This is a genomic window from Mesorhizobium sp. M4B.F.Ca.ET.203.01.1.1, assembly GCF_004791025.1.
In the GTDB taxonomy this organism is placed as follows: domain Bacteria; phylum Pseudomonadota; class Alphaproteobacteria; order Rhizobiales; family Rhizobiaceae; genus Mesorhizobium; species Mesorhizobium abyssinicae.
Genome location: NZ_SRUO01000024.1, coordinates 1 through 57,330 on the forward strand (window position 1 = coordinate 1; position 57,330 = coordinate 57,330).

General features: G+C 59.6%; 52 protein-coding genes and 7 pseudogenes (1 of these 59 only partly in view). 34 read left to right on the top strand and 25 right to left on the bottom strand.

Annotated features, from left to right (window positions below):
* The 3 genes and pseudogenes from EN846_RS31200 to EN846_RS31220 form a co-directional block, all read left to right on the top strand.
* A pseudogene (locus tag EN846_RS31200) lies at positions 1-126 on the top strand (ATP-binding cassette domain-containing protein); the annotation flags it as partial.
* 717 nt (positions 127-843) lie between these two features.
* A complete protein-coding gene (locus tag EN846_RS31205; protein WP_245493424.1) occupies positions 844-1,209 on the top strand; it encodes a hypothetical protein in 366 nt (121 codons plus the stop codon).
* 2,607 nt (positions 1,210-3,816) lie between these two features.
* Positions 3,817-4,020: a CsbD family protein gene (locus EN846_RS31220; RefSeq protein WP_127391079.1), complete on the top strand. Its 204-nt coding sequence runs from the start codon at positions 3,817-3,819 to the stop codon at positions 4,018-4,020.
* A 195-nt stretch (positions 4,021-4,215) separates the two neighbouring features.
* Here the strand turns inward: EN846_RS31220 and EN846_RS31225 are convergent, their stop codons facing one another.
* The 4 genes from EN846_RS31225 to EN846_RS31250 form a co-directional block, all read right to left on the bottom strand.
* The gene (locus EN846_RS31225; RefSeq protein ID WP_245493423.1) at positions 4,216-4,701 is read right to left on the bottom strand and encodes a cation:proton antiporter; all 486 of its coding nucleotides are present in this window, start codon (positions 4,699-4,701) and stop codon (positions 4,216-4,218) included.
* A gap of 346 nt (positions 4,702-5,047) precedes the next feature.
* A complete protein-coding gene (locus EN846_RS31230) occupies positions 5,048-6,433 on the bottom strand; it encodes a DUF6600 domain-containing protein (RefSeq protein ID WP_135859560.1) in 1,386 nt (461 codons plus the stop codon).
* A 783-nt stretch (positions 6,434-7,216) separates the two neighbouring features.
* A complete protein-coding gene (locus EN846_RS31245) occupies positions 7,217-8,158 on the bottom strand; it encodes a LysR family transcriptional regulator (RefSeq protein ID WP_127391083.1) in 942 nt (313 codons plus the stop codon).
* A gap of 129 nt (positions 8,159-8,287) precedes the next feature.
* Complete coding sequence (locus EN846_RS31250; RefSeq protein ID WP_128346003.1) at positions 8,288-9,274, bottom strand: class I SAM-dependent methyltransferase; 987 nt, start codon at positions 9,272-9,274, stop codon at positions 8,288-8,290.
* A 431-nt stretch (positions 9,275-9,705) separates the two neighbouring features.
* On the opposite strand from EN846_RS31250, the gene EN846_RS31255 reads away from it, so the two are divergent.
* The 3 genes from EN846_RS31255 (at position 9,706) to EN846_RS31265 (ending at position 13,134) form a co-directional block, all read left to right on the top strand.
* Positions 9,706-10,431, top strand: a complete 726-nt coding sequence (locus EN846_RS31255) for a helix-turn-helix transcriptional regulator (RefSeq protein WP_245493254.1) — start codon at positions 9,706-9,708, stop codon at positions 10,429-10,431.
* Positions 10,432-10,538: 107 nt separating this feature from the next.
* Positions 10,539-11,732: an MFS transporter gene (locus EN846_RS31260; protein WP_187331500.1), complete on the top strand. Its 1,194-nt coding sequence runs from the start codon at positions 10,539-10,541 to the stop codon at positions 11,730-11,732.
* A gap of 1 nt (position 11,733) precedes the next feature.
* Positions 11,734-13,134 carry a hypothetical protein gene (locus tag EN846_RS31265; RefSeq protein ID WP_127391086.1) on the top strand — a complete coding sequence of 467 codons (1,401 nt, stop codon included), beginning with the start codon at positions 11,734-11,736 and terminating at the stop codon, positions 13,132-13,134.
* Positions 13,135-13,395: 261 nt separating this feature from the next.
* Here the strand turns inward: EN846_RS31265 and EN846_RS31275 are convergent, their stop codons facing one another.
* Positions 13,396-14,721 (bottom strand): amidohydrolase, encoded by a 1,326-nt coding sequence (locus EN846_RS31275; protein WP_245493250.1) that lies wholly within the window; start codon positions 14,719-14,721, stop codon positions 13,396-13,398.
* A 139-nt stretch (positions 14,722-14,860) separates the two neighbouring features.
* Here EN846_RS31275 and EN846_RS31280 point away from each other — a divergent pair, with 139 nt between their 5' ends.
* Positions 14,861-15,772 carry a LysR family transcriptional regulator gene (locus EN846_RS31280; protein WP_187331501.1) on the top strand — a complete coding sequence of 304 codons (912 nt, stop codon included), beginning with the start codon at positions 14,861-14,863 and terminating at the stop codon, positions 15,770-15,772.
* Positions 15,773-15,828: 56 nt separating this feature from the next.
* Here the strand turns inward: EN846_RS31280 and EN846_RS31285 are convergent, their stop codons facing one another.
* The gene (locus tag EN846_RS31285) at positions 15,829-16,050 is read right to left on the bottom strand and encodes a hypothetical protein (protein ID WP_127391089.1); all 222 of its coding nucleotides are present in this window, start codon (positions 16,048-16,050) and stop codon (positions 15,829-15,831) included.
* Between the two features lie 258 nt (positions 16,051-16,308).
* On the opposite strand from EN846_RS31285, the gene EN846_RS31290 reads away from it, so the two are divergent.
* Positions 16,309-17,811 (top strand): PAS domain S-box protein, encoded by a 1,503-nt coding sequence (locus EN846_RS31290; RefSeq protein WP_127391090.1) that lies wholly within the window; start codon positions 16,309-16,311, stop codon positions 17,809-17,811.
* Positions 17,812-17,825: 14 nt separating this feature from the next.
* Here the strand turns inward: EN846_RS31290 and EN846_RS31295 are convergent.
* Positions 17,826-18,460: pseudogene (locus EN846_RS31295) on the bottom strand (hypothetical protein).
* A 178-nt stretch (positions 18,461-18,638) separates the two neighbouring features.
* Between EN846_RS31295 and EN846_RS31300 the strand changes: the two are divergent.
* The 14 genes and pseudogenes from EN846_RS31300 to EN846_RS31360 all read left to right on the top strand — a co-directional run bounded on the left by EN846_RS31300 (position 18,639) and on the right by EN846_RS31360 (position 31,675).
* A complete protein-coding gene (locus EN846_RS31300; RefSeq protein WP_127391091.1) occupies positions 18,639-19,388 on the top strand; it encodes a DUF4142 domain-containing protein in 750 nt (249 codons plus the stop codon).
* 25 nt (positions 19,389-19,413) lie between these two features.
* A complete protein-coding gene (locus EN846_RS31305; RefSeq protein WP_127391092.1) occupies positions 19,414-20,019 on the top strand; it encodes a general stress protein in 606 nt (201 codons plus the stop codon).
* A gap of 120 nt (positions 20,020-20,139) precedes the next feature.
* Positions 20,140-20,910: an exodeoxyribonuclease III gene (gene xth, locus EN846_RS31310; protein WP_127391093.1), complete on the top strand. Its 771-nt coding sequence runs from the start codon at positions 20,140-20,142 to the stop codon at positions 20,908-20,910.
* An 89-nt stretch (positions 20,911-20,999) separates the two neighbouring features.
* Positions 21,000-21,323, top strand: a complete 324-nt coding sequence (locus EN846_RS31315; RefSeq protein ID WP_127391094.1) for a YciI family protein — start codon at positions 21,000-21,002, stop codon at positions 21,321-21,323.
* Between the two features lie 525 nt (positions 21,324-21,848).
* Positions 21,849-23,762 carry a DNA ligase D gene (gene ligD, locus EN846_RS31320; protein ID WP_127391105.1) on the top strand — a complete coding sequence of 638 codons (1,914 nt, stop codon included), beginning with the start codon at positions 21,849-21,851 and terminating at the stop codon, positions 23,760-23,762.
* Between the two features lie 94 nt (positions 23,763-23,856).
* Positions 23,857-24,381, top strand: coding sequence for a helix-hairpin-helix domain-containing protein (locus tag EN846_RS36585; RefSeq protein ID WP_348630847.1), 525 nt, complete (start codon positions 23,857-23,859; stop codon positions 24,379-24,381).
* Entirely contained in the window at positions 24,269-25,225 is a 957-nt protein-coding gene (locus EN846_RS31325) for a PHP domain-containing protein (RefSeq protein WP_348630848.1), read from the top strand. Before EN846_RS36585 ends, EN846_RS31325 begins: the two co-directional genes overlap by 113 nt.
* 235 nt (positions 25,226-25,460) lie before the next feature.
* Positions 25,461-26,315: a PRC-barrel domain-containing protein gene (locus EN846_RS31330; RefSeq protein ID WP_127391096.1), complete on the top strand. Its 855-nt coding sequence runs from the start codon at positions 25,461-25,463 to the stop codon at positions 26,313-26,315.
* Positions 26,316-26,535: 220 nt separating this feature from the next.
* A complete protein-coding gene (locus tag EN846_RS31335) occupies positions 26,536-26,841 on the top strand; it encodes a hypothetical protein (RefSeq protein WP_127391097.1) in 306 nt (101 codons plus the stop codon).
* A 433-nt stretch (positions 26,842-27,274) separates the two neighbouring features.
* Positions 27,275-27,769: pseudogene (locus EN846_RS31340) on the top strand (divalent metal cation transporter); the annotation flags it as partial.
* 154 nt (positions 27,770-27,923) lie between these two features.
* Positions 27,924-28,430 carry a ferritin-like domain-containing protein gene (locus tag EN846_RS31345; protein WP_127391099.1) on the top strand — a complete coding sequence of 169 codons (507 nt, stop codon included), beginning with the start codon at positions 27,924-27,926 and terminating at the stop codon, positions 28,428-28,430.
* 23 nt (positions 28,431-28,453) lie between these two features.
* Entirely contained in the window at positions 28,454-30,007 is a 1,554-nt protein-coding gene (locus tag EN846_RS31350) for an FAD-dependent oxidoreductase (RefSeq protein WP_127391100.1), read from the top strand.
* Entirely contained in the window at positions 30,004-30,612 is a 609-nt protein-coding gene (locus EN846_RS31355) for a cupin (protein ID WP_348630849.1), read from the top strand. The genes EN846_RS31350 and EN846_RS31355 overlap by 4 nt, the downstream gene beginning before the upstream one ends.
* Positions 30,613-30,733: 121 nt before the next feature.
* Complete coding sequence (locus tag EN846_RS31360; RefSeq protein WP_127391101.1) at positions 30,734-31,675, top strand: DUF72 domain-containing protein; 942 nt, start codon at positions 30,734-30,736, stop codon at positions 31,673-31,675.
* Positions 31,676-31,712: 37 nt separating this feature from the next.
* On the opposite strand, the gene EN846_RS31365 is transcribed toward EN846_RS31360, so the two are convergent.
* From EN846_RS31365 to EN846_RS31375, 3 genes are all read right to left on the bottom strand, one after another.
* Positions 31,713-31,928, bottom strand: coding sequence for a hypothetical protein (locus EN846_RS31365; protein WP_127391102.1), 216 nt, complete (start codon positions 31,926-31,928; stop codon positions 31,713-31,715).
* A 58-nt stretch (positions 31,929-31,986) separates the two neighbouring features.
* On the bottom strand, positions 31,987-33,615 hold the full coding sequence (gene groL, locus EN846_RS31370) for a chaperonin GroEL (protein WP_127283144.1): 1,629 nt from the start codon (positions 33,613-33,615) through the stop codon (positions 31,987-31,989).
* 62 nt (positions 33,616-33,677) lie between these two features.
* On the bottom strand, positions 33,678-33,992 hold the full coding sequence (locus tag EN846_RS31375; RefSeq protein ID WP_127283145.1) for a co-chaperone GroES: 315 nt from the start codon (positions 33,990-33,992) through the stop codon (positions 33,678-33,680).
* A 336-nt stretch (positions 33,993-34,328) separates the two neighbouring features.
* On the opposite strand from EN846_RS31375, the gene EN846_RS31380 reads away from it, so the two are divergent.
* Positions 34,329-34,670 (top strand): hypothetical protein, encoded by a 342-nt coding sequence (locus tag EN846_RS31380; RefSeq protein WP_187331502.1) that lies wholly within the window; start codon positions 34,329-34,331, stop codon positions 34,668-34,670.
* 23 nt (positions 34,671-34,693) lie between these two features.
* On the top strand, positions 34,694-34,972 hold the full coding sequence (locus EN846_RS31385; RefSeq protein WP_127391453.1) for an usg protein: 279 nt from the start codon (positions 34,694-34,696) through the stop codon (positions 34,970-34,972).
* Here the strand turns inward: EN846_RS31385 and EN846_RS31390 are convergent.
* The 7 genes from EN846_RS31390 to EN846_RS31420 form a co-directional block, all read right to left on the bottom strand.
* Positions 34,956-35,279, bottom strand: coding sequence for a DUF982 domain-containing protein (locus EN846_RS31390; protein WP_127391452.1), 324 nt, complete (start codon positions 35,277-35,279; stop codon positions 34,956-34,958). The two genes, EN846_RS31385 and EN846_RS31390, sit on opposite strands and share 17 nt — an antisense overlap.
* An 85-nt stretch (positions 35,280-35,364) precedes the next feature.
* Positions 35,365-35,544 (bottom strand): hypothetical protein, encoded by a 180-nt coding sequence (locus EN846_RS31395; RefSeq protein WP_127391451.1) that lies wholly within the window; start codon positions 35,542-35,544, stop codon positions 35,365-35,367.
* Between the two features lie 335 nt (positions 35,545-35,879).
* On the bottom strand, positions 35,880-36,191 hold the full coding sequence (locus tag EN846_RS31400; protein ID WP_127391455.1) for a DUF982 domain-containing protein: 312 nt from the start codon (positions 36,189-36,191) through the stop codon (positions 35,880-35,882).
* A gap of 437 nt (positions 36,192-36,628) precedes the next feature.
* Positions 36,629-37,135 carry an Hsp20/alpha crystallin family protein gene (locus EN846_RS31405; RefSeq protein ID WP_127391450.1) on the bottom strand — a complete coding sequence of 169 codons (507 nt, stop codon included), beginning with the start codon at positions 37,133-37,135 and terminating at the stop codon, positions 36,629-36,631.
* A gap of 95 nt (positions 37,136-37,230) precedes the next feature.
* On the bottom strand, positions 37,231-37,707 hold the full coding sequence (locus EN846_RS31410; RefSeq protein ID WP_127310912.1) for an Hsp20 family protein: 477 nt from the start codon (positions 37,705-37,707) through the stop codon (positions 37,231-37,233).
* Between the two features lie 302 nt (positions 37,708-38,009).
* On the bottom strand, positions 38,010-38,297 hold the full coding sequence (locus tag EN846_RS31415) for a DUF982 domain-containing protein (RefSeq protein WP_245493252.1): 288 nt from the start codon (positions 38,295-38,297) through the stop codon (positions 38,010-38,012).
* 18 nt (positions 38,298-38,315) lie between these two features.
* On the bottom strand, positions 38,316-38,621 hold the full coding sequence (locus EN846_RS31420) for a DUF982 domain-containing protein (RefSeq protein ID WP_127391449.1): 306 nt from the start codon (positions 38,619-38,621) through the stop codon (positions 38,316-38,318).
* 80 nt (positions 38,622-38,701) lie between these two features.
* On the opposite strand from EN846_RS31420, the gene EN846_RS35400 reads away from it, so the two are divergent.
* Positions 38,702-38,854 (top strand): hypothetical protein, encoded by a 153-nt coding sequence (locus EN846_RS35400; RefSeq protein WP_187331503.1) that lies wholly within the window; start codon positions 38,702-38,704, stop codon positions 38,852-38,854.
* Positions 38,855-39,121: 267 nt separating this feature from the next.
* On the opposite strand, the pseudogene EN846_RS36170 reads toward EN846_RS35400, so the two are convergent.
* Positions 39,122-39,428 (bottom strand): annotated as a pseudogene (locus EN846_RS36170) (hypothetical protein); the annotation flags it as partial.
* A gap of 108 nt (positions 39,429-39,536) precedes the next feature.
* Here EN846_RS36170 and EN846_RS31430 point away from each other — a divergent pair.
* The 3 genes from EN846_RS31430 (at position 39,537) to EN846_RS31440 (ending at position 44,959) form a co-directional block, all read left to right on the top strand.
* On the top strand, positions 39,537-40,847 hold the full coding sequence (locus EN846_RS31430; protein ID WP_187331504.1) for a hypothetical protein: 1,311 nt from the start codon (positions 39,537-39,539) through the stop codon (positions 40,845-40,847).
* Between the two features lie 74 nt (positions 40,848-40,921).
* A complete protein-coding gene (locus EN846_RS31435; RefSeq protein ID WP_127391447.1) occupies positions 40,922-41,218 on the top strand; it encodes a hypothetical protein in 297 nt (98 codons plus the stop codon).
* A gap of 345 nt (positions 41,219-41,563) precedes the next feature.
* A complete protein-coding gene (locus tag EN846_RS31440; RefSeq protein WP_127391446.1) occupies positions 41,564-44,959 on the top strand; it encodes an adenylate/guanylate cyclase domain-containing protein in 3,396 nt (1,131 codons plus the stop codon).
* Between the two features lie 457 nt (positions 44,960-45,416).
* Here the strand turns inward: EN846_RS31440 and EN846_RS31445 are convergent, their stop codons facing one another.
* Genes EN846_RS31445 through EN846_RS36595 form a run of 3 tightly spaced genes read right to left on the bottom strand, consistent with a single transcriptional unit; the run spans position 45,417 to position 46,827 of the window.
* On the bottom strand, positions 45,417-46,028 hold the full coding sequence (locus tag EN846_RS31445; protein ID WP_187331505.1) for a class I SAM-dependent methyltransferase: 612 nt from the start codon (positions 46,026-46,028) through the stop codon (positions 45,417-45,419).
* Complete coding sequence (locus EN846_RS36590) at positions 45,968-46,555, bottom strand: hypothetical protein (protein WP_187331506.1); 588 nt, start codon at positions 46,553-46,555, stop codon at positions 45,968-45,970. Before EN846_RS36590 ends, EN846_RS31445 begins: the two co-directional genes overlap by 61 nt.
* Positions 46,528-46,827, bottom strand: a complete 300-nt coding sequence (locus EN846_RS36595) for a hypothetical protein (RefSeq protein ID WP_210236133.1) — start codon at positions 46,825-46,827, stop codon at positions 46,528-46,530. The genes EN846_RS36590 and EN846_RS36595 overlap by 28 nt, the downstream gene beginning before the upstream one ends.
* A gap of 584 nt (positions 46,828-47,411) precedes the next feature.
* Between EN846_RS36595 and EN846_RS31455 the strand changes: the two genes are divergently transcribed.
* Both EN846_RS31455 and EN846_RS31460 read left to right on the top strand, forming a co-directional pair.
* A complete protein-coding gene (locus EN846_RS31455; RefSeq protein WP_127391444.1) occupies positions 47,412-49,157 on the top strand; it encodes an adenylate/guanylate cyclase domain-containing protein in 1,746 nt (581 codons plus the stop codon).
* Positions 49,158-49,537: 380 nt separating this feature from the next.
* A pseudogene (locus EN846_RS31460) lies at positions 49,538-49,992 on the top strand (MucR family transcriptional regulator).
* 343 nt (positions 49,993-50,335) lie between these two features.
* Here EN846_RS31460 and EN846_RS31465 read toward each other — a convergent pair.
* Positions 50,336-50,548, bottom strand: coding sequence for a hypothetical protein (locus tag EN846_RS31465; RefSeq protein ID WP_127391443.1), 213 nt, complete (start codon positions 50,546-50,548; stop codon positions 50,336-50,338).
* 41 nt (positions 50,549-50,589) lie between these two features.
* Complete coding sequence (locus tag EN846_RS31470) at positions 50,590-50,832, bottom strand: hypothetical protein (protein WP_127391442.1); 243 nt, start codon at positions 50,830-50,832, stop codon at positions 50,590-50,592.
* A 681-nt stretch (positions 50,833-51,513) separates the two neighbouring features.
* Here EN846_RS31470 and EN846_RS31475 point away from each other — a divergent pair.
* Positions 51,514-52,422, top strand: coding sequence for a LysR family transcriptional regulator (locus EN846_RS31475; protein ID WP_127391441.1), 909 nt, complete (start codon positions 51,514-51,516; stop codon positions 52,420-52,422).
* A gap of 287 nt (positions 52,423-52,709) precedes the next feature.
* Here the strand turns inward: EN846_RS31475 and EN846_RS31480 are convergent.
* Positions 52,710-52,937: pseudogene (locus EN846_RS31480) on the bottom strand (NAD(P)-dependent oxidoreductase); the annotation flags it as partial.
* Between the two features lie 37 nt (positions 52,938-52,974).
* On the opposite strand from EN846_RS31480, the gene EN846_RS31485 reads away from it, so the two are divergent.
* Entirely contained in the window at positions 52,975-53,889 is a 915-nt protein-coding gene (locus tag EN846_RS31485) for an NAD(P)-binding domain-containing protein (protein ID WP_187331508.1), read from the top strand.
* Positions 53,890-54,152: 263 nt separating this feature from the next.
* Here EN846_RS31485 and EN846_RS31490 read toward each other — a convergent pair whose 3' ends face one another.
* Positions 54,153-55,481, bottom strand: a complete 1,329-nt coding sequence (locus EN846_RS31490) for a (Fe-S)-binding protein (protein WP_127394068.1) — start codon at positions 55,479-55,481, stop codon at positions 54,153-54,155.
* 346 nt (positions 55,482-55,827) lie between these two features.
* On the opposite strand from EN846_RS31490, the pseudogene EN846_RS31495 reads away from it, so the two are divergent.
* Positions 55,828-56,461, top strand: a pseudogene (locus tag EN846_RS31495) (IS1 family transposase); the annotation flags it as partial.
* 601 nt (positions 56,462-57,062) lie between these two features.
* Positions 57,063-57,330, top strand: the 5' portion of a protein-coding gene (locus EN846_RS31500) for a hypothetical protein (protein WP_127394197.1). Its footprint extends 23 nt past the window's final position; 268 of the gene's 291 nt are visible here — the first part of the coding sequence; its start codon is at positions 57,063-57,065; the stop codon falls past the right edge of the window.

Here is a 57,330-nt window from a genome sequence, read left to right on the forward strand (position 1 = left end):
ATCCGCCAGCGGATCGCCGAGGCTGCGCGTATCCTGGAGATCGAAGCGCTGCTTCACCGACGGCCGTCGCAGCTCTCCGGCGGGCAGCGCCAGCGCGTGGCCATCGGGCGTGCGATCGTCAAGGAGCGTCTCGAAAAGGGCAGCATCCAGCGGATCCGCTAGTGCCCGGCCGGCAACCCTCTAGTGTCGACCTTTCAGGAACCTTTCTCGCGAAGCAGCGAATTCCAATCGGTTCCAATCAAGTCGATCAGACGCCTGGCCTCTTCCTCCTGATGCCAGTCTCCCTCGTCAGCCGCTCTGCCAGCAGCTTTAGACGGGCTTTGCGCTCATCCCCATTGTCGATTGCCGGGCACCGCGAAAGTTAGCTTTTGTTTCGTTGCTAAAAGGCCCGCCGACCGAAGCCGGCGGGAGAAGGTTGGACTTGCCAGGGTCTCTGGCAAAAAAACAACGGGCCGACCCGGCTCTTGTTTCAGCTTTAGCTAAAATGTGAAGCCCGCCGCCAGACGGCAGCGGGCCACATTACAACGGCCGGAAGGCTAGCGGGGTTGGGAACAATCCGGCCGGCAATTTCCAACGAAAGGGGCGAGTTTTTGTTCCGAGGCATTTTTATAGGTCGGCAAAACCTTAGCCCCCCTTTTTCCAGTTTAGGCCCGGCGGTCAAACCCCGAGCCCCTGCCCTTGGCCGCCGGGGTCGTGTGACTCGCGACCATCATCGGGATGGCTATGCGATCGTGCCGCGCGCGTTGCAAGTTCATGTGGAAACTTGCGTGAAAGGGTTGCGGTAGGATTGCTGATTACGCCGTCTCGCCCATATTCGCAGCCATGGTCGCGGGGCATGTTGAATTGGCGCTGTTTGAGCAGACGTTCATCAATCCAAACGGTTTGCATCGGCCGTTTCCTGATCGGGTAGGTGACGCGGCAGAGAAAACCGGAGGGTCGGTTCTGTTCGATGTTCGCGTTGATGGTGACGTAGAGGTTCAGCGGATGGCGGCGATCGGATACGGTGCAACCGGCACGGCGATAATTGTGATGCAAAAGAGCGGGGAACTTAGGTGCGCGTCAGTGAATGGCGACACGCGCTTTCTGGTTGAGGAGCTTACCGCCTGGTACGCGTCACCACTTCACGAGCAAGCGCACGTTGACTATCACGGCACGGCCATAATCTTGCTCGCGAAGCTCCGTAGCGCGGGCCACTTCACCCGTTCCTAGCCGGACCAGCGCGGGATCCTTAAAAAGAAGGGCAGTCTTTTGGCTAAGCGATGGCCCGGCCTGCTTCTACGGGGACTCAGGATAGCAGGCCGGGCCACACTCCACCAACGGACCCGGAGTTTCAGAATATTGGGGACTCAGGTAACGGTTCCACAACTTATCTTTTTGGCGAGTTCCAGCGTGAGGGCCGCGCATGGCCTACGTGCCACACCGCGATTAGGCCCAACCCGCGAATCGAATCCACACACATAGGCGCTCCGTGGAACAAATTCCGATCGGCCAATGACTGCCCCGCGGGTCGTAAAATTGAAACATAGCCGGACCGCGCGGCGATGAACGCCACCGCTCATCGTGTCGGCAATTGGGACAGCTTGGCGTCAACTGCCCCGCTTTGCCAAGATGAGTTTATTTCGCGCTCGTCAGAACAAGCAGGCTACTTTGGGTCGCGACTCTGGGCTCATCCGATTTGAGGATAGAGGAACCCAACACCCACCGCTTTTTTGCCAAGTAGCAGCGAAGATTGACGGGCCTATAACCTCGCCAGCCGGTAGCCTTGCCGGCTAGACCCGGCGGTCAACAAGCGCCCATCCCCGACCGTCGGGCTGCTGCTGGACGCCTTGAGGATGGTCGTGTTTGGTGACAGAATAATAGGGTAAGGGACGACAAATTGAGGGCTGCCGTTATCGCGTTACAGCGGAGTATTCGAACCCGCTGACTTGGTGCTCCAGCGGGTGTTTGACCAAGTGTGCATCGAACGCCGCTTAGCCCAAAAAAGCAAGGAACAGAGGGAAGACCTCGCCGCGGAACTCGTCAGCGTTTACCGGAACGGGATCACGGACGAAGGGGAACTGTTGCAGGCACTTTCTAAGCGCCGCTTGGCTTAGGCCATCACCGCAGTTTTCTGGCGCTAACGGCAGCGCGACATCGTCGGCATGTCCGCCAGCTGCCCGATTGAGTCGCTTACCTAAGCACCCACCAAGCGGTGACCGCCCACAGCAAAAACAAGAGCGCAGCACACGCGATCAATATTGCTCTTAGCATTCGCCACCTTGGCGGCTCAGCCGGCAGAAGCCCAAATTGCTGCGCACGCTCCGTAGCGATTTTCAGCAGGGCCGCAGTGGTTTCGCGTGGCGTCCATCCTTGTGCCTCGGACGTAGTCATCAGCGCTGCGATGGCGGCCTCTAATGCGACTTCACAGTTGACGTCCCGATCTGGGCTACCCCTTGGCAATATCGGTGGTTCGACGGCTCGCGACATGCAGAAACAAAGCCGATGGCGGATGAAAGGTTCCCGCGCGCATCAGGCCTTCCAGTCGCGCCACAGAGCATCAGCTTCGTCCGTTCCATGCCCTAGATGGAAATATTAGCGACTGCTTAACGAAGCCAGCGGCCGCACCAGACTCATTCGCATGGCGAAGGGCATCAAGATCGGCGAGAGGTAGCTATCACCGCGACAGTACGGCGCCGGGTGACGGAAGGACGGGTGAGCGTCTCGATCCTCTCCTACGGCTTCGCGCACCCCATCGTAGACAAGACGTCGACGGCGAAGAAGGGCCAGCCAATCGAACTGATAGGCGACGTCACGCAACGCGCGGGCACGTCTACGCGGTCGTCAGGACGCCGAATGGCAACGAGGACAGGGCCTTGCGGCACCACCACGCCCATGATCCAAGGCACGGCCCCGCCAAGCTCGACATCGGACCCAAAGGCTCAACGAAAGATGAACTTCCGAGTCGGAACGCTTGAGAGGGAAGAGGATTCCAATTGACTATTCGCGGGTTAACCTGTCGCGTCCCTCGACCCCGGCTCTCTCTTCAATTGCTCGGCTTACCCGCATTGCAATGCGGTCGCCGCACCTGAATCGAGCAAGGCGGTGACGCACGACACGTCCCGGCGGGCCTGGTCAATGTGCAGCCCTTCACGGCCGCACAGCGTCGTCCCGCAACTGCCCTCCCGCGCCGGCATGCGCTGGCCGGGATAACTGGGCTTCGCACCGGCGCCATGGGTATCCAAAGGAGCAGCGGAACCGCCAGCCGAGTCTCCTTGCCGAATTATAAGAGCCTCAGACTCACACTACGTCGGTGCAGGCCATCGACAAGGTCGCTCAGAATGCGTCTTGCACGCGTCGCGGGCTATCAATCTTCGTGATCACCTGCGGCGTATCGCCCTTGCGGAGGAACTTCAGGGTGCGGTCCAATTTCCTTTTCGATCCCCCACTTTACGGCAACACTCGGAAAGCATCCCCAAGTGGGCGACGTTCTCACAAGAGAGTCGCAGTGGCAGGCGCAATAAGCTCAAGCAGCTATCAGCCCTCGAATTGGAGCGATCATAGGGTCGGCATAACGCCTGCCTCATCGTCGATCCGCTGATATCGCCACAATGCGCTTAGCACTGATGACGCAGGATGATCTGCAGCATCCTGTTTCGGCGGCACGGGGTTTAGCGTCCAACCTTCCGCCATGCGCCATTAATCTGTTTGCGCACGAAAGCGCTCAACAACCTCTAAGGTTCATGGCGTGAAGGGAGTGCCAGTCCCGACCCGCCTCCTCTGGAACAATAGAGCGCGAACAACCGTTTTGATTTGTGTAAACCCAAGGAGGCTATCGCCATGGACTGGAACCGCGTTGAGGGAAACTGGAAGCAGGTCAAAGGCAAGGTCAAGGAGCAGTGGGGCAAACTCACTGACGATGACCTGGACCGCATCGCCGGCAGACGGGACCAACTCGAAGGCAAGATCCAGGAACTTTACGGGATTGAAAAGGATCGTGTGCGTCGGGATATCGACGACTGGTATGCCCGACAAGGTTGGTAGAATTCCGTGTTGGTAGAATTGCCGTTGGGCCATCGATGGGGAGGCGCTGGCGCGTGCAGCGCCTTTCGTTTTGAGGTGCGCGACTGACGCGCCCCCGCGGAAGAGCGGCGAGCTAGACCGGACTCCAGGACGCCCCGGCTTCTATCTCATGCACGTTTGGAGCTCACCGCTCCGGATCAGCTACACCGACAGGCATCAATCCTCTCTGGAGCGAGCACGAGGCCTCAACCATGAGCGTGAGCGTGGTGAACGGCTGCGATCCATTTGTCGCATCACCGGAGTTACCATCACGCCATGCATAACAATTGAAGTCAACACGGCGAAGCACACAGTCACCCAAAGAATTGTCACACCCTCAAATTCAGCCTGCCCGAGCGCAAATGCGAGGTAATAGAACGAGCCAAGGACGCGGATTCCAAAAAAAGCAATCACGGGCTTTTCGCGTGATGACGCTGGAAATCCGATTAACCCAATCCACCCCGCCAGGGGTCGCACCACGAACAATACCAGGGCGGTAGTGACGATCACCTGCCAGCTCAAGGCGCCAAAAATCGACCCTTCTGCGATGGCTGCTCCAAGGCAGACCAGCAGGACCATCATCAGCAAACGCTCAATCTGCTCCGCGAAGTCATGCAAGCTCTCATGATACTCTTGCTGCCGCTCGACGGACCGTAGCGCCACGGCCGCGATGCTCCATGACTTCTCGTGGAATATCCGCCACGTAACTCCGCTCGCATGCTTCGCTGCTGGCTGGTGGTGCGAGCAGCCTAGTCTTCACCAAAACGCTCGACCGCCAGTCAACGCGCGAGCCTATTTTCTGTTCACCCTCCTCTTTTCTGTTCACCCTCCTCGGCTTCTAGATCATAAGTTCCTGGTTTTCGGCGCATATCGCCATTTCGGATCAATGACGAATGCACACCGCCCAGCCGCCACAGGTGGCCGCGAAGGATAGAAGCCAGGATTGCAGCTGTGCCCGCAGTGCCAACAGCGGGCACCGCGAAGAGCGGTTAGTCTAACCGCCACAAACCTAGCAGTTCGCCTCAGTCTGCGGATCACACGCCTTTTTTTCTTGCTTCTGTGGCTTGGGTTTTACCGCCTGCCCACCCTGCTGCTGCTCGGCGGCGGGTTGCTCCTTGGCCTTTTTCTGCGGCTTGGCCGCCTGCTCGGGCTCGCCCTGCTGCTGCTCGGCGGCGGGCTGCTCCTTGGCCTTCTTCTGCGGCTTTGCCGCCTGCTCGGGCTCGCCCTGCTGCTGCTCGGCGGCGGGCTGCTCCTTGGCCTTTTTCTTCGGCTTTGCCGCCTGCTCGGGCTCGACCTGCTGCTCGGCCGCAGGCTGCTCCTTGGCCTTTTTTCGCGGCTTGGCCGCCTGCTCGGGCTCGCCCTGCTGCTGCTCGGCGGCGGGCTGCTCCTTGGCCTTTTTCTTCGGCTTTGCCGCCTGCTCGGGCTCGACCTGCTGCTGCTCGGCCGCAGGCTGTTCCTGCGTCTTTTTCTGCGGCTTGGCCGCCTGCTCGGGTTCGGCCTGTTCGGTCGAGGCAGCGCCTTCGGTCGGCTTCGATTTCCGGCCAGCTTGAACCTTCTTCACCTCCCCGATATCTTTGATCTCAGCTGGTTTGGCATCGGCATCGGCTTTCACCTCGCCTTCAAAGACCTTGACCGTATTGTTTTCGATTTTGCCAGACTGCTCGGGCGCGTCGGTCTTGCTGACCTTGACGACAGTCACCTCCTGGTTCGTCTCCTTCTCGATCACATCAACATCTATGACTTTGTTGATCACCACGTTGTTATGGATCGTCACATCGCCAACCGGCTCGGCTGCCTCGACAATGCGCACAAATTCCGGCTCATCACGGATAACGACGACAGAAATGTCTGCCGCAAGGAATTCGCGTGTGGGGACAACGACCCAGTAAAAATCCGGCGTCGCGTCGAAGGTCACCTCGATTGAAGTCAAATCCGGATCACGACGCGGCGGCAGCGGAGCCCAAATCAGGTGCTGCCTGTCACGACGCCAACTCACCCAGGCTGGCGCCCAACGAGTGCCCGGGACCCAGTACCAGCCGATGTCGTCGGCATAGCCCCACCGGCCGTAATGGTACGTCGCCCAGCCGAATGGCTCGTCGGATACCCAGAGCCAGCCATACTGCTCAGTATAGACCCAGTGTCCAAGGGTATATGGACGCCAATCGTCAGGTACATCAGCCGGCACGAAAACGGCCGCTCCGTGGTACGAAACCCAGTCACCATGAGAAGAAAGGTCCTGGTAGAATGTGCTGATCGAAACGTTTGTGGCAGCCCGTGCCTCGGACACGAGCGACAATGGCGTAATCGGGTTGGGAATCTCGACGATGGTGAGCAGACAGGCGGCTACGCCGCCCAGCATCAGTCGTACCGCATTTTGAGCAAGGACGCGTTTCATCCCAGTTTCCTCCGAAACAGATCGCCCTTCATCTTTGAAACCCGCCGGCTGTCGGATTGTTCCACTTTGCCCGTATCCGCTCGTGCAACGGCTTGCATCCGAAACGGGCCTAGCCAGCCTCCTTGCTGCTGCGAGGGAGGGAAGGCTGCAAACCCGGGTAGCCCTATCTGACCTTCGAAAGGGCAGCGCGAGAGCAAATCATGGTTCAAACCTTGGAGCGGTGTCGGCTCTCAAGTTGTATGATGAGCTTGTCGCTAATCCGGCGAGGACATCCGCATCAGCGCACATTGCAGCGCCCGGAACCAACGGGGTACCCAGCGGTTCTCTTTTGGAAGGGGTCGCTGGCATGAGGATGCGGCAGTATGGTTGAACTTGTGGTTTTGGAACAGGCGGTCGCCAGGCGACGCATGAAGCGAGCAGAAAAATCTCCCCACCAGGCAAAGGCAATAGTCGGCGAGAGCTGCGGGCTCGCGGTTAGCCTCGCCCTTTGCGCTCGTATGCGGAGCCGCCAACGGCTCGTAGCCAGAGGGCGACTGCCGAAGGCCGTCCCGCCGACAAGTGCAGACTGAGGAGAGCAGTCGCGATGTTGTTTGAACCTCTCAACATGGATGGCCGAAAGCGAAGCGCCATCTACCACGCAGCACGGCTTTCGATGCTGCGCGAGCGGCTAGCCAAGAAGCTCGAACAGGTGGACCAAGCAGCCGATCAGGTTGAACAGGCGGCGGCCGATTTGGTTGAGGCCGCGCATCAGCCCGCCGTCCTCGCCAGAGGCTGAACCACCGCTCATGTGCTTCGCCCGGGTCGAGCAGCATTTGTTCCCGAATTGCTGGGCGTATCCCCTGCCCTATTCCTGGCAACAGCAACCAACCGGAGCACAGAACGCTTTGGATTCGAGTCGAGCCAGACAGCCCTGATTGAGCTGACACTGTTTTGCCCTGCCAGCGGTTTCCACATCGTGGATTCGATGGCGGTCGTCCTGGCACAGCTTTCCTCGGCCAAAGTAAAGCCCTCCCCAAGTTGCACCTTGAGAGCGACCGTCGCTTGGTTCGCTCGGCACGTCTGCACTGCCGGGCCGCCGGTTGCTGCGATGCGCTCCAACAGTCGCAGGTCGAATAGCGGCCCCTCTGGCCCGACTGGAACGAGCAAGCACATTTCTGCAAGATCGGACCATGCGACCACGGGCCTGTCGACGAGCGAGTGAGACGCCGGCAAGAGGACGAAGAGGCGCTCGTGCCAAAACACTTCGCTGCAACAGGAAGGGACGGCGCCAAAGTCGTGAGTGAACACGAGGTCGAGGTGCCGGCGGCGTATGGCTGACAGCCACCGCCCCGCGGGAACATCCTCGATGCTAAAGCTCACGTCCGGGTAGAGGCTGCCGAAGCGAGCGATGATGCCTCTTAGGAATTCTCCTCCCCTCACACAACACAATCCAATCCGGAGCGTCTTTGCGTCCTTGTCTCCGACACGGTCATCGAAAGCGTCCAGCAATCCTTCGTAGTGAGCTCGCACAACATCGATCCAGGCTCGACCCGGCTCCGTCAAACGAACGCCGCGGACATCGCGTTCGAACAATTGGACTTCCAAGTGTTGTTCGAGCTTGACGATGTTTCGGCTCACGGAGGATTCTCGAACCCTCATCGCCCTTGCCGCCCGCCTCAGGCTGCCATGATCGACCGCTGCAAGGGCGTACGCCAGTAGCCGCAACGCGTTGCCGTTCGGCGTCATGCCTCGGGCGCTTTGCCGACGGGGATGGTGTCAGTTTCGGCGCAAGGCGTTCCCATTCTTCGTTGGTGCAGGAGGCAGTCAATAGGTTCCCTCCGTGCGCGCGGCTGAAGAAGTTCGCCGAGGCACATTTCACGGGTCGGCATGATCCGTCAGGCTTCGATACAAGCCCCCTTCGTAGACATACTCATGTGGAATGGCCGGGTCCGCCATCTGCGAGACGTACAGGTTAAGATTTTCCCGGCTGTTGCTCGCCGCAAGGCTGCAGAAATTTCCGCTGTTCCAGGTCATGACGCAGTGTTTGAAATGCGTCCCTACAGCGCGCGACATCTCCTCAAGCGTTACCTCGTTGTTGAACATCGTGGTCAGCACCGCGGTCTTCTTAGCCTCGATCTGCTCTTGCTGGAAGTAGCGAGCCTTGAAGCCGAAATCCTTCTGGTACTCGCGGCGCAGATAGTCGCTGTCGTCAACCGCCCGAAATTTCTCGAGGAATACGAAGATGCCTCCTTCCTTGAGATGCTGCGCCACGAACTCAATCTGTTTGGGTCTGTTCGGCGAGTACATTTGAAAGGTGGTATCTTCGAGGATTATGTCGAATCCGGAAGCGAATTTGCCCAACCGGGCGTTTGAATTGAGGACGGCCTTGGTCAGTCGATGGAACGGGCCGACAAAGAACTCGGCGTCTGGCGGTTCGCCATATGCCATGAAGCACTTGTAATTTTCCGCGTTAGGACTGCAGGAGAGGCTGTGGATTTGCCCGCGGGACAATTCCGACAGTGTTCTCGCCATGGTGCCCTCCGCTGTGCCAAGGCTATATAACGACAGCTGGGCACCGCGAATTCGTGCATATCTCAGCACGCCGTAAGCCATCCGGCACTCCTCCTCCAACCGGTAGGGAATGCTGCTGTGATAGTGCTGATCGAAGAAGCCTTGTCGTGCCGCATGCAAGCCGATCAAGTCGCGAATGAGGTTATCGTTCGGAAGAAGCCTGGAATCGACCTCGGGCTTGCGTGTAGGCATTCCGCTTTCGCCGGCTGCCGTCGTCGCGAAAAAGCCTGACAGTTCGTTGATCCGCGGGGCGCGGTCGCATTCAGCCAGAAAGTCGTCGAGTCCTCGCATCGAATTGTGCCTCCCACTACCCGTGTGATCGGTGAGATGCCTCAACTCGACAAGTGCACCAAGATTAGCGCCGAGTAATATTCTTGGTGGTCGAGTATTAGCGGAGGCGAGGAATAGAATGGCCTTGTAGAAGCGGCTTCCATCGAATTGCGATTTTTTCGCTCGCGCCACATCAACCGACAACTCTGAATTATTTGTGAGTTGTCCAACAACCTATGGTTAGGCACAAACAGGAGGATGAGTAGTCACCGAAGGAGTCGCTTCGATTGGCGGATATTTTTTGCCTCGACCCGACCACATTCCGCCGTTCGCGGCACCAAACCCTTGTTCACCAATATGAGAGCTGGGGGAACATACGCGCAGACGTAATTAAGAGAACGGGTTTAGAGCGGCAAGAAACGAGAATTGCCTACCCCCGGCATATGTTCTTGATGAACTTGAAGGGTGCCGCCCGGCGCGGAGAAGACTTCGTCGACGGTCGCCGGTTTTCTTTTTCGGCTAGGCGGCCCGGTTCGATTATCTACATCCCCGCCGACAGCGAATGGACTGGTTGGGATGAGGGTGACGCAATCGCCTCATACCTGCTCGTGTCCATCGCGCAGGAGTTCGCAGATGAGACCTTCGAAGGATTTGCATCCTACCGCCGGGCGGGACTGCCCCCGTGGATCGGATTCCGTGACAACACCATAGAAGTGGCGTTGCAGAGAATAGCCGCCGAGCTCAGGTTTCCTGATCCAATAAGCACGACGATGGTGGAGAGCCAGGTCACGCAATTGTTCGTGCAAATGGTCAGGTTGAACCGAACCGGCCGCAAGCTGGCAAAAGGCGGTCTCTCGACTTTCGATCTCAAGCGCGTCGTGGGAATGATGGAGCCATCCCCAGACGCCAAACCCACGCTGACCGATCTAGCAAAAGAGCTAGGTATCAGCCGTTTTCATTTCGGCAGGGCGTTCAAGCAGTCGACTGGAATGACGCCGCATGCCTTCATCGCGCAGCGTCGATTGGTACAGTCCGCGGACATGTTGCGGTCGACGGATTTGTCGGCGACAAAAATCGCGATGGAATGCGGCTTCGCAAGCTCAAGCCACCTCACGACCGCGTTCAAACGCGCCTTTGGCACGAACCCCATAGAGTTTCGGCGCAAATCCAGGATCTAGCCCGGAGCCCCTTTTATTCAGCAAGGAATTGAAAGGCTCGGCATCCCGTTAAATCCGACATCGCCGGAGTGGGCATGACATGCGGTCAATGGATGGGTGGGCCGCCGATGTCACGCGAAGTTCGGTTTCATTATGCCAAAGGAACGCTCCGTGAGCCCCGCGCTTTCATTGGCTTCCTTGCCAGTGCGTTGTCCGCGTCTGTCGGACGAAACGGCTACTACATCGCATGCTCATGGACCCTCGTCGAAGCAGGGTATGGAAGCGCGAGTGTCGCGACGTTGCTCGCGATCGTCAGCGTTGTCGAATTTGTCGCGAGCCCCCTGGCTGGCGCAATGGCGGATCGGTTTGACAGACGACTGCTGAATATCGCAGCGGACGTTAGTCGCTTTGCCGTCATGCTCGCCATAGCCTGCGCGCTTCCCTATCTGGACTTGTTTCCAGCGATCTGGTGTTCAGCGATTCCCTTTGCGCTATGTGACCGAGTTGCACTTACGAGTTCGCAGTCAATGATCCCTCTCGTTGCGGGAGGCGATCTGACAGCTTCATATTCCATTGTCTTCTTCGTCACGCAGTTCGGATGTCTTGCGGCAGCGCTGCTCGTGGGTGCGTTACCAAACGACCATTCCGCTACCCTGGTGTTCGTCCTCCTTGCCGTATGTTTTCTTGTTTCGGCGGGAAGCTTGTCCTGCATTCGTGGCGGCTCGGCGTCTGGCGAACGCAAAGTCAACGGGCTTGCTCTCAATATTGACGGGCGCCTGGTTCGTCTCTTCGCCGTCTACGCGCTCCTATATGGAGGCGCGGTTTTGCTCAGCGTGATGGGATCTAGCTTCGTTTTCGTAGAACAGAAGGGCACTGCCGCGGACTTCGCTCGCGTCGAGGCAGCCTGGTCGGCGGGTTCTCTGATCGGAGCGGCACTGCTCAGTCGGCTGACAGGAACGATAAGTCCTCATACATTGCACCTCATGGTTTTAGGTTTAACGGCGCTCGCGCTGATGGCGCTGGTACCTTTGCGCGCGCCCTGGACATTGACCATGTTTGCCGCGCTTGGGTTTCTCTACAATCTGGGCCGGGTCAGCGTCGAGGTCACACTGCAGTCGCGTGTACCCGATAAGGCCTTGGGCAGAGCCAAAGGTGCCATGCACAGCCTCGCAGTCGGGCTTGGGTTTGTCATTTTCAGTATCGCAAGCGTTTTGGGAGACCAGGCCTTTCCGTCGACGATCTTCCTCGGTTTCGCTGTGGTGCTTCTGTTCGGCGTTTCTGCCTTGAGCATCAACGTGGCTCGGCAAGAGGGGGATCCATGACGTGCATGAGCTAGCAGGAGCCGCAGGAGCGAAACAGGCCGTACTCAGATCGCTGGCGACACTCTACCCGTGGATGCAACACTACTATTCCCGTCCGATCCGCGACTACGCGGCCAGGCTGTACGAGGCACCAGTTTCGACAGCCATGCCTGAAAGTCGGCAATACGCTCTGGCCAAGCTGCTCGACGCGATCAAAAACGCCGGGAAGCGAAATGGATTGCCGATCGACGCGGTCGCAGAAATCTGCAGGGAATTTGAAGAGCGTCGCGTTTTGCAGACGGGTCCTCACCTGCTGCTCCTGATAGACCCGGAGGCTTACTACACTCACATCCTTAGCCTCGTGGGCCTCTCGGCGCATGGCTGCTCTACCTACCTGTCCTATGCCGTTTCCACGGTGAGCCTCGTTGAAAGGGCTCGCAAGGGCCCGGGCTGGCTCACAATTGATCAGACGCCGATCAACGTCTTCGGCCTCACCCGAAGCCGCATGATCGGGTACAGCCTTCTGACTGGGCCTGGAGCCTATCGGTTCGAACTGGTGCCTGCGGAACAAGGCGCTGAGCCAGACGCGCTTGCGGTGCTTCACAATCTTCTGCCGAAGGGCCAATTCGAACGGCCAGCACATGCCATAAAGGAAGCCAATTGCAGCCTGTGGCCGAAGCTGTTTGGAAGCCGCTTTACCTTCTTGCAGATCGACGACGAGGATATTGCCGACCTGGTGGCGGACCATCTGTCGGAAAAGAACTCCTGGCTGCGTACGAGGCTGCTGGAAGACCCAAGGCTCGCGTTGAATATGCTTGCAGAGATCGACAGGCTTGCAGACGGCCCCTGGAGTGGCTGGCTCGCGCGCGGTACCGACTTCTTCTGGTTCTATCAAAACGGAAGGCGCCTGCCACTGCGGCTGGTCGCTGGCGAACTCGTCAATCCGGCAACAGGGTTGAAGATGGTTCGCTTCGAGGCTTCCGAAATCATCGAGCGGTTGGCCGACCGCAGTCTAATTCCGAATCTCCTCCTCATGTTTCTGGTCGTGTCGGTCCTGCCGGGCGTCCGCGCGCTCGGAGGCAGTCATCAGCCGGTCTACTACCCCCTCATGCGCTATGTGGTCTGCCGCGCACTCGAGGCTGGAGATGTGGATGCCGATCTGCGGGAGGCTCTCGTGGCCGATGATCTACCTGGCGCTTGGGGACACCGAGTAATTGAGTGCGATGACGATCTCTTGGACGTTTTTCGAAACGGAGACATGGCCGTGTCCAGCGATATCATGGACCGGCTCGGAAAAATTCCCTTCGCAAAAGCCTGTGGAAGTATGACCAGTTTTACTTCGGACGCGTCGTGGCAAGAGCTTAGCAGACAGTTGGGCGAGCAGGCGATCTCCCCCACTGATGCGGAATGGGCCTTTTCCTGAGCAGAGCAGTAGGCGCAGGACATCACGCTCAGTCGAGCGATCTGTTCTGGAGATATCGATCAGTCCGCTGCGCTAACGGCTTATCGATGACATGCCCCTGCAAACGGTTCAGTCAGGAGACGCAGCGCAACTACCTGCGCGACCTCGGACGGTCCGCGAATCTCCTGAGGTTGGAACAAGGACTGTTCCCGCAGACCGCAGCACGGCTTCCCGGCTATGGCAGATGAAGTCGGAGCAGTGCGACCGCAGCTTATCGCTTTCTCAGACAGGACTCACTGCGCCGTCAGTGTGAACAGCGAGATACTGCGCCCGGCGTGCGAACAGGCCCGGCACCACCGCGTGGACCTCGGCAATCAATTCCTGCACGTCCGCAGTCAGGAGGTTGCCGTTCTCGACCAGGATCTTTCCATCGACCATTGTCATATCGACGTCGCTACCGCGGACAGCGTGGACGAGGTTGTGGTGCAGGTTGAAATAGCGCCCGCTCATCAACGGCGTCATGCGCGGCGTGTTCGTGCGAACTGCGATGATGTCCGCTTTCTTGCCAACCTCCAACGAGCCGAGCTCATGTTCGAGGCCGATGCTGCGCGCTCCCGTGATCGTGCCCATGCGGAGCACATCCCAAGCGTCGAGCGCCCCCGCGTTCAACGTGTTGAGCTTGGCCAGCAGCGACGCGCACTTCATGTCGTCAAACATGTCGAGATTGTTGTTCTCTTTTTCACCGTCGGTGCCGATGCCGACCGCCACGCCGGCAGCCAGGAGCTTCTCGACGGGCGCCGTGCCGCTCGCAAGCTTCATGTTGCTGACGGGATTGTGGACGACCCCCACCCCGTGCTCGGCGATGATTTCAATTTCGCTGTCGTCTAGCCAGACGCAGTGGGCGAGCAGCACCTTCCTCGGTTCGAATAGCCCAAGATGCCGAAGTGCGTCGACAGGCCTCAGCCCGTAGCGGCGTTTCATTTCGCGCAGTTCGATCTCAGCTTCATTGCTGTGGGTATGGAAGCCGGTATCGAACTTCCTGGCGAGATCGATCACGCCGGCATACTTGTCTTCGGTCGCGTAGAAGGCGTGCTCCAGGCCGACCCAGACATGGATGCGGTCGTCGCATTTGCGGTGCCATTCCTCCAGCAGCCGCTCATTCGTCTCCAGCGTCTCGAAATAGTTGTAGTCGGGATGCTCGCCCACGTAAGGCACGAGCACCGAACGGTTGCCGATCGTCGCCGCCGCGCGCGCGCTGCCATCCATGTAGCGCCACATATCGACAATCGTCGTGGTGCCCGACAGCACCGCCTCCGCATAGCACAGCCAGGAAGCAACTTCGGCCTCGCGCGGGTTCAGCACCCTGTGCATCGGGTCGATGAACATCCTTAGCCAGTCCCAGACGGGAAGGCCCTCCGCTGTCCCGCGCAGAATGCCCGAGTGGCAATGCGCGTTGACTAGCCCGGGCATCAGCAGCCGGTTCTTCAGCCGGCGAAGCTCGGCGCCGGGATTTGCCGTTTCGAGCGACCCCCTGTCGCCAATCGCGGCGATCCTGTTGCCGCGAACAAGCACAGCGCCATCGGCAATGACCCGATCTTCGCTGTCCATGGTGATGACGGTGTCGGCAGAGATCAGAATGTCTTTTGTCATGGCCTGACGCTACACCGGCGACCGTTGATGACAAGCGCATAGATTCGGGCATAGTGTTCGCAAAAATAGGACGAATGCTTGACGAATGGATGGCCGCATGCCCTTGATCACGCAGGCAGCCCGGGTGTTGGAAATGGTTGCGCGCTATGGCTCGATCCGGCGCGCCGCGGAACGGGTTAACTCGGCTCCGTCGGCCATCAACCGGCACATCTTGAACCTCGAGGCCGAATTCGGCACTCCGCTTTTCGAGCGGCTGCCGCGCGGCATGCGCATGACCGAAGCCGGAAAGGTCGTGGTCGAGCGGATCAGAGTGTGGCAGTTGGAGAACCAACGCGTTCTGGCCTCTGTTGGAAACTTGAAGGGGCACCCGGGCGGGCACATCAGGGTCGGCTTGATGGAATGCCTGGCGGCGGAGTTCCTGCCGCAAGCCTTCAGCGGTTTACGGCTTGAACATCCTGGTGCCTCGCTGCACGCGACGGTCGGGGGCACAGCCGAAATCGCGCGTCAGCTGACGGCCGACGAAATCGATCTCGCAATCACCTTCAATGCGCCTCGCGACGCCGGCCTCAAGATTGTGCATGAGACGCGCTTTGAAATGGGTGTCGTCATGCGGCCGGATCATCCCCTCGCCGACCAGGCGGAGGTACACGTCGACGACCTGTTCGATCACCCTCTCATCATAGCCGACAATTCACTCACGATCGGTCCGGTCGTGGACGATATGCTGGAGCGCTCGCGAAGGCCGCCGATCAGGACGGTGACGACGAACTCGGTGACAATGCTGAAGACCATGGTGGCCCAGGGAATGGGAATCAGCATACTCACCTCAATCGACGTCTTCAGCGAGGTTCGTGCCGGAAGCCTCGGTTTCAGGCCGCTGGCCGGAGCGCGCATGGTCGAGCTGCTGTCCGTTGCGGCGCGAGACGTCAAAGCACTCAATCCAGCAACGCGCGACCTCGCGCATATCATCGGCGCGACACTGGAAAGCCTCAGTCTGACCGGACCGTGAGTCCCGATCCGCCAAGGGTCCCTTCCGGGCGAGTAGACAATACCCGGCTCCGCCTATCACCGCGTCCTTCCGTCTTCTTTCTTGGCGAGTCGGTCCAGCAAGGTCTTAAGCCGATTGGGCAACCACTTTTCAACGCGAAAGATCGGCAGCCCACGCAGATGCCACCGCACCGCCTCGCTCGCAAATTGGCGGCGCAGCAATTCGGCCAGCTTCTCGCGTCGATCGCCGGGCATTATTCTTGAACCCGGTCCAATCAAATTTGTTCCTGTATCGATCACCAGGCTTAAGCCGTGTTGCCTCAGAGCCTCGTATGTCGAGTCGGCCCCCAGGGACCCCAGGCAAGCGATAACGACTGACGGCCCTAATCAATGTCACACCCGAAGTCCCTATTGCGAAACTGCGCAAGGCGCATATTGTTTGGCATAGTCGGGGTCGTAATCGACAGTCCAAGGACATGGGCGGTGGACGCGGTGCTAAGTTAGGTGGTTTGGTCGAGGATTTGGTCGAACTAATAGAGCCGTCCGGGGTAAAGGGCCATGAGTAATGCGGCCATGGGGCGAGCCCAGCGTGAGCCAGCCGAGGGCGATATCGTCCGCGAGCAAGCCGTCCTCTTTCGCCTCACCGACCGACTTTACCGAGCCAACGGCCTTGGGGAGATATATGATGCAGCGCTGAATGCCATATGCGATGCCCTCGGTTCGTCGCGCGCCTCGATCCTGAGATTTGACAGCCACGGAGTCATGAGCTTCGTCGCGTGGCGCTCACTCTCTGAAGAATACCGCGAGGCAGTTAACGGCCACACGCCGTGGACACGCGGTGAACACAATGCCGAGCCAATCTTTGTTGAGGATATTCGTCTCAGCGGTGAATCTCGGCAACTCATCGACACGGTCCTTGGCGAGGGAATCGAAGCGCTGGCCTTTATCCCGCTTGCCAGCTCCCACGAGCTCATCGGCAAGTTCATGGTCTACTATCCAGCACCCCATCGCTTTGCCGATCGTGAACGCGAACTTGCGTTGACCATTGCCCGTCAGCTCGGGTTTGCGATTGAACGGAAGCGGGCGGAAACAACGGCAGCGCGACTGAGCGCGCTCGTCGAATCCTCGGATGATGCAATCATCGCGACCGATACGGATGGCATCGTCACGGACTGGAACAGCGGCGCCGAGCGTCTCTACAGCTACGGCCGCAAGGAAATGATCGGACGCCCGCTCATGTTGCTGATACCGCCCGATCGCCAGAATGAGGAGCGGGAGATTCTGGCGCGCATTCGCAATGGAGAACATGTCGACCATTTCGAGACCGTTCGCCTGCGCAAGGATGGCAGCAGCATTCCCATCTCTTTGACCGTTTCCCCAATCGCGGACGCGTCTGGCGCAATTGTCGGTGTCTCCAAGATCGCCCGTGACATTTCCGAGCGGCTGCGCGCGCAAGAGCAGCGGGAGCTGCTGCTTCGCGAGATGGACCACCGCGTGAAGAATCTCTTTGCCATCGCAAGCTCCATCGTCAATTTGAGCGCGTCAGCCGCTGAAACGCCGGCCGCGCTGGCCTCCACCGTTTCTGACCGGCTCGGCGCCCTCGCGCGGGCGCATGCGCTGACGATGTTCCCCTCGACTGGCCCCTCTGTTCAGGTCGCGACGAGCCTACATGCATTGATCGCCGCAATCCTCGCGCCATACCGCCATGGAGCTGACGAGCATCCCCGCTTCGCGATCAGTGGCATCGATATGCCGGTCCCTTCAGCGATGATCACGCCGCTTTCTCTCTTGCTACACGAATTCGCCACCAACGCTGCCAAACATGGCAGCCTCTCGGCGGCCGCCGGCTCAATAGAGATCGCTTGCTCCAATAGCGACGGTAAGGTGACTGTCCAGTGGAGGGAGGTAGGAGGACCATCTCCAGTCGAAACCGAAGACGAAGGTTTCGGGAGCCGCTTGGTACGCGCCGCCGCGAGTGAGCTTGGCGGAGTCGTCCGAGATTGGGACCCCGCCGGAATTGTCCTTGAGATCACGATCGATATTGAAAGATTCTCGGCCTGATGCCGAGCCGCTTGTCAGCGCAGCAGCCCATCGCCCTCAAAGTCTTCCCGCGCAGTTTGGCCTTCGTGCTTTCGTCTCGGTCATTCCTGGCTGAACGGGGAGCCTCACGCAGCCTCTTCTGCGCACGCTTGATTGCCGCCTTGGCGGCGGCCCGTCGGCGGTTCTCCGCGGCTGTCGCCGCATCCTCGTTACGCCAGACTGTGACCAGGTCGCGGTCGAGCACATCCTCGATATGGCGCGGGTCGAACACGTGGAACGTGATCTTCCTGGCGCGGCCGCGAAGCTTGACCGTCCTGGTCCCGGCGCTCTGCAAACGTCCGGTTTTTAGCCAGCGGTGGCGCTCGCCGGGCGAGATCGTCAGGATGTCCTCGACTTCGCGCGGGATCACCGGCAGGTCTTCGATGTCCTGCATGGCTTTGGACACGATCGCCGTTGCCGCATCGACATCTGCCTCAGAGGCCTCCGGCAGTCGCAAGGACAGCACCCGGGATTCGATGTGAAGCAAGTTTCTGAGCGCAGACGGCAGACGCGAGCGGATCTCTAGGAAAATGCCCCTCGTCCGCATGGACGATCCCAGTGTCGCCGCCGGCGACAGCGGCCACTCGGCGATCAATTTTGAGGTCGGGTCGATTTTTGGGCGCGCGGGCATGCCGGAAAGATAAGGTGTCCCGCCTGCAAACACTACCCGACGCCCCGTGCACTTTTTTGCACAGACGCGAAACTCGGAACGCCAATTTCTCAGTGCGGGGGTGGCACCGATTGTTGGAACAAACGCTGCGCCCCTCTGTTTGTCTTCCAGGCACAATTCTGTGCGTTGGAGGATATCCATGAAACTTCATTTGCTATCGGCTGCGCTCTGCACGGCGGTCGGACTGGGTTTTGCCCATCCGGCGCTCAGTGCCGAAAAGGCGCAGGATTTCATCAACAAGGCCGCGCAAGGTGGGATCTTCGAAGTCGAGTCCAGCAAGATCGTCCAGGGCAGGGCGAAAGATCAGGCCATCAACGACTTTGCCCTGAAAATGATTACCGATCACGGCGCCGCCAACGCCAAACTGCAGTCGATCGCCGGCGAGCAGAAATTGCAGGTTCCGGCTGACACGGACGCCAATCACAAGAGTGACCTCGAGGCGTTAAGATCCACGAACGGGGCACCCGACCAGTCTTACGTGAAGATGCAGCAAGACGCGCACGCCGACGCGGTCAAGCTGTTCCAGGACTATGCGGCCGACGGCGACAACGCGGATCTCAAGGCATTCGCACAGCAGACGTTGCCGACACTCAAGATGCATCAGGAGATGATCGAAAAGATTGCCTCCGGCAAAACCGACAATACGGCAACGACCAGCACCGCACCCGCGGCGACAGACACAGACCAGAACGTATCTGCTCCGGTGCCTGGAGCGAACAGCTTTACGGAAGCCCAGGCGAAATCACGGATCCAGGATGCCGGCTTCGCCAATGTCAGCTCATTGACGAAGGACGACCAGGGCATCTGGCGCGGCACCGCCGAGAAAGACGGAAAGCAGGTAGCCGTAGCGCTCGATTTCAAAGGCAACGTGGTTGCCGGCGCTCAATAACCGAACTCATACGATGGAGTGAAACATGACGACTGTCACCGGACTTTTCGATGACTATCAGGACGCGTCCGACGCAGTAAGCGAGCTGGAAGCGATTGGCGTGCCGCGAGACGACATCAGCATCGTGGCGAACAATTCCGACAATTGGTATCGGCGGGACGAGACCTCGGAAGCCGGCGACGATGCCGCGGCCGGCGCGAGTCTGGGAGCGCTCGTGGGCGGCGCGGGCGGCCTCCTTACCGGGCTCGGAATCATGGCCATACCCGGTGTCGGGCCTGTGGTGGCGGCCGGCTGGCTAGCTGCTACGGCAGTCGGCGCGGTGGGCGGCGCGGTGGTTGGCGGAGCTGCCGGCGGAATTGTGGGCGCGCTGACGGAATCCGGCGTTCCTGAACGCGATGCTCATGTCTATGCCGAGGGCGTTCGCCGCGGCGGCAGTCTCGTGACTGCCAAAGTCGACGATCGGCTCACCGGCGAGGCTGAACGCATCCTGCGAGGCGAGCGTTCCGCCAACCTGGACGAGCGGCGAAGCGCTTATGAGGCCAGCGGGTGGACGGGATTCGACGCGACCGCAGAGCCTTATGATGACATCGAGGCCGAACGCGATCGCGTTCGCCGAACCACACCACTCTAAAAATGAGGCCCCGTCGAACTCACGACGGGGCTTTATCTTGCCGGGCGCACGAGGCATCCGAATTTTTGATTGTCTGCTCATCAGGTACATCTAAGGCAACCCCACGCAGGAATAGAGGGGATGACCCGGATCGCCACCTTCAACGTCAATGGTGTCAATGGGCGCCTGCCGGTGCTGCTGAAGTGGCTTGGCGAGACTGACTACGACGTGGTCTGCCTTCAGGAACTGAAAACATCGGACGTCAAATTTCCGATCGAGGCGATTCGGGACCTCGGCTTTAGCGCAATCTGGCACGGCCAGAAATCCTATAACGGCGTGGCAATCCTGGCCCGAGGGAGGGATCCGGTCGAGCGCCGCCGCGGCTTGCCGGGCGACCCCGATGATACGCATAGCCGCTATCTCGAGGCGGAAATCGACGGTCTCATCGTCGGCTGCATCTATCTGCCCAATGGCAATCCCGCGCCAGGGCCAAAGTTCGATTACAAGCTCCGTTGGTTCGAGCGTCTCGTCACCTACAGCCAGTCGCTGTTGGGCGAGCGCGCGGTGCTTTGTGGTGATTACAACGTCGTGCCCACCGAAATAGACGCCGCTGTTCCGGCGCGCTGGCTGGGCGATGCCGTCTTCTTCCCCGAAAGCCGGAAAGCCTATGCCCACATGCTAACCTTGGGTTGGGTGGATGCGGTGCGTCGTATCCATCCAGACAAGGGCATATACACCTACTGGAACTTTTCCTATCGCGGCGGCTACGACCGAAGCTCAGGGCTGCGGATGGACCACCTGCTCGTAAGCCCGTCCCTTGCGAAGAGCATTCTGGCCGCGGGAGTCGATGTCGAGACCCGAGGATGGGAAAAGCCGAGCGATCACGCACCCGCCTGGATCAACGTCGGTTAAGACCCTTTGCGCAATTGCAGTTGCAGAAAGTCTGCCCGGCAGCCGTCGCCCACGCTTCACGTCGAAACCCCTGAAAGGAGACCTCTGAAATGCCAAAGTTCGTTACGATCCAATATGGCGATCGGGCCGGATATGACCGCACGCCCCAACCCGTCAGGGATGCCGCTCATGAACAGGACGCGAGGTTACGCTCCGAAGGCGCCCTGATAGGCAGGGCGGGGATGCCGGTACAGGTGCGCAACCCGGCTGCGTCGGGGGTGGAAACTCGCGATGGTGCGTTCATGTCGTCAGAACTGCCGATCGCCGGATTTGCAGTGATCGAAGCTGCTGACCTCACCGAGGCAATCGACAAAATCTCGCAGGTCCCCTGTGCAGTCGCGCATGGCGTCGTCGAGGTGTGGCCTCTGGGCTGAAAATCCAGTGCAGTCTTGCCTGAATGCTCCGCTAGGCGTCCGAGGCGGCCACGGCGCTGATGGTTCACCGCAATGAGGAGGCCCATGCGGGCATCAAGCGGGGGCTCGAGAAGGTTTCGCATAATAAGGTGTAGCCAACTCTTCGCGCCCCACAGGTGTAGCTGCGGAGGTACGACAATCGGAGGTGAACGGCCCTGTCATGGGCGCGAAAACCCCTGCGCCCGTCGCCATGGACGACGCCCGTGCCGATTGCGAGGCGCGCCGGGACCACCTTTCGAGTGCGAAGTGTGAACTTGGAGAGGCGTGTTTGAGCGGCTTCAACGTCAGTAGCCAGGTTCTTGCGCGTCCCAGCGACAATGGGCGGGGAAATCGAGAAGATGGTGGAGGGAGGCAGCCAGTACGGATCCAACTGAGAGCCGGCCGAGTCGCTGCAAGCGACTCGGCAATGACGGAGACAAGCTCCACTGGCAGCGAAACTAAAGAAGCAGTCGTGCGTTGGACGCGATTAAGCCATTTCTTCTTGGGATGGGGCGGGTGAGTGTGGTCAAGCCAACGTCGCGTAAAGCAAATCAGGGGTCAACCGCTCGTCAAGCGAAGTCGCCTACGAGTGACCCAGCCAATTCAGAACTGCCCACTTTTCGGCCTGTCCAGCTCGCAACGCTCGTGGACGTCGTCCCTGCCGGCGACCGCTGGCTCCACGAAATGAAATATGACGGCTATCGCATTCTAGTCGCCGTCGGCAGCGGGCAAGCGCGTGCTTACACGCGATCTGGCCTGGACTGGTCTCACCGTTTTCCTTCCATTCTTTTGGAAACCAGCAAGCTCAAGGTCGGGTCCGCCCTGATTGATGGCGAGGCCGTCGTTGTCGATGCAAACGGACGATCAAACTTCCAGGCCCTTCAAAACGCATTGAAGGGTGCGCCGTCGACCATCGACTTTTATGCCTTCGACCTCCTTCAACTCGACGGCGAAGATCTCACCAGGCGTCCTCTCCTTGATCGCAAGGAAAAGCTCCAGGCCATTTTGCCCGCGAAGAACCCTGTGCTTCGTTATTCCGATCATATCCTGGGTCGCGGAGAAGAGTTGCTCGAGCGCTTTTGCGCAGCTGGTCTCGAGGGGGTGGTTTCGAAGCTCGCCGATTCTCCTTATGTGGCGGCCCGCGGTGGAAACTGGCTCAAGATCAAGTGCATCAAGCGGCAGGAGTTTGTGATTGTCGGCTGGACGCCGTCCGACAAGGTCCGCGCGTTCCGGTCATTGATCCTTGGAGTGCATGACGGCGGCAAGCTGCGTTATGCGGGGAAAGTCGGCACTGGCTTCGACACAGCTGAGCTTTTCCGCCTCATGAAGATCATGGCACCACTCGAGCAGAAGGCCGCGACCGTCGAGGCGCCGCGAGCCGAAGTTCGCGGAGCACACTGGCTTCGACCCAAGTTGGTGGCGGAGATTGCCTTCACAGAGATGACCAACGAAGGAACGTTGAGACATCCGAGCTACCTTGGTCTGCGCGAAGACAAGAAGGCGGCCGCGGTCGTGCTGGAGACGGAACGTCGCACAGCCAAGCTGACCGCGGCGCCGGCGAACACCATCGCTATCAGCAACCGTGACCGCGTGATCTATCCGGAGTCCAATATTACCAAAGGCCAGCTTGCCGACCACTATGCGGCCGTCGCGGAGATCATGTTGCCTTGGGTCGGCAGTCGGCCGATCAGCCTTGTTCGGTGTCCCCAGGGCCGGGCCAAGAAGTGCTTTTTCCAGAAGCATGATGCCGGGAGCTTTGGCGACAAAGTCCACCATGTCGGCATCATGGAAAAGGACGGTCACGAGGAGCCATACCTTTATGTCGACGACGCCGATGGGCTGATGACCTGCGTCCAGATGGGAACGATCGAGCTGCATGGGTGGGGAGCACGGATAGAGGATGTCGAAAAGGCCGACCGCCTCGTCTTCGATCTCGACCCGGATGAGGGTCTCGATTTCGAAGCCGTCCGCGCCGCCGCTTTCCAGTTTCGTGATATTTTGAAATCGCTGGGCCTTACGACGTTCCCGATGCTGACGGGAGGCAAAGGAGTGCATGTGATCGCGCCGCTCACCCCACAGGCCGAATGGCCGCAAGTGAAAGACTTTGCGCATCGCCTCGCTCAAGCGGTCGCTCAAAGCGATCCCTCTCACTTCACGGCCGCGTTGTCGAAGGCCCGCCGCAAGGGTCGCATCTTTGTCGACTATTTGCGCAACCAGCGTGGGGCGACCGCGATCATGCCTTATAGCGCGAGGTCCCGACCTGGCGCTCCGGTCGCGGCGCCGATCACCTGGGCGGAGATGAAGACGATTGATGCGCCCTCGCATTTCCACGTCGGCGATGCTCCTGAACTGAAGAAACGCGCAGCTAGCAAATCTCTGGCGGGATGGGGTCGAGCCGACCAATCATTGCCGGATCTGTAGCCCCACTCCGCGAAAAGGCAGCAAGGCTGGACTAGGGGGCCTCACTGCCTTTGGCGTGATTGGAACCTGCGGAGATTGGCCCCGTTTGCCTTGAATGGCCAAAACCGATCCGCGGACAGTCGCCAGTCTGCTTAGGGAATACGCACATCGCACGTCGCTGCGCGGAGACAATCCCTATCGCACCAAGGCTTACTTGCGCGCGGCCGATAGTCTGGCTGCGTTGTCGCAGCCGCTTGATCGGATCATCGCCGCGGGCGCCCTCACCAGAATCCCGGGAATCGGGGACGCGATCGCGGACATTGTGCGCAAGCTCTATGAAATGGGTACACATCCACGCCTTGAGACGCTGCGCGAGGAGGTGCCGGCAGGTGTGATGGAGCTTTTTACAATACCTGGCCTGCGGCCTGACAAGATCCTGAAGCTCCATCAGGCGCTCGGTGTGAACTCGTTGGCCGAGCTCGAAGCCGCGGCAAAGGCAGATCGCATCCGGCCTGTCAAAGGCCTTGGTGCTTCGCTTTGCCCTCAAACCCGACGGGCTCTACCGCGGGAGAAGGCTGATCGCATCAGCGACAGAGGAGGAAATCTACGGAGCGTTGGACCTGCAGTTCATCGAACCTGAACTGCGCGAAGGCAGGGACGAGATTGAGCGGGCAGCGCGGCGGCAACTCCCTACCCTCGTCCGGGATGAAGATCTGCATGGTATCCTGCATTCTCACACGACCGCATCCGATGGCACCGAAACGCTAGAGGCAATGGCTGAAGCGACGCGCAAGCGCGGGTTCGACTACTTTGGTGTCACCGACCATTCGCAGTCTGCCCACTACGCGGGCGGCCTCACACTGCAGGAGATTGCCGAGCAGCACCGTGAAGCGGATCGGCTGAACAAGAGGTATGGCGGAAAATTCCGTGTCCTAAAGGGCATCGAGGCAGACATCCTCGCCGACGGCTCATTGGATTATCCGGACCACGTCTTGAAGCAGTTCGATTTCGTTGTCGCGAGCGTGCACAGCCGCTTCAAGTTGCCGAAGAAAGAGCAGACGGACCGTATCATTGAGGCAATCGCGAACCCCCTGACGACAATCATCGGGCACATGACCGGTCGCCAATTGTTGCGTCGTCCCGGCTACGAGCTCGACGTCGACAAGGTCGTCAGAGCGTGCGCGAAATATGGTGTCGCTGTCGAAATCAACGCGCATCCCTGGCGTCTCGATCTCGACTGGCGCTGGCATCAGAAGGCCCTCGACTACGGCTGCATCTTCAGCGTCAATCCGGACGCCCATTCAATCCGCGAACTCGACCACATGCATTGGGGCGTCGAAATGGCCCGCAAGGGAGGTGTCCCCAGAGACCGGGTTCTCAATGCGATGGGTTTGACGGCTCTGCTTGCGCATCTTTCAAAGCGCAAGTCCGCCCGCAACGGCGGCAACCGTCACTCGCCTGCGAAGAGCCCTAGAGCCGCGTAACGAGCGGCGGTCTAGCACGAGTCGCTGCCTGGAACGCGATCCGCGGCCGGGCTCCTTGCCGGAAACAGATCCGCGACCCTCACCCCCGACGTAGCATCAGGTTCTGCATGAGCCTTCAGTCTAAGCCGGTAGGACATGGACCCACTCCCGGAACGCAGGGCCTTTGTTTTCGTTGGTAGAAATGACGTTGGCAGATCCGACGGTCAATCAACCAAGGCAACAGGAGGAATTTCACATGGTCCGCAAGATACTGGCTACGGTGGCCACGGCTGCTCTCATGTCGACGGTGCTGTGCACCGCCGGTGCTTACGCCGCAAATACCGCCAAACCCGGTGCCCAGACGGAGGTCGTTGCTCCGGTCACGGATGGCAGGCTCGTTTCCAAGATCATGGGAGCCGCGGTCTACGACAGCACCGCAGATGACGCGACGAAGATCGGCGATGTTAATGACATCGTCCTCGACAAGAACGGGAACGCCAAACTCGTCGTCATTGGCGTCGGGGGTTTCCTCGGCGTGGGCGAAAAGAATGTCGCCTACGATTTCAACAAGCTTGAATGGATCAACAAGAACGGCGATCGCTGGCTGGTCGCAAAGACGACCAAAGATGAGCTTAATGCTCAGCCCAATTTCGATACGACGGCCTACGATCCTGCGGCAGCCTCGATGACCCAGCCGAGCAAAAGCACGGCGGACACTCAAGCGACAACTGCCAAAACCGATACGACTGCGACGGCCTCGATCGACAAGTCGAGCTTGACCGAAATGCCGTCAGACAAAATCAGCGCGGCAAATCTGATCGGAACCAACGTCTATGGCGCAGACGATGCGAAGGTCGGCGAGATCGGCGACGTGATCCTGACAGGCGACAAGAAGGTCGACTCGATAATTGTTGATGTAGGCGGCTTCCTGGGCATTGGCGAAAAGAAGGTCGCCGTCGGCATGGAGAACCTCAAGTTCTTGACCGACAAGAACGGCAATCGCTACCTCTATACGAACTTCACCAAGGACCAGCTGGAGGCGCAAACTGCCTACGACAAGGCCACTTACGCCCAAAACCGCGATAAGCAACGGATAATCATCAACAAGTAAAGAACTACCGAAGCGCTCGTCGTCCACGGCGGGCGCTTTGGTCATCCGGTGACAGAAGCGGGCCTTGAAATTAGCCGACGAGGTTCGTCATAGCTCTGCAGCGATCAGCGACCTCGTCCTGTCTGATGTCCCTCGCGTGTCGAAAGAGACGCGGTCAGAGGGGCTGGCCTGACCTCGCAGATCAGTCTCTCCTGATATCCGCAGCATAGCGGTGACTAAGATGTATCTCATCCAAATCCTGTTGCCACTATCAGACAACCAGGGTCAGCCGTACCCCCGAAGAGATTTCGACCGTCTGAAAGAGGAACTGGCGGCTCGCTTCGATGGCGTCACGGCCTATCTCCAGGCACCTGCGGAGGGTCTTTGGAACGACCGCGGAAAAACAGACAGTGACGATATCGTCGTCTTCGAGGTGATGACGCCAAGCATGGATGTTTCAGATTGGCGGCGCCGGCAGGGCGACCTGGAGCACCTCTTTCGGCAGGAAAATATTGTGGTCCGCTATTGGACGATAACACTCGTTTGAAGCTCAGGCTCGCTGGCCACTCCGGAACAAGACGGCATTCAGGTTGCGAGGCGAGAGGCCTGGTCGCACCTGGCGCCGACGCTCAATGTCATCGGCAAGACGCATGATCGGCATCATCCAGATCGCACTGCCATTGTATCAATGACGACCGGCGCCTCCACCGACACGGTCGTCTCCCACGATCATGGCAAGCGTTAACCGCCACACCAGGGTTGTCGTCAAGACCCACTCCATTTGGAACCGCCGCGTCTCCTCATCGTTGAACCAAAGGCTCCATAACTTCAAAGCGATAGTGGCACGTGACCAACAGCTCGACATTCATAAGCGTGCGGCTTGAGTTTTTTGAACCAAATTTCCAACCGATAGGGATCGGATCGATGCTGGCTGCAACAAATGCCGTGGCTGCCGCTCTTTGCATTGCACGGCCCAAGCAATGACCGATGTCAGCTCGGAAGTTGAGCGAGAGCAAAGCAACACGGTTGCCAAAGGGCCATTTCAACGTTTCCTGCGCATTATTGGCCCCGGCTTCATCACCGGCGCCTCGGATGACGACCCCTCAGGGATAGGCACGTATAGCCAGGCCGGAGCCCAACTCGGGTTCAACATCGGCTGGACCATGCTCTTTACCTTTCCTCTTATGGCGGCGATCCAGGAGATTGCGGCTCGGATAGGTCGCACCACGGGCAAAGGCATCTCGGGCAACCTTTCTCGCTATTACCCTGCCCCCCTGCTTTATCTTGTGGTCGTCCTGCTATTTTCCGCCAATGTGATCAACATTGGTGCCGACTTAAGCGCGATGGCTGATGCGCTCAACCTTCTGATCGGAGGGCCTAGCTCGGTCTATGTCCTGGGGTTTGCGCTGGTCAGCGTGGCGGCAATCGTGTTCCTCAAATACAGCCGCTACGTGAAAATCCTTAAATGGACCACGCAACGGCAGGAGACGGCTTTCGTTCCGGCGACTTCGCCACACCAGAGTCCCGAGGCGAAATTCATACCTGCGCGGTTGGCCGCGGCTGGCGACCGGAACTGGCGGTGACGCCACGCGTTCTCCAAAGATCTTTCGGCAATGGAGATTGGGCGCTATGGGCCTGTTTACGAAGGACATCAGGACGATGGACGATCTGTTCCTGCACGTTTTGCAGGACATCTACTATGCCGAAAAACAGATCCTGAAGGCGCTCCCCGATATGGTTGAAAAGGCCACCAACCGGGATTTGACGGCGGCTTTCAAAGCCCACCTCGCCGAGACGCAAAAGCACGTCCAACGGCTCGAGCAAGCCTTCGAGCTTATCGGTGAAAACCCGAAGGGAACGACCTGCCCGGCGATCGATGGCATCATCAAGGAAGCCAACGGGATCGCAGGCGAGGTTGCCGAGAAGAAAGTGCTCGACGCCGCCTTGATTGCCGCCGCGCAGGCCGTCGAGCATTATGAGATTACCCGCTACGGAACTCTGATTGCGTGGGCGCAGCAGAGCGGCAACGAAGCCGTCGTCCGCCTTCTCACTGCGACCCTCAACGAGGAAAAGGCGGCTGACAAGAAACTCACTACCATCGCCGAACGGAAAGTCAACGAGAAGGCGTCGAGTTGATCGATGCGCTCGGGGACGCTTGCATGAACGCGCGCGCTGAACTCACCCGATCCCTCTGGATGAAGGTCGCCGTCTATCCCGATGCGCCGAAATTCTCGGGCAAGAAGAGCTGTGACACAGTCATCATAGGGGCCGGGATCGCCGGACTGTCGATCGCTCACGAACTGGCCAACATCGGCCAGAAGGTCATCGTCATCGATCGCGGAACGATCGCCGGCGGTATGACATCGCGAACCACGGCGCATCTGGCGCCGATCTGTGACGATGGGCTCAGCGCGTTGATCAACCTGCGGGGTGAAGACGTTGCAAGGCTGTTCCAGCAAAGTCAGGAGGCCGCGGTCGCCCGCATCGAGGAAAACGTCTCGGAGTTACGGATCGACTGCAATTTTCGCAGGTTGGACGCGTTTCTGTTTCCGGCGATGGGTATCGACCCCAAGGACGCCCGCGATCGACGCCAGCAAGAATTCGATGCGGCACGAAAGGTCGGGGCCGCTGTCGAACTGGTAACTGGCTTGCCGCTCAAGGGCTTCGAGGAGGCGCCGGTCCTGTGCTACCCCAACCAGGCGACTTTCCATCCGTTGAGATATCTGCGTGGGCTTGCGGGATCGATCCGCGAAAGCGGCTCCCTCATTTTCGCCGACAGCGCCGCGACCTCCGTCGAGGAACTGCCCGAGGACGGCGTGCGCGTCTCCACCGAGAACGGCGGCGTGATTGAAGCGGGATCGGCCGTCGTCGCCACGAACTCGCCGATCAACGATCGCTTTCAGCTGCACACCAAGATGTCGCCCTACCGGACCTACGCGATTGCTTTCACATTGCCGAAGGGTGCGCTCCCCGATGCGTTGTTCTGGGACACGGGCGATCCTTACCACTACGTCCGAATGAATCCCGGTCCCGGCTCGGTTGACTATCTGATCGCAGGCGGAGCCGACCACAAATCCGGCGAATCCGACGACGGCGACATTCGTTTCGAGGCAATCGAGGCCTGGATAAGAGCGCTCGTGCCAAGCTTGGGCAAAGAGGTCACGCGCTGGTCGGGGCAGGTTCTGGACACCATCGACTATTGCGCCTTCATCGGCCTCAATCCCGGCAGCAAGTCGGTCTATGTCGTCACCGGCGATTCCGGCCAAGGAATAACGCATGGCGCGCTGTCCGGCTTGCTGGTGAAGGATATGATTTCGGGCAAGGAGAACCCGTGGGCCGAGGTCTACGACCCGTCGCGCAACACGCCCTCCGGCGTGATCAACTATGTTCGTGAAAACCTGTCCGCGGTCAAAAATCTCGCCGGCTATTTGCTTCCGGGTGACTTGAAGTCACTGGCCGAGCTTGCGCCTGGCCAAGGCGGCGTCCTGCGGGACGGACTGCGCAAGATCGCAGCCTGCCGCGATATGGCTGGAAAGCTCTATCTGAATTCCGCCGTCTGCACGCATTCTGGATGCGAAGTGGCCTGGAATTCCACCGAGCAGTGCTGGGACTGCTGCTGTCATGGCTCCCATTTTGCTCCCGACGGCATCGTGCTCAACGGGCCGGCCGTTGGTCGTCTCAACCCCGTGGACGCACCGGCGGGAGGAACATGATGCCCATACTTGAGCGCGGCAAAACACTCGTCGAGAAGATCACCGGCTGGCAACGACCCTCAAGCGACGAGCTCGGTCGGCTGGTGCGCCAGCGCAAGGCCAATGCATTCCGCTTCGAGGACGACGGCATCATCCCCAATCATCCCCACTGGCCGTTGGTCGTCTATCGCGGCGTCGTGAAACTGCCTGCCGAATTCGATCCGGCCGCAATCTTCGAGGAGCTCTTCGAGCGCAACAACTGGAAGGGGTCCTGGCGAAACGGCATCTACGATTATGCGCATTACCATTCCCGCATACATGAGGTTCTTGGCGTCGCTCGCGGATCGGCAAAGGTGAAGTTCGGAGGCAAGCATGGCCGCACGCTCACCATCAAGGCGGCAGACGTCGCTATTTTGCCAGCAGGCACTGGTCACCAGTGCCTCGCGGCGAGCAAAGACTTTCTCGTGGTTGGCGCCTACCCGCCCAACGGCACATACGATGAATGTTCTAGGAGCGAGGACCATGCCCACGCCGTCAAGACCATTTTCAAGGTCGCTAAACCACGACAGGATCCCGTCTACGGTGGCAGCGGTGCGCTTTTCGACATTTGGAAAGCATTTCGGTAAGCGCTGAGCGCTTCCGCCCATTTCCTCTGGATGCCTCGATGGCGGGCGGACAAAGGACCGCGCCAATGCACTTCGCCTAAGGAGCAACTGGCTCTGATCGCCGTTAAGACGGACAGAGATTATGGACATCAACGTTCCCAGGAAAGACACAGGCCTTGACGAGCGACGTAAGCGCCGCAGGCTGCGCCGCGAAAAGCAGCGCGCAGAGAACGTGGGGCGCGCGGAAAAAATGCACCTCGCACGGCTGGCGGGCAAAGGGCCCGGCCGCCATTCGACCGAGTTGGCAAACTCCGCCTATGTCGGCTGCTCCGGATGGTTCTACTGGAAATGGCGCGGAAAGTTCTATCCGGCTGAGATGCCAACCTCCGAATGGTTCACTCATTATGCGCAGCAGTTCGACACCGTCGAAATAAACGCATCCTTCTATTCCTGGCCGACCGTCGCGAATGTGAAAACCTGGCTTCGTCAGCCCGGAACGCGCGCGTTCGTTTACACCATAAAAGTCTGTGAGCTGATCACGCACGTCAAGAGATTCGAGGATACCGAAACCCTGGTAAAAGATTTTGGACTGATAGGCGATATCCTTGGCAAGCGGATGGGCTGCTTTCTCTTCCAGTTTCCGCCAAGCTATCGCTTCACCGAGGAGAGGCTCCGCGCCATTCTGAGCCAGCTCGACCACACGCGACGCAACGTTGTGGAATTTCGTCATGCCAGCTGGTGGAACGAGACCGCCTATTCCGCCTTCCGCGAGAGCGGCACGATATTCTGTTCCTGCAGCGGTCCACGGCTTCCGGACGTTCTGGTTCGCACAGCCAACGATATTTACCTCCGAATGCACGGTCCGGAGCGCTGGTACAGGCACGACTATTCCGAAGGCGAGTTAGCCGAATGGGCCGAGAGGATCAAGAACAGCGGCGCGCGGAGAGCCTGGGTTTATTTCAACAACGACTATGAAAGCTTTGCGCCCTGCAACGCTTTGACCATGCGCCGGCTGCTCGATCAAACAGGCTTCGATCAAGCTCCGTCCGAAGTGGATGTTCCCGTGGCGGCTCCCTCATCATAGTATGAAATCCGCGTCCGATGAATCCGCCAACAAAGCGCTAGCTTCTGGGGCTCGGCATGGTGTCCGAAAGTTTGCGAGCGGCCAGAAACATTATCGTGTACGCGGCTTTTCGCCGGTCCCACCCCGCAGCGGCGGTTCTGTCGAGCAAATCGTCTAGAACCGGGTCGAGCGCGACCTTCAGTTCCGCTTCGTAGTTCAGATCGGTGGCCGCGTGTGACGGCGGCGGAATCACGTTGAAGTTCGTCACGTTCATGGCTTTATCCATTTGTCAGGTGCCCGCGCCTCATGGGCGCGGACACCGCCGTTTCTCGTCAGAAATCCATGCCGCCACTCGGCATAGCCGGCACCGCGGGTTCCTTCTTCGGCTTCTCGGCAACCATCGCTTCCGTCGTCACCAACAGGCCGGCAACCGATGCCGCATCCTGAAGTGCGGTCCGCACTACTTTCACCGGATCGATGACGCCCTCGTTGTAGAGGTCGCCAAACGCGTTGGTCTGTGCGTTCCAGCCCCAGCCGAATTCCGGCCTCTCGCGTAGCTTGCCTACGATGATCGATCCTTCCGCGCCGGCATTCTCGGCGATCTGTCGCACGGGCGCTTCGATCGCCCGGCGCACGATCTCGATACCGTGCTTCTGGTCCTCATTCTCGGCCTGAACCCTGTCCAGTGCCTTGGCCGCACGCAGAAGCGCTACGCCGCCACCCGGTAATACGCCTTCCTCGACCGCAGCGCGCGTCGCATGCATGGCATCGTCTACGCGGTCCTTGCGCTCCTTGACCTCGACCTCGGTCGAGCCGCCGACCCGGATGACGGCGACACCGCCGGCGAGCTTGGCTAGCCGCTCCTGCAGCTTTTCCTTATCGTAATTGGAGGTCGTCTCCTCAATCTGCGCCTTGATCTGGCTAGCGCGGCTCTGGATTTCGCTCTTCGAGCCGGCCCCGTCGACGATGGTGGTGTTCTCCTTTTCGATCACCACCTTCTTGGCGCGGCCGAGCATCGCCAGCGTGACATTCTCAAGCTTGATGCCAAGATCTTCCGAGATCGCGGTCCCGCCGGTGAGGATGGCAATATCCTCCAGCATCGCCTTGCGACGATCCCCAAAGCCGGGCGCCTTGACGGCAGCGACCTTCAGGCCACCGCGCAGCTTGTTGACGACCAGTGTCGCCAACGCTTCGCCCTCCACATCCTCGGCAATGATCAGCAGCGGCTTGGATGACTGAACGACAGCCTCCAGCACCGGGAGCAGTGCCTGCAGATTAGACAGCTTCTTTTCGTGGATAAGCACATAGGGCTCTTCCAACTCGACACGCATCTTGTCCTGGTTGGTGATAAAATACGGGCTGAGATAGCCACGGTCGAACTGCATGCCTTCGACGACTTCGAGTTCGGTCTCGGCGGTCTTGGCTTCCTCGACCGTGATGACGCCCTCATTGCCGACCTTTTGCATGGCTTCCGCAAGGAAGCGGCCGATCTCGGCGTCGCCATTAGCCGATATCGTACCAACCTGGGCGATCTCGTCATTTTTGGTGATCTTGCGGGCATTGGTCTTCAGCTCAACCACGATGGCTTCGACGGCCTTGTCGATGCCGCGCTTCAGGTCCATCGGGTTCATGCCCGATGCAACCGCCTTGGCGCCTTCGCGAACGATCGCCTGGGCAAGCACGGTCGCGGTGGTGGTGCCGTCGCCGGCGATGTCGTTGGTTTTCGAGGCAACCTCGCGGACCATCTGCGCGCCCATGTTCTCGAACTTGTCCTCAAGCTCGATTTCCTTGGCGACGGTGACGCCGTCCTTAGTGATGCGCGGGGCGCCGAACGACTTGTCGATGACGACGTTGCGGCCCTTGGGGCCGAGGGTCACCTTCACCGCGTCCGCGAGGATGTTGACGCCGCGCAGCAAGCGCTCGCGGGCATCGGAATGAAATTTGACTTCCTTGGCAGCCATTGGATCACTCCTTGTCTGGGCAGTTTTCATTGACTTGATTGAGGGTTCTATCGAAGCCCCGGTCAGGCGGCCTTCTTGACCGCCGCAGCATTCTCGATCACGCCCATCACGTCGCTTTCCTTCATGATGAGCAGGTCCTCGCCGTTGAGCTTGATTTCAGTGCCGGACCACTTGCCGAACAGAATGCGATCGCCCGCCTTGACGTCGAGAGGCGTGAGCTTGCCGCTCTCATCTCGCGAACCAGGTCCGATGGCGATGACCTCGCCCTCCTGCGGCTTCTCCTTGGCGGTGTCGGGGATGATGATGCCACCGGCCGTTTTCTCATCGGCCTCGATGCGGCGGACCAGGATACGGTCATGCAATGGACGGAACGCCATATCGTTCTCCTTCTGGACAAACAGATTTTTGAGGTTCTTCCACACCGGACCGGCAATATCGGATCGGTGCGGGGTGCGGCGACCCCTCGCGGGCATCGCGCGCATATCGAGCTAGTTCTGCGACTTTTCGGTTTCAAGAGGTTCGGCAGAATTTTTTTTCACTCGCACCAATCGAGTGCTAGTGCCATGAAAACATGTGGCTAATTTGGATTACAGCCGTGCATTCCCGCTTGAATTTTCCCGACGAAGGAACAAGATAGTCCGAGCCTTCGCCGCCGGCGATGGCCTCAAAACAGGAGTCTGACAAAGGAGCTTTTGGAAAGACGGAGGATCACGATGGACCGACACAATCCCAAGCCGATCATTCCTTCTCTTGTTCCCGAAACATCCGACCTCGCGCTCGACCGTTTGTTGTCGCCGGCGCGCCATTTCACCCATCCAGACGACGTCCTTAAGGAGGATACGCTCGACATTCAGGAGAAGCGGGCGATCCTCTCGTCCTGGGGCTCGGATGCCTGCGCGGTGGAATCCGTTCCGACGCTGCGCCGACCGCCGGGAGCCGAGCAGACGATCACCTTCGATCAGATCATGGATGCCCTATGCCGGTTGGACGACGCAAACCGCCCGATCCCGGCTGAGAGTGGCCACAGGCACATGTCTGACCGCCTGGACGCCTGATGTCGTAAGTCAAGGAGACGCATATGGTCACTGCGGTCAGCAGGGAATTCCTCCTGCAGATGGAAGGCTACGGCCTGACCACGGCCGAAATCCACTACCATTTTCCTGACCACCCGAGCCTGCTTCAGCTCTATGTCTGGCAGGAATACGATCTTGCGCCGAACTTCCCGGAGCTGAAAGGCTTTCTCGACTATTGGGAAAGCGAGCTGGACGGCGCGCTGCACTCCGTGCGCGTTGCCCACCACCGGCTGATCAAGCCGTCGGGATGGCGCGCCGTCGACGGGGTCATTGCCATCCAATGAAGCTCATCTCGGGCCGCAGGGCGCCGATCATCCGTGGTTGGCTTGACTTGCGAGGAGCGCGCGCTGCCGGCAGAACCAACCCAGCCCGCCTTGCCGCCCTGAGGAAGGCCTTGTGCGCATCGCGGGCGCTGCGCCATCCGTCCAGCGCGTCGCGGCAGGCGCGCGCGGCAGCACGCCAACTCCCTCCGCGCGCCCAATGGGGCCACTGCTGGTCCAGGCATTCTAGTGCCTCTAAACTGCTGGCGACCCTGCGCGAGGAGAGGGAAAATCCCAGGGTAACAGGTTCGGGAAAACGAACGTCATTCATCACTTCCTCCGTTTTTCACGTCTTTTGCCAGCAAGTAATCGTCCTGCTCGGGGCGCCAAGAGGAGCTCTTGCCGCACCGGAGCGCTCAATCGTCCTCGTCGGCATCAAGGAGGTCGATCAGTTGGGCAACGCGCGTGCCCGGCAGCGGCCGTCCTTCGCCCATCAGCGCCTCGTCGCGTTGAACGCCGGTGGACAGGATATCGGCGATGAGCGTTTCGTCCATCGGCCCAAGGACCGAGACAAGGTCCTCACGTGTCATTATCATCGTTTCCTCCGTCCATGTCCGGAAACGGACGCCACCACGGGCTTCTCGATGACAACCTCGACGCCATCCGGGTCAAGGGCGTAGGGCTAGCAGCTACAGGGCATCGCATCCATGGGCTGGTCGCCCGGTCCCGATCCGCATCGGCAGGAAGCCTATCTGGCGGGGTCAATTTCTTCCTTGCCAACTCGCATCCCCAGCCAACGCTCCAAGGACTGGCGGTTCGTCGTGGTTTTAGATGATCAGAGAGATCAGAGGCCATGTCGCTCTCCGCTTGTACTGATCCTTTTCGCGATCGACCGGATGCTGCGGCGGTACGGAGACCGCCGCTGCGAATTTCAGGCATCAGTTTCCACAGAGTGGTCCGCGCCGATCTTCGGCCCTGTCATCCATGACGGCGCCACGGGGACATCCTCGATAACCCCGACCCTGCGAGCCCAAGTCGTAAAGGTTTTGTGTGCCGCCTCGAGAGACTTCCCGCCGTCGTAAGCGGAACAGCACGTTTCAGATGCCGCCGCGTGAAGAAGGCCACGTCTTTCGACCGGCCATTCCTCAAGGAACTCTATGGCATCCATAACACAGTCGATCCTTCGGAGAACGAAGCCGTCGTCCCTCACAAAAATCGGCTGCTTGAACGTTCCACTTTCCATAGCAACCTCCTTCTGGCCGTGGAGCGCATACGAGACCCCATTCAGCGGGAATAGCCGTGCAAGGGACACGCACAATTTCCACAGTGACGCGATGGGGTCACAGAAAAAATATTGGAAGTGCCTCTTGTGAGTTCAAGAGATTGGCACACCGGGTTTCCACCCTTCCGCGGCGGTTTGACTGGCTTCCGATTCAATGACCCTCCGTCCGAAGAAATCCGCAGTGCCGGCTAGCCGCGCCCCCAATTCATTTTCCTTTGGCTCGCAGCTTGCCACCCTGAACCGAGGGTGGGAGGATCTGGTCTGGGCTTCCTGTCACGAAGACAACGACCATGCCCTTGCCGCGTGACAGTTCCGATGCGATCTGCGTGGCGTTCTGCAATCCCTCCCCGATTGGCGAAGGACGGCGGCAGCTCAATCCGCCGCCGCCCCCAACTGCCTCAGTGCTTGATTTCGATGCGCTTGGCCTGGGACTGCGCTTTCGCGGTCTTCGGCAGCGTGACCGTCAGCACACCGTTCTTGAAGCGGGCGTCTATCTTGTCCTGCTCGACCTCGTAACCGAGGCGGATACGGCGCTCGAAGCGGCCGTAGTAGCGCTCCGAGAACTGCCTGTCCTTATCTTCCATCTCCGAGCGCTTCTCGCCCTTCAGCGTCAGCACGCCATCGTCGAGCAGGACCTCGATGTCCTTCTCCTCCAGACCGGGTACTTCGGCGGTCACCTTGACCGCCTTCTCGCCGTCGGAAATCTCGACGCTCGGCCAGCCGCCGCCGAAGGAAGAAGCCCTAAAGGCCGGCAGGCTGGAATCAAAGCCACGGAACACGTCGTCGAACAATCGATTCACTTCGCGATGCAAGGACAGGAATGGATCGCGATCATTGTCTCGAAAGACGCTCGGAAGCTGGTCGCCATTGCCACGGCTCCACGGAATAAGATCACGGACACTCATATGTCGTCTCCTTCTGTTCGGTCATGGATTACAAGACTTTCCGGCGCGCCGGGCCCATCGTCCGGCGCCTTGTCCAGTCGGTCAACCGGACAGCGTCAGGCAGCCTGGGTGTCGGCCTCGATCTGCCTCGCCTCGGCTTTCGGCTTTGCCTTGACGCTACCGATTTCGATGCGGCGCGGCTTCATCTCTTCAGGAATCTCGCGCTTGAGATCGATCGTCAGCAGACCGTTCACGAGGCTGGCGTTCACGACCTTGACATGGTCAGCCAGTTCGAACCGTCTACGGAAGGCCCTTTCGGCAATGCCGTGGTGCAGGTATTCGGCATTGTCTTCCGCGGGCTTCTGGCCGGACACCATGAGCATGTTGTGCTCCTGGGTGATGTCCAGCTCATCCTGCGAGAAGCCGGCCACCGCCATGGTGATGCGGTAGTCGTCCTCCCCTTTTTTGGCGATATCGTAGGGAGGCCAGTTGTCGACTGTCTCCACACGGCTCGCGGCTTCGAGCGCGTTCAACATTCGGTCGAAGCCGATGCCCGACCGGAACAGGGGGGTGAAGTCGAAAGTGTTTCTCATAGCCACATCCTCCTTTGAGCAACATGGGTACAAGCTTGCTGTCGGACGCTTTCTTGCATCCGTCCGACAGGCCGGTCCCGAAATGGGCCTCCGGCATTTTACGATTTAGTTAGGCGATTTCGCCATTCAAGGCCTGAAAAGGCAGTCTGCCAGCTTAGTCCGGTCGGGAAGGTCCTGGCTGGAATGCCAAGGCGGAGAGGTATCGATCTTCAAGACTATGCAGCGCCACAGTTTGCGGCGCATTGCGGCTGGTGACCTCGGGGCGACGGCCGAATGGCCGTCGCCCCGAGGTCGATTGCTGATCAGACGTGCAACGGTTTCGCCGTGTTTTTGACTGGCGTCATCGTTCCGTCTTCCACCAGGATGTCCTTCTTCCTAGCGAACCGCACGAGAATGCCGCGCGCGGTCTCTGCGTCGATGTCGCCGGCCAGCGCGGCTTTGCAGGCGCGGATCGCCGCCTTTTGCTCCGGACTGTTGCCACACCAATCCGTGACGAACTGGTACGCATCGACAACGGAGTTCAATTGCCGCGGAAAACCAAGCCCGACCCAAACGCGAACGGGCTTTTCGAAAGGCTGGGAAAGCATCATTTCCTCCCTCCGAAACAGTCAGGCGGCAATGCCGCCGGTCTGGCCCATCTTCGCGCCGGCCATCCAGGGCATCGCCGTTGTAACATCCTCGAGGATTTTCACCGACCGGGCAAAGCCGGCGAACGCGTCGCGGGCGACTTTCAAGGGCACGCTGCCGTCGAAGGCGCGGCAGCATGCCCGCTTCGCAGTCTCATAGATCACGCCGCGCCGGTGCAAAGGCCATTCATCGAGGAAATCGAAGGCATCCTCAAGGCAGGCTATTTCCTGAATGAGACCTTCCGCGGCCCTCACGAACAAAGGGCTTTCGAATGTTCTCTCGCTCATAGAAACCTCCAATTCTTTGAACGATTTCGGGTTGTTGACGATGGTCGCCCCAACGAACGGCGGCGACCTGCGAAAAATATGTGAAGGTCGATTTCCAGCGTCAAGACCGGATGATCACCGTCGCAAAAATTTCTGGGAACCTAGCTCTCGATAATGGCGCAAGCGAGTTCGCGGGGGTCTTCGTCGAGCGTGCCGATGAGCGCCGACGACTCGCCAAGCGCATCTGCCGGTAGGTAGTCCATTCCATTAACGAAAGAGCCAAGAACAAATGCCTGGCCTCCAGCCCGCGTTCCACACCGCGACTTTCGAATCACAAAAGGCCAACATTGGCCTGCCCATTCCGTCAGTTCCGTTGATCAATAGTAATGGCTGGAATGGGGCCGAGATCGGAACGTCCGCTTTCGGGATGATTGGGCTAGAAAGCCAACCTTTTCACACCGCCATCGTAGCGCCGATCGCTTTGGGCCCCAGCGGACGTTCGGATACTTGCAAGACTACTCTCACTCCGGAACTCGCCGTCTCATCGCATTGGGCGGTGCGAAGAAGCAGTTCATATACTCCTCACTTGGATGCAGGCAGATATGAAAAATTGTGGTCACCGGACGGCAGCGCCTCCCTATACGGAATCTGAAACAAATGCTGTCGGGTCACTAGGTGGTGGTCGCCAGGAAGTAGTGTAACGGAAAAGCCACTCGGTCCAGTCTTCACCGATGCGCCCGGGATGCGCTCGCAATCGCCTCCCAGGTCATCTCCCTTGCATCAAGCTGGCGGATAAGGCCAGCCGCGTACCGCATCATGCGCGCCCGCGCTTCCGCCCGAATCAACGGGTACAGACTCGCAATTGACGCCGCGGAATGGCCTATCGAACCGACAGGCCGGAGCCGGTCGGCGGCCATCATAGCTCTGGCCATTGCCTTGTTTGCGGCAGGACTCCTCTGGGGCTTTAATCATCGCGTCGATGGGAGTGGCGCCGGGGCAGCTCTGCCCTCCGTTGCGGTGCTGCCATTTGGGATGATCGGTGGTGATGCGGACCAGCAGCGGCTGGCTGACGGCCTGACCGAGGACATCATCACTGACCTTGCCCGATTTCCAGAATTTCGGGTGATAGCTAGCAATACGACCACAGCCTACAAGGAGAAGACGTCTAACACGAAAGAAGTGGGGGCGGCCCTCAATGCTGCCTTCAATGTCGAGGGCTCGATCCAGCGCCAGGACGATCGCGTGCGCATCACGGCGCAACTTGTTGAAACTGCGACCGGCAAGCACATCTGGTCGGACCGGTGGGATCGGCCCGAAAACGACTTTTTCGCGATTCAGACCGAGATCGCGGAGCAGGTCTCGAACCGGCTCGGCGGTGGCGCAGGCCTGATTCAAGAGGCGGGCCGCCGGGAGGCGCATCGCAAGCCGCCAGCGAACCTCAACGCCTCCGAGCTCTATCTTCTCGGCACCGAGCGGCTCGAGCGGATCAATCGCGACGATCTGGAAGAGGCGATCCGGCTTCTCACACGGTCGCTGGAGGTTGATCCCTCCCTCGCCCGGGCTTGGATCGAGCTTTCGCACGCCCACAAGGTCCTTGCCGGCTTCGGGGTGGAGCCCCTGCGGAACCGAAAGCAGGCTGCCGATGCTGCGATGCGCGCGGTCACGCTCGACCCGGGTGACGCAGAGGCGCATGTGGTCCGCGCGATTACCCTGGCCGAGAGCGCCGATCTGGCGAAGGCGAAGGCGGAGTTCGACACGGCCCTCAGCATGGCGCCGAACGAGTTCGAGATCCTGACCTTCTACGTTACCTGGGCGGCCATGTTCGGCGAGCCCGAACGCGGAGCCGAATTGGCCGACAGGGCGATCAGCCTGAACCCGAACTTCCCGATGTGGAGCACCCGTCCGCTCAACGTCACCTACTTCTGGGCCGGCCGTTACGAGGACGCCCTGCGCATGACGGACCGGCTCGGCCCTGACAATTACGATCGCTGGGTGGGGACGTTTCGAGCTGCCGCGCTTGCGGCTCTGGGCCGGACGGATGAGGCGCGGACGCTTGTCGCGTTCACCCTCCAGAAGTATCCGGACTTGAGCATAGAGGGAATAATCGCCAACCTCCCCTTCACCGAGGTACAGCGGAACCGGCTGATCGAAACGATGAGCCTCGCCGGCTTTCCACGCTGTGCCAAATCTGAGGACCTCGCCAAACTTGAGCAACCGGTCCGGTTGCTCGGATGCAAGTCGCCGTAGACGGCAAGCGACAGACTGCATGATCGAGTGGGGCGCATTCTGTTCGCACGAAGGCACCGTAAGGAGGTATCGCCATGATTATCCGCATTTATCGCGGCACGGTCTTTGCTGGAAAGCAGCGTCTCTGGCAGGAGCGTGTTGAGTCACTTTCTATTCCCTGGCTGAGGAAGCAGGCGGGCCTCATCGCCTTTTACCCCGGTAAGCCACCTGCGGAGAGTACGGGCAGGACGTTCTGCATGGTGATGGTCTGGGATGGCCTGGAGTCGGTGAAGGCTGCTATCGGGCCAGACTGGAATAACGCGATTTATCATGGCGATGAAGCCGAGTTGATCGAGTCTGCTCAAGTCGAGCACTTCGAGCTCTTTCCGTAGGCTGCCGAGTGCAGGGCAACAATTGGCCGAAACCGGACCGTCAGGTCTCGACTGTCATTGCTTCAATAGCGGCCCTTCTGCAGTCGACGCGATTCCGGCAAGAGCGATCTGCTTAGTCGATGGCGGCTTTTGATCCTCGCGCGACGTTTCCGCTGCGCAGCGGATGGCCGACTTGGGTCATCAGTTCCGGTTCCGGAAGGACATTCTTGCCCCGCCACTTCCAGACATTTCTGGTCCTATTAAGGGGACCTTCAGCCGAGGCCGAATCGACTCTTCTCGGACCCGTTTTCACGCATCCATGATGGGCTTTTGGTGTATTATTGTGTTTTCATACAGGAGGGGGACGTGGACGTCGCCACCTGGCTTCGCGATATCGGCCTGGGACAATACGAGAAGGCCTTTCGCGACAACGATATTAGTGGAGAGGTTCTTGCCCACCTGAGGGCCGAGGATCTGACGGGACTCGGCGTGACCTCCGTCGGTCACCGGCGCAAGCTGCTCGATGCGATTGCCTCATTGGCCCTGGTTTCGAGGTCGGCGCCCATTGGCGCATCCGCATCGCTGAAGACGGCGCTGCCTTTATCTGCCCCGACAGAGGCAGAGCGGCGGCAGCTCACGGTGATGTTCGTCGACCTCGTCGGGTCGACCGAGCTAAGCCGACAGCTCGACCCCGAAGAACTGCGGGCGGTGATGCGGCGTTACCGAAGCGCGGTAACCGATGAAGTTGACCGTTTCGGAGGGCACGTCGCCAAGTTCTTGGGCGATGGCATTCTTGCATATTTCGGCTGGCCGAAGGCACAGGAGGACGCGGCTGAACGGGCGGTCAAGGCTGCCCTTCGCATTGTGGCAGCAGCCGGTGGAATCAAGACGCAAGAGGTTCCTCACCTTCGTGCACGCGTCGGTATTGCCACAGGGTTGGTGGTCATCGGAAGCCTAGGGGAAGGGGAAGCAGAGCACCCGGACGAGATCGTCGGGGAGACGCCGAACCTCGCGGCACGGCTGCAGCAGGCGGCAGGGCCGGACCGGGTTGTGATTTCCGAAACCACCCGGCACCTCGTCGGGGGGATTTTCGACCTGGAGGACCTGGGAAGGCAGCCGATCAAGGGGATCGGCCCCTCGGTAGCCCTCTGGCGGGTCCACGGCATCGGGCGCAGTGAAAGTCGGTTCGAGGGACTTCACGGCACGATACTCACGCCGTTCGTCGGCCGAGGCCGCGAGATTGATCTGCTGCTCGAGCGCTGGGGGCGGGTCAGGCGAACGATGGGCCAGGTTGTCCTCCTAACTGGGGAACCCGGGATCGGAAAATCGAGACTGGTGCGCTTCTTCGGGGATCGAGTGAGAGGGGACCGGCTCCAGGCAATCCATTTCGACGCCTCGCCATACTACGCGAACTCGGCGCTACGGCCCGTCATCTCGGAAATCCGGCGCTCTGCGGAGTTTGCAAACATTGACCCGGACGAAACACAGTTCAGGAAGCTCGAGCTTCTTCTGGGAAGGGCTTTGGCCGATACCACCGGCGCCATCCCTGTCATCGCCGATCTGCTCGGCGTTCGAACCGGCGAGCAGCATTCGTTACGTGATCTGACCCCTCAGCAGAGGAAGGCCATAACGTTTGCAGCGCTGCTGAACTGGGTTGAGGGGCTCGCGACGCGGCATCCGCTGCTCATGGTCATCGAGGACGCACAATGGCTCGACCCGACAACGCTGGAATTGGTCGATCGGATCAACGATCGGATCGCCCAATTGCCCGTGCTGCTGCTCGTCACTTTTCGGCCGGAGTTCAAGCCGACCTGGAGCGGCGCACACGTTGACTGGATCGTGCTCGAACGGCTCGATCCGATTGAGGCAGCCGCAGTAGCCGAGGCCGTTGCGGGCAAGCGTCTTCCGCAGGAAGTCTTGAACGAGATCGTCGCGCACACCGACGGCGTTCCGCTGTTCATCGAGGAATTGACCAAGGCGATGCGCGATCTCAACGTCCTTGTCGACGCAGGAGATCATTTCGACCTTTTGGGATCTCTGCCTGCAGTCACGGTTCCCGTGACACTTCAGGACGCGCTGATGGCTCGGCTCGACAGCCTGCCGCCCTCCGCAAGGCATGCCGCGCAAGTCGGTGCCGTGATTGGGCGGGAGTTCGATCGTACGCTGCTGGCGAGCGTGAGCGACATGCCTGCCGGTGAATTGGAGACGGCGCTCTCGGAACTGATCGGAGCCGAGCTAATCTTGAGCGGCGGCACCCCGGCCAGCCCGGCAAATATCTTCAAGCACGCTCTCATTCAGGACGCCGCCTACGAATCGCTCCTCAAAAGGCGCCGCCGGGAACTGCACGGCGCGATTGCCGACGCGCTGGTCAACAGATTCAAGGACACGGCCACAGCTCATCCCGAACTCGTCGCCGGCCACTACGGCAGGGCCGGGCTCGTCGAACAGGCAGTGCCATATTATCAGGCTGCGGCACGCACGGCGATCATGCGCTCGGCGACAAGAGAAGCGTTGGGTCAGCTCAATAACGGTCTCTCGCTTCTCGAAACGCTGCCGGAAGGCTTGGAGCGCAACCAACTTGAACTCGGGCTCCGCCTTGCGCTCGGCGATGCGCTCCGGGCGGCTAGAGGCACGGCGGCAGTCGAAACGGGCACCGCTTATGCTCGCGCCCGATTCTTGGCAGGGCAAACGGGAGCGGAGCACGAGAACCTCCGGGCCTGCTATGGCGAGTTTCTCTGTTACTACAATCGCGCGGAGCTCGATCGCGCGCGCGAAGTCGAAAACCAGCTGATGCGCGCGGCGGCGCGCGCATACGGCGAGGGTGGCCCAATCGGAGCGGACGCCGCCGGATTCGTTGCCCTTTGGATGGGCGATTTTGCCACCGCACGCTCTTTCCTGGAACAGCGGGTCTCGACAAGAGCACCTGACCTGGACCCTCTGCTCGGTGCGGACATCGCCGACGCCGGACCGAACCTATACCTTGCCCGGACGCTACTCATTCTGGGCTACCCCGAGCAGGGGTACCGGCGGTGTCGGCAGGGTCTGGAAACTGCGGAGAATACGCGCCAGCCCTTCGCGATCGCGTTGGCTCTCGCCAACACGTGCGTCTACTACCAGTTGTGCAAAGACTGGCTCGCCCTTCGGCGCGACAGCGAGCGCCTGATTGCTCTCGCGTCCGAAAAGTCCATGCCTGCAATGTTGAATAAGGGACGGGGCTTTCGAGCTGCCGCACTCATCGCTGAAGGAAATGGAACCGAAGGCCTCGAGACCCTCAAATCCTGCTACGAGCACGACGTGAACGCCGATTACCTGGTGATGATGCCGTACTACGGGTCTATTCTGGCTGAGGCTTACCTTAGTAGTGGCAACGTCGAAGATGCGCGACGCGTGCTCGACGACGCGTTCGAGCGTGCGACTTCGACCGGCGAGCGTTGGTTTGATGCCGAGCTGTACCGACTGAAAGGGGAGTTTGCTTTGCGCGAGCCTGGTCGCGACGGCGACTTGGCGGCAGAATCTTTCGGCAAATCGGTAGAAACTGCCGGGGCGCAGGCCGCCAAATGGTGGGAGTTACGAACTTCGACGCGACTCGCACGGCTGTGGGCGGAGCGAGGCGCCCGGGAGAAAGCCCACGATTTTCTGACAAACGTTCGCGACTGGTTCACCGAGGGTTTTGAAACTGCCGACGTCAGAGAGGCCGAGGCACTGCTCAGCGAGCTGGAGCGTGCTACGCTATTTGGCTCGCCCTCGGCTCGGCGTGAATAGCCGTGGCCGTTTGTTGGTGGAAGGGGCAGCGCGTTCAAAGGGCGCTGTCGCGCCAATTGCAGTCATTCCAGTCTTTCACAATCGAGAGAAAACGAATTGCCCAGATTTGCTTCTGCGTGAAGCGGTCGCTTGGTGCCGTACCTTCTTTCCCACGTTCCAAGCTACGCGCTCGCGCCTATCTAGCATCATCGAATTGAGAATGGCCCATGTGAGTTCTCCTCGGCTGGGATTGGCCGAAGTACAAAGGTGCAGGGCATTCGCCGCTTGGGGGCGATAAGCGGACTGGCGGCTTTTGGCGTCGGAAGAACGATAGCGGACGCAACTGTCAGAAGGACTGGTGCCTTCGCCTGACCACCCCGGACGTTGAGTTGACCCCAGGCAACAGTTGGAAACTGGTGCCGAAAACGGTCCTTTGGTTGCCGCTATCTAATGAAGATTCCGGAATGGGGACTTCAAATCAGCAGCGTCCGAGGATATCGACCTTGATGGGTTGGTCGAAGACGAGCGAACCCTCACTATTGAGGTGCGCCGCTGCAAGTACCTCCGCTATTAGGGCCGATTTGTCTTTCTCCACAATGTCGCGTCGCGATAGATCGACAGCTACGACGCGATCCAAAAAGTCTTCCACTGTTCGAAAGACTTCTCGACGAACATAGTTCAGCGTGGTCATCCGGATGAGCATTCCAGAGAGTATGGCTGTTTCGATTGCGCGTTGCGCCGCTTGCCGGACAACGGTCTCGTCTTCGATCAAGAGAAGGACGGAGAAGAAGTTGCCGGTGGGCAACGGCTCGATGATGATCACAACGCCGTCTGGCCTAACAACACGGCCAGCTTCGCGAAGCGCTGCCGCATCGCCATTTCGGGAACGTGGTGGAGCACGGATCATCACGGCAATGTCGAATGTCGCCTCGTCAAAAGGAAGCGCCTCGGCAACACCTTTGAGGAAGCTGACCTGCGGAACAGCGGCGGTGGCAGCCCGTATAGCGTCCACTCCCGGATCGATAGCGGTTACATATGCGCCCTCAGCAGCAAGTTGCCTCGCAAAACTGCCGGTGCCGCAACGTTGCACTGCTCGTTCCCTTGACCGGCGCCCGCGGCCAGGCCAGCGGCCCGTTCGTCTGCTTCCTCCTGAGGTCGAGTCACTTTTGTTGCGATGTGGCTCACCAGATGGTCCGACTCCTCTGCAACGGCCGGAATGGTGCCTGATTTGCGCGTTACCGCAAAGTCGAGGCCGGCGAAATAGAGCCCGGGAATGGTGCCCATACCGTCCTCGTGCTTCGGCTGGCCGGCCTCATCGAGGACCCCGGGAATCTTCACCCATGAAAAGTCGCCCGAGAATCCGGTGCACCAGATGATCGAAGAGATGCCGCTTGCGGCCAAGTCGGTCGATCGGATCGGCGGGCTCGGCACGCTCGACGCAACCGTTTCAGCAGGATCATCCTCAGCCGGCGGCGCATCGATGCCGGCGCGCTCGATGTACTCGTCGATCACCCGCTTCGCGTAGGCCGAGGCTTCGTCTGCGAACCGCATGTGGTCGTCGACGTCGTCACCGAAGGCCAGGCTGCCATTCACGATGCCATTGAAACGGCCGAGCAATACGACCCCTTGGGCGCTAAGGACTGCAAGCTGATTGTGTGGGTCGCGCCGAGCAGCGGGCGCGGCGGCGGCCTGCCGCCGTTTTCCAGTATGAGCTCACGGCGCGGCACGTCGGCAAAGCCGGAGATGGTGAGCCAGTTGAACGAGTCGCCACCCCGGTAGCGGCGCATTAGGCGGCCAGTGCGGCTCGTCGCCAGAAACACCCGACGTCCGGCTTGCACCAGATCCTCGGCAATCTGGCCACCCGATTGACCACTCTCGACGACTAGCACGGCGCCCTCAACAAGCTCGGCCGGGTTGCGGTAGGCAGAGGAATCGACCTGGCGAACTATGGTCGGCAGGTCTGACCACCATGCTGGCCGGGCCTGGCAGGAAATAGCTGACGCCAAGGCCGGCCGAGCCAGCGCCTATGACGACCGCATCAAGAATCCCCCTCATGTGCCCCCGCCAAAATCGTGCCGCCGATAACGACTGCGTGTGAGGGCGAACGACACCAGGCTCACCCTGCAAAGGCAGCAGCATACTGCAAACTGCTGTTTCCGGGAATTCCAAAGGACGAAAGCCACCCCGAATCCAAGCCCCCGAACCACCGTCGACTGTATCGACTGTCAGTCTCTTCTGATTACGAATATCGTCTGCCAACGGCTGAAACCGGTCACTTCACGGGTGCGGTGCCAATGGCTGATCTGAAGCGCAAGGCCGACGTTCGGCAGACTGGAGCGCTTCTGATCCTGTCGTGGCGGGAAAGCATCGGTTGGTTGATCGTCCAGGCTCACCGGAGGAACAGCGACACTTATGGACTTGTCTGCACGCCGTGACTATCCTGATGCAGCAGTCACGATCGTTCTGGTGACGGATGGCCAAACATAGCGCGCCGCGACGCCTCGCCGCGATAATGAGCGCGGACGTCGTAGGGTATTCGCGCCTGATGGGGCTCGACGAAGTGGGGACTCTCAAAGCGCTGAAGCAGCGGCGCAGCGAAGTCCTGGCACCTCTCATCGCCAAATACCATGGGCGTCTCGTAAAGGTGATGGGCGATGGGGTGCTGGTGGAGTTCGCAAGCGCGGTGAACGCCTCTCAATGCGCGCTTGATCTGCAGCACGAAACAGCGAAGGCCAATGGGCCACTGCCTGAGCCCAAGCGCATCACCTTGCGCATTGGGGTCAACCTCGGTGACGTTATCGTCGAGGGGAGCGATATCTATGGCGACGGTGTCAATGTTGCGGTGCGGCTCGAAACCGTCGCGGAGCCTGGCGAAGTGTGCATTTCCGCGAGCGTGTTCGACCAGGTAAAGCGCAAGCTCGACGCCGCCTTTGACGATTTGGGAGAGCAAGCACTAAAGAATATTGCCGAGCCCGTGCGCGTGTATCGTCTGCGGCCGCTGCCGGGCGGTCATATCGAAAGTGTCATCGAAGCGACCCCGCCGAGGCTTCCCGCCAAGCCTTCTTTGGCGGTTCTTCCGTTCACCAACATGAGCGGCGATCGCGAGCAGGACGTCTTCGCGGATGGGCTGACTGAAGACCTAATCACCGACCTGTCTAGAAATGAGGGGTTGTTCGTCATCGCGCGACACTCCACGTTTGCTTACAAAGCCAAGGCGATAGACGTCCGCCAGATCGCCCGCGAGCTTGGCGTCCGTTATGTGTTGGAAGGCAGTGCGCGCCGCCTCGACGGACGTGTTCGGATTAACGTCCAGCTTATCGACGCGACCGGCGGCGATCACCTCTGGGCTGAGCGGTTCGACCGCAGCGTCGAAGACATATTCTCGGTGCAGGACGAGGTAACGGGCAAAATTGTCGAGGCCCTTGTCGGCCGACTTACCACGTTGCCTGCGCGCAGCCGCCCGAAAAATCTCGAGGCCTATGAGCTCTGCTTGCGAGCGCGTCCACTCATCGCCCACCTTGCCGGATCCGCCGAAGCAATCCGCGAGTGCGAGATCCTGCTGAGAGAAGCGGTCACGATCGAGCCGGATTATGCTGAAGCCATGCGCTGGCTGGCCTTCACGCTTTGGTCGTATTGGGCTCACAGCATAGGCTCGCCGGAAACTAAGAGGCTAGAGTCGATCGAGTTTGCGCTTCGTTCCGTAGAACTCGATCCGAACGACGCTGGCAATCACTGGGTGGTTGGCTACCTGCAGGCCTATGAGCGTCGTTGGGCAGAGTCGGAAGCCGCTTTCGCCGCCGCTCTGGCGCTCGATCCCAACCACGCGGATACCCTTGTTATGAGTGCCGAAATGCTGATGTGGGACGGCCGTATCGTTGAGGCCAGGGACATGATCCTCAGGGCTTTTCGGCTTAATCCGCACCCAGCCGGCTGGTATTTCTGGATCTTGGGAATGGTCCACTACGCTGCCGGCCGATATGATGCGGCAATCGACACCCTGCGCAATGAGGCGACCTATCGCTCGGGATCAAGGAAGGTGCTTGCAGCCGCGCTTGCACTGGTGGATCGCGACCGCGAAGCTCGTCGAGAGGCGAACATCTTTATAGCCAATAACCCCCAGTTTTCCCTAGGACGGTGGGCTGCCTCCCAGCCGGCGCGCCATTTGGTCGTGGTCCAATACTTCGTCGAGGGGATGCGCAAGGCCGGGCTGCCTGACTGACAAGTGTGCCGGTCGTAAATACGCCAACGGCGGCTCTCGGCGAACCACGACGTCTAGCGAGGTCGCCGGTTATGTCCGCTTTGAGGCATTGGCGAAGCTGACTTCAACGGCCGACATGAGGCGCGAAGCTGCCATCCAGAACGCCCAAATACCGAATGTCCCACTTTGTCCATAAGCACCCGCAATTCAGCCTGATGCGCGACGCAGAAAGTTCGAAAAGCTTCCAGGAACCCCAGCGAATTAGACGCACTCTGGCGAGTTTCGCCTCAGCGAAATCCATCTCACAGCTTCGCTGGTGGGATTTATCTCGGCATCGCTCAAAATTGCGGTATAGGACAGATGCGTGAGGCGTGCTTTATCCCTATTTTAGGAGCGAATACTTGAGCGATCAGAACGAAGCCCAAACGGCCGATCTCGTCGGGCTGACTGCAGACATTGTTTCTGCCTATGTCAGCCAAAATCCACTACCCGTTGCTGGGTTGCCAGATCTCATCGCGTCGATTCATTCGTCACTGACAGGCCTTGGCCAGCCGAGCGTGACTGAGTTGCCGAGTCAGGAGCCAGCCACAAATCCCAGAAGGTCGGTAACGCCGACTACATCGTCTGCCTGGAAGACGGGAAGAAGTTCAAATCGCTGAAACGGCATCTCGCTGTACACTACGGGCTCACTCCGGACGAATATCGCGAGAAATGGGGATTGAAGCCGGATTACCCGATGGTTGCGCCGAACTACGCGGCTCAAAGATCGACGCTCGCAAAGGCGGCGGGGCTCGGACGCAAACCGCAGCCCACCCTAGCCAAGAAAGCTCCTGCCCAGCGCAAACCTAAGGGTTAATGCGGCGAGCTTCTGGAGCGTCCCATCTCGGACGCTCCTTTTTTGTTTTTCGCCCGAAACGATTGACCGGCACGTGCCGGGACGCGCACTACCTTATCCTAGGGCGTCCTTCGACATTTGCGTTCTCGACAGAGCGTCGCCGATAGCAGAACAATGCTTCCGCCATAGTGGCGCGCAAGGCGCGCTGAGCAATCGTCTGGCGGAAGATCAGGCACGCGCCTTCGTAGCTGCTATAGACGTTCGCCGCTGTCGCAGCGGCGGCATAACGCCGCTCGCCTCACGAGCCGATGCGGCGCAATGTCCTTGATGATCAGGAGGATCACTTCCCCCGGCAAGCAACGACCTACTGGAAATTGAAATACAGTGCCGGCGGGTACTGCGACCCGTCGGTGGCCGGCACACTTGCCTGCGCCGCGGGCTTGACCCCGCCTGTGGCCATGTTGTCCAGCGGCGGCTTGGCCTGCTCGGCCTTGGCGGCAACTTCCTGCGTCACCGGGACTTTCGTCTGGGCCTCCGCCGTCTGCGACAGGGCAAGCACGACGAACAGCCCTGACATAACGAATTTCCTGACGGTTTTGCTCTCCTGGCTCTGTGGCCTCATGGCTTGAAACCAGTCGCGTCGAGCATGGCGACCTGGTTGCCGTCGATGTAGAAGCGGATCGCGTGCGCCTCGTTGTCGACGTCTATGCGCGTCGGTTGCGCGGCCAGCGCCGCCGGGGCGGTCCTGGCATATTTCGAGGGAAAATCCCCAGCCGGTGCGTAGTGGAAGAGTAACGCCAATGCGATGCATCCGGCGGTAAATACAAGGAAGGTAAGTCTGGAAGAGGTGGTCGACGTCATCTAGTCGTTCCTTCAGGTTGAAGTGGCATCTACGTTTCGGTTGCTCCAGAAATCGAAACATGACATTTGGCGTAACCAAGCTCTGTTCAAGGACCTTATGCCATATGACCACAGCTAGAAGGCGGCAGCGGTCGGCGGGCGAAAAAGTGATGGTACTCTCGGCGCGCATACGCGCGACCCGCGCACTAACGCCCAACAGGAATTCCGAACAAGAGATTTCAAATGTCGGGTTTTTCTTTACTAGCGAATCTTTATTGCCGCACCAAAGAGCCGCAGCTTTTATGCTCGCCGACATCGGCTAGACAACTTTCATCGATGCTAACCTTGGAGGTCACACTACATTGGCTAGTATAACCTGGGTATCCCGATCACACGGTCACGTCGCCGCATTGTTCGGAGGCTATCGCCGATACATTTGCAGGGCAACAATACCGAGAGAGGCTAAGCTTACAATTTATATGTAACGCATGGTTGTTCCTTTTTATTTGATAAGTTACTGGAAGAGATGGAACAAATCTATTGCCCAACCTTTCATTGATTCTGAATGATCGATGTCGCTTGAAGGTATTTCTTCACTCATATGTCGACAGGTTTAATTATGTCGATGACGGTGCTGCTGTCTTGTGCTATGTTTCGTTCAGCCTGCTGCAAGAATTGCAGCGGTGGTGCCGGAGGCTGCCGATGCGTTACCTGAACTCCGCTCACTATATCGATGTGGTGGCCAAGACCGGTTCGATCCGCGCCGCCGCAGAATTGCTCGCCATAACCTCGACGGCGCTCAACCGGCGTATATTGGCGATGGAGGCCGAACTCGGCGTTGCGATTTTCGAGCGACTGCCTCACGGCGTGCGATTGTCCAGCGCCGGCGAACTTCTAGTGCAGCACATGCGCAACCAGTTATCCGATATGGAGCACGTGAAATCGCAGATTGCAGACCTTGCTGGCGCCCGGCGTGGCCATGTGGCGGTCGCCTGCAGCCAAGCGCTATTGCCCTACCATTTGCCGATGCAGATCTCACTCTACCGCAAGGAACATCCGAATGTGACCTTCGGAGTGCACCTGCGCGACCGGGAGGAGGCCGAGCGTGCCTTGGTCGATCACACGGCCGACATCGCCATCGTCTACGAGCCAACCCGGCTGGCTGCTTTCATGACGCTGATGCGGGTGCACCAGCCGGTGCATGCGGTTATGCGGCCCGATCATCCGCTGGCTTCTCACGAGACGGTGCGCTTGCGCGCTTGCCTCGACTATCCAATCGCGCTTCCCACATCAAGTTACGGCGTGCGCTACCTGCTCGACATCGGGGCGCAATCGTCATCGCTGCAGCTGGAGCCGGTGATTCAATCGGACAGCTTCGAATTCCTGCGCAACCACGCTATCTCGGAGGATATCATCACCTTCCATTTCCCAATTGGCCTGTCCCACCAGACGATGACCGGTGATATGATCTCCCGGCCGCTCGACCCGCGCGACGTGCCCGCTGGCATGCTCTATGTCGGCCAACTCAAGGGCCGCACCCTGCCGGTGGCCGCTGCCCGTTTTGCTGACCAGCTTTCCGACTCGCTGGCGCAGCAGTATGACGTGTCGTGATGGCACCTGCCACTCAGCTTGATGACTGGATTAAGGCTGTCGGGGTAAGCGTTGCCGGTGTATGCGCACCCGTCAGGTGCGCAGCGACACCGTCCGGGCCACGCTTCACCTACTTTCGACGTCCTCTTCGGGGCCGAGAGAAGACCGGCGGGTTCGGACTGCGAATCCTCGAGAGCTGACATTCAGGTTAGGTGGTATCGTCGAGACGTGGCCCGATGCCGAAACATGGAAGCAGGTGGCCACAATCGAGAGAGGAGGGGGTTGGGCATTCACGCAGCCTCCTGGAATCACACGTCGCTGAGCAAGGGCGCACTCCTGCGCTGCTTGGCTTGCGGGTTGACGATATCGGCATGTCCTTCGCCGCTCATCATCGCCCAGAGGTTCTTGGCCGCATGCCAGCCGATGGCCTGAGTTCCTTCAGTCGTCCAGGCCGCGACATGCGGCGTGCACAAGACGTTGGGTAGCGAAAACAGCGGATCGTCGGTCTTCGGCGGCTCCTGGTCGAACACGTCGAGCGCCGCACCAGCGGACTGCCAGCATCAGAGCGACCGCGTGCTCGCTGACCGTGAAGATCTGAAAATCGCACAGGCCCGAATCAGGGCGCGCAATGTTGTTATTGCGACCGGTCCGTTTCAACATCCGATTGTTCCGGGATACAGCCACGCAGTACCAGCCTCGATCTGTCAGATAGATGCGACTTGCTACCGAAACCCTCAACAGCTGCCGCCGGGGACTGTTCTTGTGGTAGGCAGTGGCAACTCGGGCTGCCAGATTGCAGATGAACTGTTGCGCAGTGGCCGACAAGTGTTTCTTGCTGTCAGCCGACACAGCAGAGTGCCTCGGCGTTATCGTGGTCAAGATCTTATCTGGTGGTACGAAAAGTTGGGCCGCTTCGACGTGACCATCGACTCGTTCCCCAATAGGAGGCATCCGCCGTCGGTAATCTTGACCGGCATGGACGGGGGCTATGATCTTGATCCGCGTCGGTTAGGCGTTGAGGGTGCTACTTTGCTTGGGCGATTGGTTGGGATTGCCGATGGTACAGCAATGTTTGCCGATGACGCTATGGAAACGCTTGCGGCTGCCGACAAAAGCTATGCCGGCTTTTTGGAGGCCGCAGACCATCTGGCCGCTACGGATGCGATGCAGTCGGAACTGGACCAGCAGGACCGCTCGCTGCCACCCCTGACTCTCCAGGTCGAGAGTATGCGCGCCTTGAAATTGAGTCAGGAGAACGTCCGCACGATCATCTGGGCGAGCGGATACGGCTATAACTACGGCTGGGTGAATCTGAAGATCATCGATGCTAACGGCGCTCCTGTCCAACAGCGCGGCGTCACCGCTTGTCAGGGAGTCTATTTTCTTGGGCTTCACTGGATGCAAACGTTCCGGTCGGCCGTCCTGTCCTTTGTCGGGCGTGACGCGGCTTACATCGCCGATCACATTGAGAGCTTGGCGCCGATTTAGATGATGAGCGACAGCCTGAGCAGGGAGTCGGACCAAACTGGTATCTGGGGCGTGGTCTCGTAGTTTGAGGCGCCAAGCTGCCGTCCACATGCTCCTAAACCCGAATCTGCTGTCTCGCTTTATCCATAAGCACTCGCAGTTCCGGCTGAGGCAGCGACCCAGAAAGTTCGAAGAGCTTTCCATGAACCCCAGGGGGTTCCGCTAGTGGAACTAAAAGCGACCGAATTTGCTGCTCCGCCACGGCACTCGCGCCTCGCTCGCTATCACCCCCTCAGTGGAAGCGGCTGGTCTCCAAGCAGCACCCTGACCACGACGTCACGAGCATCATTGGGATCAAGGGAGTGCCTTGCGATCAGGTCGCTGCATTCGGTGACGATCTGATCGGCGTCGTGCATGAGCTTGAGCTGCTTGTAGCGATCGTGGTGATGCAACCCCATGCTTTCACCAATCACTTCAAGGATATTGATGATGCGGAATGGCCAATCGCGCTCGTGAGCACACAGTTCGCGATGATCGGAATGATAAACCGCAACCAGCGCATCAACACCCGCGTCACGCGCCGCTTCAAGTTCTCTCAGCTGCAACTCACGCTTGAACTTAGGAAGCACACCGACATGCACGCTCTGCAGACCCACCGCCGGCTGATGCAGTTCCACAAGCTCAATGCCGGGGACCATCTTTAGGATTTCGGTGGCAGCCTCCACCACGCCGGCTACGCCAGGATGCTTGTGAAGCGCGACGCGAATGTCGACCCTGTGCTGCAGGTGCGGCCTCAACTGCGCCAGCCGGTCGCGGAGGAATCGCATAAACGGCTTCATCTCGAATGGGCGGGAGCCGCGCTGTCGTTCCACCGTTGGCAGGATGTTTTCTGTGAACTGGACGTAGCAAGTCGGACACCAGGTGATCACCTGTCCCAACCTGGAGTGCGACAACTTCTCCATCGAGCTGGACCCCATGCGACCGGTCATCTCGGCGTCGCCGGCCTTGAGTTGCGAAATGCCGCAACAATGGCTGGGACCGCCCATAACCTGGTAACTGATGCTGAGTTCGTCCATGATATCGAGGGCAAGCAAGGCAATGTGTGGCGTCTTGAGCACATTGCAGCCGGTGTAGAACACAAAGTCCGCCGGCTCGGTGGGCATGGATACTGACGCTGATTTTTGACCCAGCCGTTCCAGGACCTCCGTATCGAGTTGCAAACGCGACAGCATCGTTACACCGCGGCTGACCTCACGGTATCTCTCCACGCCTTGCCGGCGTCGTTCAGCAAGCTCCTTGTCAGCCTTCGCGACGCTAAGGCGTGCCATGGTAAGGAGAAAGCGTGGATTGACGCCGTAGTCGCACGCCTTGATGCATTCTCCGCTGAGCATGCAGGAGGCTGCCCATTCGCGCGACGTCTCCGGACCGTTACCGGTGCGGACAAGATCGAGGATACCACCGATGAGGTCTTCGGACTTCGCCTCCGGGATGCCGGCGGGCACCACGCTTGGGCAAACCTCAACGCACTTGCCGCATCGCGTGCAGGCATCAAGCATATCCTGGACGCGTTCGCCCAGAACCGTCTCGAAGGATGTCTCGTCCACCGGGAGCATCGCGGACTCCGAGCCTGCCTAAGAATGCGCCGTACGCGCGCATTGGCAGCTCGGAAATTAACATAGAAATCGGCAATCTTGAAGGACGAGGCTTTCGTACGCCGCGATGACTAAACTGCGTGAAGCGAGATCCGCGGCCTGTGAATTCGGCTGTTCGCGCTTTGACATCACATCCAGTACCTTCGCGAGCTGCCTCTCCCGGTGTCTCGGCCCTCACAACTCGCCATGTAGTAACCGTCTCACCCGTCATTTGTTCAACAAAATACTCTGGCATCGGGGGCGTTCCCTAGGCTGACTGGGATTCCAACTTCTGACGAAGCTGCCCTCGACCATGAAGCAGCCGGTCGAAGGCGCTGGCGACGTGTGGACCTGGACCGCGCTGGATAGCGACAGCAAGCTTATCGTGTCGTGGCTGGTCGGCGGCCGTGACGGCGAATATGCGCTGGCCTTCATGGATGACGTGAAGGACCGTCTTGCCAACCGCGTCCAGCTTACGACCGATGGCCACCGCGCCTATCTCAACGCCATCGAGGAAGCCTTTGGGGCCGACATCGATTACGCCATGCTGGTGAAGCAGTACGGCGAGCCGGAAAGCAACAAGTCGCCAGAGCGCCGCTATAGCCCGGCTGTCTGCACTGGCGCGGTCACGACGCGCGTCGAAGGCAATCCCGATCCGGAGCATGTCAGCACGTCGCATATCGAGCGCGCCAATCTCACCATGCGCATGGCGAACCGCCGCTTCACGCGACTTACCAATGCCTTCTCAAAGAAGTTCGAAAACCACGTCCACATGGTCGCGATCTACACCGTCTGGTACAATCAAAATGCACAAGACGCTGAAAATGACGCCGGCAATGGCCGCTGGCGTGTCCAAGACGCTCTGGTCGATGGAAGACCTTTGCGAGAAGATGGACGCAGTTGCGCCGAAGCCCGGCAAGCGGGGCCCTTACAAAAAGTCAGTGGCCGAAATTTCAAACTGAGACACTACCAAATTGTCTGCAAGCGCTCAATGAGGGCGCCAGCCCATCGTTGACCAAGTTAGGGCGTGAAATGGCCGGCGCAGTCGGGCGCTCGTTGCTAGATCTATCGCACCGCGCCGGCCTTTGCGGGAAAGGAAGAAGCCCCAAACCCCGCTACGACTAATTTATTCGAACATTAGAGTTCACTCAATTAGGACCGAGTGCCCTGGTCACTCGGCCTAAAGAGCGTTTCTTGACTGCTGCACCCGTCCTGTCCCGTTCCACCGGATTGAACTCGACTTCCTTCCCGGTGCTTCCCTTCAATGGCTTACGTTGCCTTGTGCGGCACCAGCGGCGTCTTCCTCGTGAACTCTAACGCGCGGCGCGAGATGCTTTCCATGCGCCGAGTCGCGCCATCAACGCCGGAAAGTAGGCGTAAGGCAGGGCCTTTCGTGATGTTCTTGGCGACGGAACGTTGGTCCGACTGCACGTTGAAAGCGCTTTTTCGGGAATAAAAGGACAGGGCGCGGCGTTGAAGAGGTTAAGGGACGCCCGTCCCTGCCGGGCAACTAAAGGTAGCGCATCGGTCGGGACGTTGAACTCCAAACAAATGGAGACCGGGATGCGAACACTTATCATCATTGCAGCGTTTTCGCTGCTCGCCGGCCCTGCGTCGGCAGCCGATCACCTTTTTACCGCCACGGAGGCAGGCGGTTTGACGACCGACAGCCAGCCGTTCCGAAACGGCATAAACAACACGGCTCCGACAGGCGAGGACGTGCCTGGCGGGGGTAGTCCGCTGTCGGGTGATGACCATACCGTCCCGGCCACCGACACCCAGACAGGTGCGGCGACCAAGGACATGCCGGCGGCCACGCAGGACAAGACGG

What these genes read in the sequence shown, in the direction of transcription:
- EN846_RS31330 (WP_127391096.1), top strand. Translation starts at nt 25,461, where the DNA reads ATGGTCCGCAAGATACTGGCTACGGTGGCCACGGCTGCTCTCATGTCG.
- EN846_RS31435 (WP_127391447.1), top strand. Translation starts at nt 40,922, where the DNA reads ATGATTATCCGCATTTATCGCGGCACGGTCTTTGCTGGAAAGCAGCGT.
- EN846_RS31220 (WP_127391079.1), top strand. Translation starts at nt 3,817, where the DNA reads ATGGACTGGAACCGCGTTGAGGGAAACTGGAAGCAGGTCAAAGGCAAG.
- EN846_RS31290 (WP_127391090.1), top strand. Translation starts at nt 16,309, where the DNA reads ATGAGTAATGCGGCCATGGGGCGAGCCCAGCGTGAGCCAGCCGAGGGC.
- EN846_RS31395 (WP_127391451.1), bottom strand. Translation starts at nt 35,544, where the DNA reads ATGATAATGACACGTGAGGACCTTGTCTCGGTCCTTGGGCCGATGGAC.
- EN846_RS31275 (WP_245493250.1), bottom strand. Translation starts at nt 14,721, where the DNA reads ATGGACAGCGAAGATCGGGTCATTGCCGATGGCGCTGTGCTTGTTCGC.
- EN846_RS31350 (WP_127391100.1), top strand. Translation starts at nt 28,454, where the DNA reads ATGAACGCGCGCGCTGAACTCACCCGATCCCTCTGGATGAAGGTCGCC.
- EN846_RS31455 (WP_127391444.1), top strand. Translation starts at nt 47,412, where the DNA reads ATGGCCAAACATAGCGCGCCGCGACGCCTCGCCGCGATAATGAGCGCG.
- EN846_RS31385 (WP_127391453.1), top strand. Translation starts at nt 34,694, where the DNA reads ATGGTCACTGCGGTCAGCAGGGAATTCCTCCTGCAGATGGAAGGCTAC.
- EN846_RS31255 (WP_245493254.1), top strand. Translation starts at nt 9,706, where the DNA reads ATGAACTTGAAGGGTGCCGCCCGGCGCGGAGAAGACTTCGTCGACGGT.
- EN846_RS31490 (WP_127394068.1), bottom strand. Translation starts at nt 55,481, where the DNA reads ATGCTCCCGGTGGACGAGACATCCTTCGAGACGGTTCTGGGCGAACGC.
- EN846_RS31305 (WP_127391092.1), top strand. Translation starts at nt 19,414, where the DNA reads ATGACGACTGTCACCGGACTTTTCGATGACTATCAGGACGCGTCCGAC.
- EN846_RS31390 (WP_127391452.1), bottom strand. Translation starts at nt 35,279, where the DNA reads ATGAATGACGTTCGTTTTCCCGAACCTGTTACCCTGGGATTTTCCCTC.
- EN846_RS31375 (WP_127283145.1), bottom strand. Translation starts at nt 33,992, where the DNA reads ATGGCGTTCCGTCCATTGCATGACCGTATCCTGGTCCGCCGCATCGAG.
- EN846_RS31415 (WP_245493252.1), bottom strand. Translation starts at nt 38,297, where the DNA reads ATGATGCTTTCCCAGCCTTTCGAAAAGCCCGTTCGCGTTTGGGTCGGG.
- EN846_RS31465 (WP_127391443.1), bottom strand. Translation starts at nt 50,548, where the DNA reads ATGTCAGGGCTGTTCGTCGTGCTTGCCCTGTCGCAGACGGCGGAGGCC.
- xth (WP_127391093.1), top strand. Translation starts at nt 20,140, where the DNA reads ATGACCCGGATCGCCACCTTCAACGTCAATGGTGTCAATGGGCGCCTG.
- EN846_RS31475 (WP_127391441.1), top strand. Translation starts at nt 51,514, where the DNA reads ATGCGTTACCTGAACTCCGCTCACTATATCGATGTGGTGGCCAAGACC.
- EN846_RS31335 (WP_127391097.1), top strand. Translation starts at nt 26,536, where the DNA reads ATGTATCTCATCCAAATCCTGTTGCCACTATCAGACAACCAGGGTCAG.
- EN846_RS31245 (WP_127391083.1), bottom strand. Translation starts at nt 8,158, where the DNA reads ATGACGCCGAACGGCAACGCGTTGCGGCTACTGGCGTACGCCCTTGCA.
- EN846_RS31470 (WP_127391442.1), bottom strand. Translation starts at nt 50,832, where the DNA reads ATGACGTCGACCACCTCTTCCAGACTTACCTTCCTTGTATTTACCGCC.
- EN846_RS36585 (WP_348630847.1), top strand. Translation starts at nt 23,857, where the DNA reads ATGGCCAAAACCGATCCGCGGACAGTCGCCAGTCTGCTTAGGGAATAC.
- EN846_RS31260 (WP_187331500.1), top strand. Translation starts at nt 10,539, where the DNA reads ATGTCACGCGAAGTTCGGTTTCATTATGCCAAAGGAACGCTCCGTGAG.
- EN846_RS31250 (WP_128346003.1), bottom strand. Translation starts at nt 9,274, where the DNA reads ATGCGAGGACTCGACGACTTTCTGGCTGAATGCGACCGCGCCCCGCGG.
- groL (WP_127283144.1), bottom strand. Translation starts at nt 33,615, where the DNA reads ATGGCTGCCAAGGAAGTCAAATTTCATTCCGATGCCCGCGAGCGCTTG.
- EN846_RS31420 (WP_127391449.1), bottom strand. Translation starts at nt 38,621, where the DNA reads ATGAGCGAGAGAACATTCGAAAGCCCTTTGTTCGTGAGGGCCGCGGAA.
- EN846_RS31360 (WP_127391101.1), top strand. Translation starts at nt 30,734, where the DNA reads ATGGACATCAACGTTCCCAGGAAAGACACAGGCCTTGACGAGCGACGT.
- EN846_RS31405 (WP_127391450.1), bottom strand. Translation starts at nt 37,135, where the DNA reads ATGAGTGTCCGTGATCTTATTCCGTGGAGCCGTGGCAATGGCGACCAG.
- EN846_RS31300 (WP_127391091.1), top strand. Translation starts at nt 18,639, where the DNA reads ATGAAACTTCATTTGCTATCGGCTGCGCTCTGCACGGCGGTCGGACTG.
- ligD (WP_127391105.1), top strand. Translation starts at nt 21,849, where the DNA reads ATGGGGCGGGTGAGTGTGGTCAAGCCAACGTCGCGTAAAGCAAATCAG.
- EN846_RS31280 (WP_187331501.1), top strand. Translation starts at nt 14,861, where the DNA reads ATGCCCTTGATCACGCAGGCAGCCCGGGTGTTGGAAATGGTTGCGCGC.
- EN846_RS31315 (WP_127391094.1), top strand. Translation starts at nt 21,000, where the DNA reads ATGCCAAAGTTCGTTACGATCCAATATGGCGATCGGGCCGGATATGAC.
- EN846_RS31380 (WP_187331502.1), top strand. Translation starts at nt 34,329, where the DNA reads ATGGACCGACACAATCCCAAGCCGATCATTCCTTCTCTTGTTCCCGAA.
- EN846_RS31410 (WP_127310912.1), bottom strand. Translation starts at nt 37,707, where the DNA reads ATGAGAAACACTTTCGACTTCACCCCCCTGTTCCGGTCGGGCATCGGC.
- EN846_RS31400 (WP_127391455.1), bottom strand. Translation starts at nt 36,191, where the DNA reads ATGGAAAGTGGAACGTTCAAGCAGCCGATTTTTGTGAGGGACGACGGC.
- EN846_RS31355 (WP_348630849.1), top strand. Translation starts at nt 30,004, where the DNA reads ATGATGCCCATACTTGAGCGCGGCAAAACACTCGTCGAGAAGATCACC.
- EN846_RS31345 (WP_127391099.1), top strand. Translation starts at nt 27,924, where the DNA reads ATGGGCCTGTTTACGAAGGACATCAGGACGATGGACGATCTGTTCCTG.
- EN846_RS31230 (WP_135859560.1), bottom strand. Translation starts at nt 6,433, where the DNA reads ATGAAACGCGTCCTTGCTCAAAATGCGGTACGACTGATGCTGGGCGGC.
- EN846_RS31365 (WP_127391102.1), bottom strand. Translation starts at nt 31,928, where the DNA reads ATGAACGTGACGAACTTCAACGTGATTCCGCCGCCGTCACACGCGGCC.